Annotated in this window: 49 protein-coding genes, 2 tRNA genes and 1 pseudogene (2 of these 52 running past the window's edge); 31 read left to right on the forward strand and 21 right to left on the reverse strand. The window is 42.3% G+C overall.

Going from position 1 to position 57,671, the window contains the following annotated elements:
* The 5 genes from MIS45_RS03820 to metF form a co-directional block, all read right to left on the reverse strand.
* Nucleotides 1-858, reverse strand: partial view of a LutB/LldF family L-lactate oxidation iron-sulfur protein gene (locus MIS45_RS03820; protein ID WP_249451063.1) — the 5' portion only. 591 nt of this gene lie to the left of the window's left edge; the window shows 858 of its 1,449 coding nt (coding positions 1-858); it begins with the start codon at nt 856-858; its stop codon lies beyond the left edge, outside the window.
* Entirely contained in the window at nt 855-1,553 is a 699-nt protein-coding gene (locus MIS45_RS03825) for a LutC/YkgG family protein (RefSeq protein WP_249451064.1), read from the reverse strand. The genes MIS45_RS03820 and MIS45_RS03825 overlap by 4 nt, the downstream gene beginning before the upstream one ends.
* On the reverse strand, nt 1,550-2,317 hold the full coding sequence (locus MIS45_RS03830; RefSeq protein WP_249451065.1) for a (Fe-S)-binding protein: 768 nt from the start codon (nt 2,315-2,317) through the stop codon (nt 1,550-1,552). Before MIS45_RS03830 ends, MIS45_RS03825 begins: the two co-directional genes overlap by 4 nt.
* A 502-nt stretch (nt 2,318-2,819) precedes the next feature.
* The gene (locus MIS45_RS03835; RefSeq protein ID WP_249451066.1) at nt 2,820-4,979 is read right to left on the reverse strand and encodes a primosomal protein N'; all 2,160 of its coding nucleotides are present in this window, start codon (nt 4,977-4,979) and stop codon (nt 2,820-2,822) included.
* 161 nt (nt 4,980-5,140) lie between these two features.
* The gene (gene metF, locus MIS45_RS03840) at nt 5,141-5,983 is read right to left on the reverse strand and encodes a methylenetetrahydrofolate reductase [NAD(P)H] (protein ID WP_249451067.1); all 843 of its coding nucleotides are present in this window, start codon (nt 5,981-5,983) and stop codon (nt 5,141-5,143) included.
* Nucleotides 5,984-6,303: 320 nt separating this feature from the next.
* On the opposite strand from metF, the gene MIS45_RS03845 reads away from it, so the two are divergent.
* Nucleotides 6,304-6,606 carry an IS630 transposase-related protein gene (locus tag MIS45_RS03845; RefSeq protein WP_249441922.1) on the forward strand — a complete coding sequence of 101 codons (303 nt, stop codon included), beginning with the start codon at nt 6,304-6,306 and terminating at the stop codon, nt 6,604-6,606.
* 85 nt (nt 6,607-6,691) lie between these two features.
* Nucleotides 6,692-7,141, forward strand: a pseudogene (locus MIS45_RS03850) (transposase).
* A 136-nt stretch (nt 7,142-7,277) separates the two neighbouring features.
* On the opposite strand, the gene metE reads toward MIS45_RS03850, so the two are convergent.
* Nucleotides 7,278-9,560: a 5-methyltetrahydropteroyltriglutamate--homocysteine S-methyltransferase gene (metE, locus tag MIS45_RS03855; protein WP_249451068.1), complete on the reverse strand. Its 2,283-nt coding sequence runs from the start codon at nt 9,558-9,560 to the stop codon at nt 7,278-7,280.
* Nucleotides 9,561-9,732: 172 nt separating this feature from the next.
* On the reverse strand, nt 9,733-10,503 hold the full coding sequence (recO, locus tag MIS45_RS03860) for a DNA repair protein RecO (protein ID WP_249451069.1): 771 nt from the start codon (nt 10,501-10,503) through the stop codon (nt 9,733-9,735).
* A gap of 163 nt (nt 10,504-10,666) precedes the next feature.
* On the opposite strand from recO, the gene recG reads away from it, so the two are divergent.
* The gene (gene recG, locus MIS45_RS03865; protein WP_249451070.1) at nt 10,667-12,709 is read left to right on the forward strand and encodes an ATP-dependent DNA helicase RecG; all 2,043 of its coding nucleotides are present in this window, start codon (nt 10,667-10,669) and stop codon (nt 12,707-12,709) included.
* Nucleotides 12,710-12,901: 192 nt separating this feature from the next.
* Nucleotides 12,902-14,161, forward strand: coding sequence for a murein hydrolase activator EnvC family protein (locus tag MIS45_RS03870; RefSeq protein WP_249451071.1), 1,260 nt, complete (start codon nt 12,902-12,904; stop codon nt 14,159-14,161).
* A gap of 92 nt (nt 14,162-14,253) precedes the next feature.
* Here MIS45_RS03870 and MIS45_RS03875 read toward each other — a convergent pair whose 3' ends face one another.
* The 8 genes from MIS45_RS03875 to metK all read right to left on the reverse strand — a co-directional run bounded on the left by MIS45_RS03875 (nt 14,254) and on the right by metK (nt 22,140).
* On the reverse strand, nt 14,254-14,991 hold the full coding sequence (locus tag MIS45_RS03875; RefSeq protein WP_249449301.1) for a lysophospholipid acyltransferase family protein: 738 nt from the start codon (nt 14,989-14,991) through the stop codon (nt 14,254-14,256).
* 191 nt (nt 14,992-15,182) lie between these two features.
* Nucleotides 15,183-15,959, reverse strand: a complete 777-nt coding sequence (gene map / locus MIS45_RS03880; RefSeq protein WP_249451072.1) for a type I methionyl aminopeptidase — start codon at nt 15,957-15,959, stop codon at nt 15,183-15,185.
* Nucleotides 15,960-16,172: 213 nt separating this feature from the next.
* Entirely contained in the window at nt 16,173-16,994 is an 822-nt protein-coding gene (locus tag MIS45_RS03885) for an undecaprenyl-diphosphate phosphatase (RefSeq protein ID WP_249451073.1), read from the reverse strand.
* A 67-nt stretch (nt 16,995-17,061) separates the two neighbouring features.
* Entirely contained in the window at nt 17,062-17,772 is a 711-nt protein-coding gene (locus tag MIS45_RS03890) for a thiol:disulfide interchange protein DsbA/DsbL (RefSeq protein WP_249451074.1), read from the reverse strand.
* A gap of 22 nt (nt 17,773-17,794) precedes the next feature.
* Nucleotides 17,795-18,928, reverse strand: a complete 1,134-nt coding sequence (locus tag MIS45_RS03895; protein WP_249451075.1) for an SPOR domain-containing protein — start codon at nt 18,926-18,928, stop codon at nt 17,795-17,797.
* A gap of 122 nt (nt 18,929-19,050) precedes the next feature.
* The gene (locus MIS45_RS03900; protein ID WP_249451076.1) at nt 19,051-20,550 is read right to left on the reverse strand and encodes a YifB family Mg chelatase-like AAA ATPase; all 1,500 of its coding nucleotides are present in this window, start codon (nt 20,548-20,550) and stop codon (nt 19,051-19,053) included.
* A 10-nt stretch (nt 20,551-20,560) separates the two neighbouring features.
* A complete protein-coding gene (locus MIS45_RS03905; RefSeq protein ID WP_249443334.1) occupies nt 20,561-20,824 on the reverse strand; it encodes an accessory factor UbiK family protein in 264 nt (87 codons plus the stop codon).
* Between the two features lie 146 nt (nt 20,825-20,970).
* Nucleotides 20,971-22,140, reverse strand: coding sequence for a methionine adenosyltransferase (gene metK, locus MIS45_RS03910; RefSeq protein WP_249443336.1), 1,170 nt, complete (start codon nt 22,138-22,140; stop codon nt 20,971-20,973).
* A 656-nt stretch (nt 22,141-22,796) separates the two neighbouring features.
* Here metK and MIS45_RS03915 point away from each other — a divergent pair.
* From MIS45_RS03915 to MIS45_RS03935, 5 genes are all read left to right on the forward strand, one after another.
* Nucleotides 22,797-23,987: an amino acid aminotransferase gene (locus tag MIS45_RS03915; protein WP_249451077.1), complete on the forward strand. Its 1,191-nt coding sequence runs from the start codon at nt 22,797-22,799 to the stop codon at nt 23,985-23,987.
* Nucleotides 23,988-24,109: 122 nt separating this feature from the next.
* Nucleotides 24,110-25,492, forward strand: a complete 1,383-nt coding sequence (nhaC, locus tag MIS45_RS03920; RefSeq protein ID WP_249451078.1) for a Na+/H+ antiporter NhaC — start codon at nt 24,110-24,112, stop codon at nt 25,490-25,492.
* Between the two features lie 518 nt (nt 25,493-26,010).
* Entirely contained in the window at nt 26,011-28,413 is a 2,403-nt protein-coding gene (gene ppsA / locus MIS45_RS03925; RefSeq protein ID WP_249451079.1) for a phosphoenolpyruvate synthase, read from the forward strand.
* A 127-nt stretch (nt 28,414-28,540) separates the two neighbouring features.
* Nucleotides 28,541-28,930 carry a DUF350 domain-containing protein gene (locus tag MIS45_RS03930; RefSeq protein ID WP_249443341.1) on the forward strand — a complete coding sequence of 130 codons (390 nt, stop codon included), beginning with the start codon at nt 28,541-28,543 and terminating at the stop codon, nt 28,928-28,930.
* 136 nt (nt 28,931-29,066) lie between these two features.
* Nucleotides 29,067-30,089 (forward strand): SPFH domain-containing protein, encoded by a 1,023-nt coding sequence (locus MIS45_RS03935; protein WP_249443776.1) that lies wholly within the window; start codon nt 29,067-29,069, stop codon nt 30,087-30,089.
* A 64-nt stretch (nt 30,090-30,153) separates the two neighbouring features.
* Here MIS45_RS03935 and xerD read toward each other — a convergent pair whose 3' ends face one another.
* The 3 genes from xerD to MIS45_RS03950 all read right to left on the reverse strand — a co-directional run bounded on the left by xerD (nt 30,154) and on the right by MIS45_RS03950 (nt 31,916).
* Nucleotides 30,154-31,038: a site-specific tyrosine recombinase XerD gene (xerD, locus tag MIS45_RS03940; RefSeq protein WP_249451080.1), complete on the reverse strand. Its 885-nt coding sequence runs from the start codon at nt 31,036-31,038 to the stop codon at nt 30,154-30,156.
* 104 nt (nt 31,039-31,142) lie between these two features.
* Nucleotides 31,143-31,424: a DUF3817 domain-containing protein gene (locus MIS45_RS03945; protein ID WP_249443343.1), complete on the reverse strand. Its 282-nt coding sequence runs from the start codon at nt 31,422-31,424 to the stop codon at nt 31,143-31,145.
* Nucleotides 31,425-31,562: 138 nt separating this feature from the next.
* Complete coding sequence (locus tag MIS45_RS03950) at nt 31,563-31,916, reverse strand: hypothetical protein (RefSeq protein ID WP_249443344.1); 354 nt, start codon at nt 31,914-31,916, stop codon at nt 31,563-31,565.
* 475 nt (nt 31,917-32,391) lie between these two features.
* Here MIS45_RS03950 and guaA point away from each other — a divergent pair, with 475 nt between their 5' ends.
* Nucleotides 32,392-33,960 carry a glutamine-hydrolyzing GMP synthase gene (guaA, locus tag MIS45_RS03955; RefSeq protein ID WP_249451331.1) on the forward strand — a complete coding sequence of 523 codons (1,569 nt, stop codon included), beginning with the start codon at nt 32,392-32,394 and terminating at the stop codon, nt 33,958-33,960.
* Between the two features lie 188 nt (nt 33,961-34,148).
* On the opposite strand, the gene MIS45_RS03960 is transcribed toward guaA, so the two are convergent.
* Nucleotides 34,149-34,856, reverse strand: a complete 708-nt coding sequence (locus MIS45_RS03960; protein ID WP_249451081.1) for an SIMPL domain-containing protein — start codon at nt 34,854-34,856, stop codon at nt 34,149-34,151.
* Between the two features lie 167 nt (nt 34,857-35,023).
* Between MIS45_RS03960 and dksA the strand changes: the two genes are divergently transcribed.
* From dksA to MIS45_RS03995, 7 genes are all read left to right on the forward strand, one after another.
* Nucleotides 35,024-35,440: an RNA polymerase-binding protein DksA gene (gene dksA, locus MIS45_RS03965; RefSeq protein ID WP_249443346.1), complete on the forward strand. Its 417-nt coding sequence runs from the start codon at nt 35,024-35,026 to the stop codon at nt 35,438-35,440.
* Nucleotides 35,441-35,551: 111 nt separating this feature from the next.
* Nucleotides 35,552-36,370, forward strand: a complete 819-nt coding sequence (hpnC, locus tag MIS45_RS03970; RefSeq protein ID WP_249451082.1) for a squalene synthase HpnC — start codon at nt 35,552-35,554, stop codon at nt 36,368-36,370.
* A gap of 989 nt (nt 36,371-37,359) precedes the next feature.
* Complete coding sequence (locus MIS45_RS03975; protein WP_249451083.1) at nt 37,360-38,184, forward strand: FKBP-type peptidyl-prolyl cis-trans isomerase; 825 nt, start codon at nt 37,360-37,362, stop codon at nt 38,182-38,184.
* Between the two features lie 291 nt (nt 38,185-38,475).
* Nucleotides 38,476-39,732 carry a 16S rRNA (cytosine(967)-C(5))-methyltransferase RsmB gene (gene rsmB / locus MIS45_RS03980; RefSeq protein ID WP_249451084.1) on the forward strand — a complete coding sequence of 419 codons (1,257 nt, stop codon included), beginning with the start codon at nt 38,476-38,478 and terminating at the stop codon, nt 39,730-39,732.
* The gene (locus tag MIS45_RS03985) at nt 39,698-40,402 is read left to right on the forward strand and encodes a DUF4390 domain-containing protein (RefSeq protein ID WP_346766866.1); all 705 of its coding nucleotides are present in this window, start codon (nt 39,698-39,700) and stop codon (nt 40,400-40,402) included. The genes rsmB and MIS45_RS03985 overlap by 35 nt, the downstream gene beginning before the upstream one ends.
* A gap of 99 nt (nt 40,403-40,501) precedes the next feature.
* Complete coding sequence (locus MIS45_RS03990) at nt 40,502-42,610, forward strand: sensor histidine kinase (protein ID WP_249451085.1); 2,109 nt, start codon at nt 40,502-40,504, stop codon at nt 42,608-42,610.
* 22 nt (nt 42,611-42,632) lie between these two features.
* Nucleotides 42,633-43,931: a sigma-54-dependent transcriptional regulator gene (locus tag MIS45_RS03995; protein WP_249451086.1), complete on the forward strand. Its 1,299-nt coding sequence runs from the start codon at nt 42,633-42,635 to the stop codon at nt 43,929-43,931.
* A 229-nt stretch (nt 43,932-44,160) separates the two neighbouring features.
* Here MIS45_RS03995 and pseI read toward each other — a convergent pair whose 3' ends face one another.
* Nucleotides 44,161-45,210, reverse strand: coding sequence for a pseudaminic acid synthase (gene pseI / locus MIS45_RS04000; RefSeq protein WP_249451087.1), 1,050 nt, complete (start codon nt 45,208-45,210; stop codon nt 44,161-44,163).
* 651 nt (nt 45,211-45,861) lie between these two features.
* On the opposite strand from pseI, the gene MIS45_RS04005 reads away from it, so the two are divergent.
* From MIS45_RS04005 to MIS45_RS04065, 13 genes are all read left to right on the forward strand, one after another.
* Nucleotides 45,862-47,112, forward strand: coding sequence for a lipoprotein-releasing ABC transporter permease subunit (locus MIS45_RS04005; RefSeq protein WP_249443353.1), 1,251 nt, complete (start codon nt 45,862-45,864; stop codon nt 47,110-47,112).
* On the forward strand, nt 47,105-47,794 hold the full coding sequence (lolD, locus tag MIS45_RS04010; protein WP_249443354.1) for a lipoprotein-releasing ABC transporter ATP-binding protein LolD: 690 nt from the start codon (nt 47,105-47,107) through the stop codon (nt 47,792-47,794). Before MIS45_RS04005 ends, lolD begins: the two co-directional genes overlap by 8 nt.
* A gap of 167 nt (nt 47,795-47,961) precedes the next feature.
* Nucleotides 47,962-48,037: transfer RNA gene (locus MIS45_RS04015), tRNA-Thr, on the forward strand.
* Nucleotides 48,038-48,087: 50 nt separating this feature from the next.
* Nucleotides 48,088-48,163, forward strand: a tRNA-Thr gene (locus tag MIS45_RS04020).
* Nucleotides 48,164-48,309: 146 nt separating this feature from the next.
* On the forward strand, nt 48,310-49,443 hold the full coding sequence (locus tag MIS45_RS04025; RefSeq protein WP_430472154.1) for a phospholipase A: 1,134 nt from the start codon (nt 48,310-48,312) through the stop codon (nt 49,441-49,443).
* Nucleotides 49,444-49,509: 66 nt separating this feature from the next.
* Nucleotides 49,510-50,169, forward strand: a complete 660-nt coding sequence (locus MIS45_RS04030) for a DUF502 domain-containing protein (protein ID WP_249451089.1) — start codon at nt 49,510-49,512, stop codon at nt 50,167-50,169.
* 32 nt (nt 50,170-50,201) lie between these two features.
* On the forward strand, nt 50,202-50,495 hold the full coding sequence (locus MIS45_RS04035) for a hypothetical protein (RefSeq protein WP_249451090.1): 294 nt from the start codon (nt 50,202-50,204) through the stop codon (nt 50,493-50,495).
* A 139-nt stretch (nt 50,496-50,634) separates the two neighbouring features.
* Nucleotides 50,635-50,883, forward strand: coding sequence for a hypothetical protein (locus MIS45_RS04040; RefSeq protein WP_249451091.1), 249 nt, complete (start codon nt 50,635-50,637; stop codon nt 50,881-50,883).
* Nucleotides 50,880-51,320 carry a VapD gene (locus tag MIS45_RS04045; protein ID WP_249451092.1) on the forward strand — a complete coding sequence of 147 codons (441 nt, stop codon included), beginning with the start codon at nt 50,880-50,882 and terminating at the stop codon, nt 51,318-51,320. The genes MIS45_RS04040 and MIS45_RS04045 overlap by 4 nt, the downstream gene beginning before the upstream one ends.
* A gap of 56 nt (nt 51,321-51,376) precedes the next feature.
* On the forward strand, nt 51,377-51,775 hold the full coding sequence (locus MIS45_RS04050) for a hypothetical protein (protein WP_249451093.1): 399 nt from the start codon (nt 51,377-51,379) through the stop codon (nt 51,773-51,775).
* 54 nt (nt 51,776-51,829) lie between these two features.
* Nucleotides 51,830-53,638, forward strand: coding sequence for an aspartate--tRNA ligase (aspS, locus tag MIS45_RS04055; RefSeq protein WP_249451094.1), 1,809 nt, complete (start codon nt 51,830-51,832; stop codon nt 53,636-53,638).
* Nucleotides 53,639-53,720: 82 nt separating this feature from the next.
* Nucleotides 53,721-54,854: a glycerate kinase gene (locus MIS45_RS04060; protein ID WP_249451095.1), complete on the forward strand. Its 1,134-nt coding sequence runs from the start codon at nt 53,721-53,723 to the stop codon at nt 54,852-54,854.
* Between the two features lie 371 nt (nt 54,855-55,225).
* Entirely contained in the window at nt 55,226-56,482 is a 1,257-nt protein-coding gene (locus MIS45_RS04065) for an NRAMP family divalent metal transporter (RefSeq protein WP_249451096.1), read from the forward strand.
* Nucleotides 56,483-56,593: 111 nt separating this feature from the next.
* Here MIS45_RS04065 and MIS45_RS04070 read toward each other — a convergent pair whose 3' ends face one another.
* The gene (locus MIS45_RS04070; protein ID WP_249443365.1) at nt 56,594-56,821 is read right to left on the reverse strand and encodes a hypothetical protein; all 228 of its coding nucleotides are present in this window, start codon (nt 56,819-56,821) and stop codon (nt 56,594-56,596) included.
* Nucleotides 56,822-57,315: 494 nt separating this feature from the next.
* Between MIS45_RS04070 and hrpA the strand changes: the two genes are divergently transcribed.
* Nucleotides 57,316-57,671 carry the start of an ATP-dependent RNA helicase HrpA gene (hrpA, locus tag MIS45_RS04075; RefSeq protein ID WP_249451097.1) on the forward strand. It continues 1,036 nt past the right edge of the window, so 356 of the gene's 1,392 nt are visible here — the first part of the coding sequence; its start codon is at nt 57,316-57,318; the stop codon falls past the right edge of the window.

A 57,671-nucleotide genomic window follows, 5' to 3' on the forward strand; every position in this document is an offset into this window, starting at 1 on the left:
CTCGCTGCGACGAGGACCTGTAATCATATTGAAATATGTGGTAATTGGCTGACCAATCGCTGTGCGTGGTAATTGACTGTACAATGGTACAACGTCTGTTAGGTTAGCAACGACTTTTTCAATCCCTGTAATGGCGATGTGAACAGGAGGAACGGTAGTAGATAAACGGCCATTTCCTTCATTTTCCACTAAACATAATGTTCCCGTTTCTGCCACGGCAAAGTTAACACCACTCAAACCAATATCTGCAGTACGATAAATATCACGTAAGGCTGCACGAGCAAAGCCAGTTAATTTATCTACATCGTCAGTTAATTCTGTACCAAGATTGTTGTGGAATAATTCGCTTACTTGCTCTTTGGTTTTGTGAATAGCAGGCATAACGATGTGTGTAGGTTTTTCGCCTGCCATTTGTACGATAAATTCACCTAAATCGCTTTCTACCGCACGGATGCCTTTACTTTCCAAATAATGATTCAGTTCAATTTCTTCACTGACCATTGATTTGCCTTTAACCATCAATTTGCCATTATGTGTTTCCATAATGCCATAGATGATTTGTTGGGCTTCTTCAACGGTTTCCGCCCAATGAACTCGAACCCCACGCTTGGTTAGATTTTCTTCCAGCTGCACCAATAAATCAGGTAGTTTAGATAATGCATGCTGACGAACGTGTTCGCACAAGGTACGCAACATTTGTAATTCTTGCTCATCTGACAATACCATTTTACGTTTCGTCATCAACATATCCATCGCAGTACGCAAACTTTTGCGTAGTGGTTTATCTGCTAATGCTGCTTGTGAATTTTGTTTAAATGTTTCTGGACGTGGATGAAAATGGACTACTTGTGTGTTCATGCTGCTACCTCCAAATCGGCAGGATTAATGTGTTCAGGCAGCACAGCTAATACCACTAAATCACGTGGACCGTGTGCACCAAAAGCCAAGGTTAATTGAATATCAGCGGTTTTTGATGGACCAGATATCAAAATAACATTAGTTGGCATATCGGCTGCCAATTTTTCGCCTTGCATAGCGGCATAGAATGTGTCGTACATTTTTCTTGTATCAAACAAACAAAAATGTACAGGCGGAACAAGACTTTGACTGCGTGGTTCTGCAACAGAAGATGTCAGCATAATCGTGCCAGTATGTGCAATGCCACACAATGAACTGGTAAAACCAGCATCTACTTCCGCAAAAAATTCATCTTTCCAATCATCAATTTTTTGCTCAAAGTTACGAACTTCCAAAGAGGCAGCCTGAAGCGCAGTTGTAGCACGTTTACCATGCTCAGTATTTTTAGATACCAACATATTTTTCAGATTTTTTTGTTGTGCAACCTGAATCAATGTTTCTTCCCAATTATTTTCACGCACCCAAAAGATTTCTGTTTTTACCGCGCGCATACATTTTGCCCAATGTTTCAAACGTTCAATTTCGTTGTCCCAACTAGGCGACATTTCTTGGTAATATTCTTCTGTGCGAGGTAAATCCATTGGATAAGCGTTGGCTTTACGCAGTTTAGCTAAAATATTGTTGCGTGCGCTCATGCTTTCACTCCTGTACGTTCAGCCAAGAAAGTGGCAATGTGCTTAGGTTTAGGCATATTGGGTTCATCTTTGGCGATTTTGCCACCAATATTCAACATACAACCCACATCTGCACTGATAATTTCAACTGCTTCAGTATCTTTCAGTGCCTGCACTTTATCTGTAACCATTGCACCTGAAATATCGGGATGTTTGACAGAGAATGTACCACCAAAACCACAGCATTCGCTTTCATGGTCATGCACAACACGCTCTACATTTTTCAGGCTGTCTACCAATTTCCAACCCGTGATGTGTACACCCATTTCGCGACGAGCCGAGCAAGAAGTATGCACCGCAACTTTAATTTTTTCGCCTTTATCTTCAGGTTCATAACCAATGGCTACCAAGAAATTGGTAAATTCCACCACTCGGTTCGCAATATTATTTGCTTTTTCTTCATATGGCGTACCTTTAAATAAAGTAGGCCAATGATGTTTAATCATGCCACCACATGAACCAGATGGCACAACAATGAACCAGTCTTCAGGAAATAAATCCAGTTGAGCCTTAGCAACTTCCAAAGCTTCCTTGGAGTGTCCAGAAGAAAAAGCAGGCTGTCCACAGCAGCTTTGCTCCATAGGAAAATGTACGCGAATATCCAAATGTTCCATTAGTGTTATTGCGTCCATACCAGCTTCTGGCATCATCATATCCAGAATACATGTACCGAAAAAATACACATCGCTGGGTTTGCTTGTGATATTTGGGGTGTTTGTGTTCATTTTGTTTAATAGATTTAAGGTTGAATAAAATTACAAAAACAACGAAAAATATGCTGTTTTACATATTGATTAGAACTTTATGTAATAAGATGTAGCTTGTCAAGTGTAATTGATAAAAAAAATAAAAGAAAAGAAATCTATTTTACCTTATGGGAAAATAGTAGAGAGCCTCACATTAAAATAATACTTATTATCATTAATATACAATTAATTTCAATAAGTTATTTAATTTAGATATTTTTAATGATGATTTAACAATTTTACAATAGCTGATTGAATATGCCGTAAGAGTAAACTCATTTTTTAAGAATTGTGAAGTAAAATAACAAAAATTAACAAGTAATATTATTACTTTATTTCATATAATAACATAAATAAGGCAGCCTGAAACACGAAAAAATCATTTTCAGGCTGCCTAAATTATCATTTATTGGATTTGGAATCTGTATTATTTTAATTTCAAATGACCATAAAATAGCAATTAGACAAGGCAGCCTGAAACCTACATTTCCTGATAATCCACATCAATATGCCAACGGATTTTATTATCCCGATACTGCGCCAACACCTGTTCCCACAAACCCAACGCCCGATGTAACGCTCCCCTATCCGCGCTTTCCACAAAAATCTGCGCCCGTTCACGCTCTGCCAGTCGCGCCATCAACATCGGCACTGCACCCATTTGCCACACATTTTCAGGCAACAAAGGCGCAATCACATCACGAATTTCATTTAAAAAATCAACCGCTTCACTCATTTGCACCGCGTCCGCACGGATGGCAGCCTGAAAACCAAACGGTGGCAAATTAAATAATTGCCGTTGCGCCAATTCGTGTTCCGCAAATAAAACAAAATCTTGCGCCTTAATCGCGTGAAAAATCTCGTGTTCAGGCAGCCGCGTTTGAATCAGCACCCGCCCACGATGTTCCGCCCGTCCCGCTCGCCCCGACACCTGCATTAATTCGGCAAACAAGCGTTCTGGCGCACGAAAATCGCTGCTAAACAATGAACCATCGGCATTTAATACCACCACCAAATTCAAACGCGCAAAATCATGCCCTTTCGCCAACATTTGCGTCCCCACCAACACGTCCAGCTCATTCGCCGCGATTTGCGCGTACAAATCCGCCCAATCCGTTTTGCGGCTAGTGCTGTCCCTGTCCACACGCGCAATTTTGGCGTGGGGCAACACATTTTTCAATGTTTCTTCAACACGTTGCGTGCCTTGCCCGACCGCCGTCAAATCCTGATTGCCGCATTCCGCGCACGAATGCGGTACAGGCTGCCTGAAATCGCAATGATGGCAACGTAATTGCCTAGCCCTTTGATGTAAAACCATTTTTGCCGAACAATTCGGGCAACCAAAAGTATGCCCACAATCCGCACAAAACAAAGCTGGCGCAAAACCACGCCGATTCAAATACACCAAAGACAAACCGCCATTTTTAAAATTTTCTTTTAATAAATTAATCACTTGTGGCGAAAAACCATTGTCCAAAGGCACACGGCGCACGTCCAGCACCGAAATCTCGGGCAATTGCGCCAACTCATTGGCACGATTGGATAAAGTCAATAATTGATACGCGCCCGATTGCGCCTTGTGCCACGTTTCCAAACTCGGCGTTGCGCTGCCCAACACAATCGGACACGCCGCCTGCCGCGCCCGCCACACCGCCAAATCGCGGGCATGATAGCGTAACTCATTGTCTTGTTTAAAAGAATTATCGTGTTCTTCGTCCACCACCACCAAGCCCAAATCCGCCATCGGCGTGAACACCGACAGCCGCGTGCCAATCACCAATTTCGCCTGCCCTAACATGGCGCGTAAATAATCACGTCCACGCGCCCCAGTCGCCGTTTGGCTGTGCAACACGGCGGTGGGCATATCGGGAAAACGCTGCGCCACACGCGTAAGTAATTGTGGTGTCAGGTTAATTTCAGGCAGCAAAAACAAAACCTGTTTGCCACGCGCCAACACGTCTGCCATGATGTCAAAATACACTTCGGTTTTGCCACTACCCGTAATGCCGTGCAGCAAAAATGTTTTATATTCAAATAGATGGGACTTGACGGCGGCGGCGGCGGCAGCTTGTTCCGCGTTCAAAATATGTTGCGATGGCGGAATGGGTGGCGTGGCGAGCGTGGTGCTTTCCAGCCAGCCAAGTTGTTCATATTCCTGAATAAAATCTTTGGCTTTGGGGTGGATTTTTTTCAGCGCGGCAAGATTCAGGCTGCCTGAAAGCAGCGCATGCCAAATGGCTAATTTTTTGGCGTGATTTTTGGGTGGTGGCGTTTGCGTTTTGCCCAGCGCATTGAGCGTGTAAAAAATCGGGGCTTCGGGTAGTTCTATGGCTTTGTTTTCTTTGAGTAAACTGGGCAGCGCGGTAAACACGGTTTGCCCAATAGGATAGTGATAGTAGCGCGATGTGAACTGAATCAGTTGACGCCAATTTTCAGGCAGCCTGAAATCATTAAACACTTGAATAATTGGTAAAATTTTGTGAACATCAATATCGGGCTGAACCTGATTTGCCCACACAATGCCAATTTGCGTCTTACCGCGCAATTTGACCAACACGCGGCTACCAAGCGGAATTTCTGCCGTATGTGAGTAAGTGAGTGGCGGCAAAATAGTGTTTAGGGCGATGTGATGGTAAATCATGGTGCAAGGTGGAAAATAATAGGTAAGCCAAAATTATCTTTCAGGCTGCCTGAAAACGCAATTTTACGTTGTGATTTAAATTGAATCCACTATACATATTTAATATAGATTACAATTTTAGGCAGCCTGAAAGATTTTTCAGGCTGCCTTTATTTGATAAATTAATGTTTTTCTAAACGATTGCATAAAGTGGTGGTTAATTCAGCATTATTCATGGTGTAAAAATGCAAACCCGATGCGCCACCATCAAGTAAACGTTCACACATTTCGCCCACCACGTCCAACGCTAATGCTTTGATAGAGGCAGTATCATCCGCATAGGAATGCAATTTCAAGCGCAACCAACGGGGAATTTCTGCGCCGCACAAATCGGAAAAACGCGCTAATTTATTAAAACTTTCAATCGGCATAATTCCTGGAATAATCGGAATATCTACGCCTTGCGCGCGTACATCATCTACAAAACGGAAATAGGCATCGGTGTTGAAAAAATATTGCGTAATAGCGAAATCTGCGCCAGCTTTCACTTTGCGGACAAAATTTTTCACATCATCGGCAGCGCTTTGTGCTTGAGGATGATATTCGGGATAGGCTGCTACAATAATTTGAAATTTATCGTTGTATTCTTGTCTCACAAATTCAACCAATTCATTAGCATAGCGAAAACCTTGCATGCCATAACCTACGCCTGATGGAATGTCGCCACGCAACGCCACCAAACGGCGTACACCCAAAGCATAATATTCGTCTAATAGAATTTTGATTTCTTCTTCAGTCATGCCGATGCAAGGCAAATGTGGTGCAACAGGGGTTTGTTCTGCCAAAATATCACGCACCATTTGCAAAGTGCCTTCACGTGTTGAGCCACCTGCGCCAGACGTGCAAGAGAAAAAGCTAGGCGATAATTCGCGCAATTGTTGGCGAATATGAATTTGTTTTGCGCGGCCTTCAGGTGTTCGTACAGGGAAAAATTCAAAACTGAGGTTTTTTTGTGATAAAGACATGATTGTTCCTCTTAAACTTCATTAAATAAATATATGTAAATTTAAATGGTTATAATATTTTTCGCAATACTTTTTCTTTTGAAATATTCTCGTTATAAATATTAAAAAATTTCATATTGATATTTGTTTTAGGCCGCCTTAAACCTGTCCAATAATACTGGATTGAAACCTTATATAGTGGATTCAATTTAAATCAGGACAAGGCGACAGCGACCGCCGTGTACACCTAGTACATAAGGGAGCTGGCAACGCTGTACTGGTTTAAATTGAATTCACTATAGGTGTAGAATTAAATAAACGGTACACACAGGAGAACAGTTATGGCTTATTCACAAGATTATCGCCAAATGATTTTAGAAAAATTAAATTCGGGTTACAGCTACCGTGAATTGGCAGCGGAATATGGCATCAGTCGCAGTACCATTCAACTATGGAAAAAATGCATTGAACGTAAACCCTACCCCAAAAGAACCAATAAAATCAATGATGAATTATTGCGAAAAGACGTAGAACAATTTCCTGATGATTTTCAAAGAGAACGCGCTGTTCGCTTTAACTGTTCACAAAGAGCCATTGGTGTGGCACTTAAACGGCTAAAAATCACTCAAAAAAAAGATTCTTAAACACCCCAAAGCTCAACCCGAAACAATTGAACAATTTCTCTCATTAAAACAACAGTATGAGCAAGAGAAACGTCCTATTGTTTATATTGATGAAAGTGGTTTTAAAAACCAAACTTATCGTCCTTATGCCTATGCGCCAAGAGGACAAGTTTGTCATGGCAATCACAACTGGCAAATCAAAAACACAACCAATGCCATTGGCGCACTGTACCAAAATCAATTGATTGCAGTGGGTTTGTATGAATTCAGCATCAATTCAGATGTGTTTTATTCATGGGTTCAAAACGTTTTACTGCCACAATTACCGCCCAACAGTGTTTTGGTAATGGATAATGCGACTTTTCACAAACGTCAGGACATTCAAGAGCTTATTGTTTTATAAGGGCATGTGATTTTATGGTTACCGCCATACTGTCCTGATTTGAATTTAATTGAGCACACTTGGGCTTGGATTAAACATTTACGTCAAGATTGGTTATTGGATTGCATTCACTCTTTGTTTTTTTATTTTACTTGGTTGTGTACCGAATTTTAATTTCTTTATCTATATATATTGCCCCTAATTCAAGGACAATCTATAAAGTTTCAGATTTGTTTTGCACAAATTTCTACAATATTGTCCATAAAAAAGGCAGCCTGAAAATTTTTCAGGCTGCCTTTAAATTATTGTATTAACGTGTTACTTTCAATTCTGTGCGTAATTTTTTGGTTACGTTCATCATTTTTTCAAGTTGTTCTGTTGTTTCTTCCCAACCGCGTGTTTTCAAACCGCAGTCTGGGTTCACCCACAAACGCTCAACAGGCACCACATTCATCGCTTTACGCAACAGGTGTTCAATTTCGCTTTCCGCAGGTACGCGTGGGCTGTGAATGTCGTACACGCCCGGACCGATGTCGTTCGGGTATTTGAATTCGCCAAATGCCGTCAGCAAGTCCATGTCTGAACGTGAGGTTTCAATGGTAATCACGTCCGCGTCCATGCTCGCAATCGCTGGCAAGATGTCGTTGAATTCAGAGTAGCACATGTGGGTGTGGATTTGTGTGCTGTCTTGTGCGCCAGTTGATGACAAGCGGAAGGCTTCGCAAGCCCAATCCAAATACTCGTTCCATTGAGATTTTTTCAATGGCATGGCTTCACGAATCGCAGGTTCGTCAATTTGAATGACTTTGATGCCCGCTTTTTCCAAATCCAACACTTCATCGTTCAATGCCAAAGCGATTTGTTTCGCCACCACGCTCAAAGGCACGTCATCGCGCACGAATGACCATTTGAACATGGTTACAGGACCCGTCAACATGCCTTTCATTGGGCGTTTGGTCAAAGATTGTGCGTAAGAAGACCAGTAAACCGTCATTGGGTTTGGACGAGAAACGTCGCCGAAAATAATGGGCGGTTTCACGCAGCGTGAGCCGTAAGATTGTACCCAGCCAAATTGCGTGAAGCAGTAGCCAGCCAACTGTTCGCCGAAGTATTCCACCATGTCATTGCGCTCGGCTTCGCCGTGTACAGGCACGTCCAGTTGCAATTTTTCTTGGATTTCAACGCAGTAGGCGATTTCTTTTTTCATTGCTGCATCGTAATCAGCCGCAGACAATTCGCCTTTTTTGAACGCTGCACGCGCCGCACGGATTTCAGCCGTTTGTGGGAAAGAGCCGATGGTGGTGGTTGGCAAGACAGGCAAGTTCATCCATGCTTGTTGTGCTTTAATGCGCTCGGCAAATGGCGATTTGCGTTGGTCTGCGCCAGCAGGCAAGTTTTCCAAACGCGCTTTAACGGCGTCATTGTGGATTTTCTTGTTGGTTGCGCGGTCAGCAGCCGCTTCGTCAGATGCTTTCAAGGCAGCCTGAACGCTGTCTTTGCCATGAGCCAAAGCTTGTTTAATCACGCCCAATTCAACCAATTTTTGCGCGGCAAACGCCATCCAGTTTTTGATTTCAGGGTCTAATTTTTCTTCAACCGCCAAATCTTGTGGGCTGTGCAGCAATGAGCAGCTTGGCGCAATCCACAAATTGTTGCCGAAAATTTCTTTTACGGGGTTCAAAGTGTCAATGATTTTGGTCAAATTCGCTTTCCAAACATTGCGACCGTCCACCAAACCGATGGACAACACTTTGCTGCTTGGGTAGTTGTCGGCGAATACTTCCAGTTGTGGGTAATCGCGCACGCAGTCAATGTGTACACCGTGTACAGGCAGGCTGCTCAACAATTTGATGTGCTCGCTCACGCCAGCGAAGTAAGTACCGATGATGATGCGAACGCCTGTGTTTGCCAATTCTTGATAAACTTCTGGGAACGCGTTTGTCCACGCATCGCCCGCATCTACCGCCAAAATCGGCTCGTCAATTTGAATCCAATCCACACCTTCAGCCGCCAATTCGCGCAATAATTGTGCATAAACAGGCAACAATTTGGGCAACAAAGTTTTAATGCGGCAACCAAATTCTTCTTTTTTCTTACCCAACCACAACAAAGTCAAAGGACCAACCAAAGTCGGTTTAATATCATGACCTTGCGCTTTAGCTTCTTTGATTTGGGCAATCAAACGCGCAGAATGCGCTGAAAATTCAGTATCAGCATGCCATTCAGGTACGATGTAGTGGTAGTTGGTGTCAAACCATTTGGTCATTTCCATCGCAAATTGGGTGGCATTGCCGCGCGCCAGTTGGAAGTATTGTTCCAAAGTCAAATTGGCAGGGTCAAAACCGAAACGTTTTGGAATCGCACCAACCGCACAAATCAAATCCAAAACATGGTCATAGAAAGAAAAATCGCCGACTGGCAACAAATCCGCACCTGCGGCTTTTTGGGTTGCCCAGTTCAAGCGGCGGATTTCGGCAGCCACTTCTTGCAATTCAGTTTCGCTTTTCGCGCCTTTCCAAAAGGCTTCTACGGCGAATTTCAATTCGCGTTTTTCACCCACGCGAGGGTAGCCAGATAAGTGAAATGTATTCATGTGTGTTTCTCCAAAAGTAGATGATGAATCATATATTCTCTTATTTTAATCTGTCATGCAACTGCTAAATTTTAGCATTTATTATGAATTTATTTCATAAATATGCTAATAAATCATGACCTATAAAGTTTTTCAGGCTGCCTGAATAAAATAGGCAGCCTGAAAATATAGATTAAGCAATATTTTCTGATGTATTCATATCGTATGATGCTCTAATTTGTTGTTTCCATAAATTTAATTGTTGCAATACTTTGCGGCTTTGTATGTCATCAGGCAGCCTGAAATCCAATAATAAACGGGTTAATTGACGTGCGCTGTTTAAATCGGACTGTGGATTCAGGCTGCCTTGTCCCAATTCTTGCAATAATTTTCCCGATACAATCACGCCATCTTTTGGGGCAAATTCATCGGGCAAAATCACACGCGCAGCATTTTCAGGCTGCACCAAATAATTTTGTTCGGATTGAATCGGTGCGCCATTGGCATCGGTGCGCCAATCGGGTGCCACGCCTAATTCAGTCAGCAATCGCCATTCAAAATGACGCAGACTGTCGGCACAATCGGTTTGTGTACAAATGGTATGCAAAATTTCGTGCAACGCGGCAAATAATTGCGGTTGTGGGTCTTCGCGTGCAGTCAGTTTTAACACCAATTCATTGACATATAACGCGCTGAATAATGAACGATTTTTGGGCTGTTGCCAACCGCCTATCCATTCGGCACGATGCAAGGTTTTTAATTCTTCCTTGCCAAACCACGACGCGGACACGGGTACAAAAGGGACGAGTACGCCACGCAATTCTGAACCACGTGCCCGTGCGCTGCGTGCCAATAAGGATACGCGCCCATAATCGCGGCTGAATGCTTCCACGCGCAAACTGTTTTCGCGCCATGCTTGTGTGGCGAGCAGGAAAATTGGTTGATGATTGATGCGGCTGGACATGACAAATGAGAAATATCAAAAGAGTCCAATCATAACAGTTTTTCAGGCTGCATTCATAGATGATAAATGAAAGCAATAAAGGCAGCCTGAAAATATAGTGAATATTCGTTTTCAGGCTGCCTTTTCGCTATAATTCATTTTATTTCATTGTTTTATTTAAATTATGCAGCCTGAAACGCGACAATTACTCAAAATTACCGATACCACCGCCCAAAAATTGGAGAAATTACAGCTACATAGTGCGTGGGATTTGGCTTTGCATTTACCTTTACGTTATGAAGATGAAACCCAAATTGTCCCCATTGCTGGCGTGAATGTGGGCGATGTTTGCCAAGTAGAAGGCACGGTAATTTATCAAGAGATACAATTTAAACCAAGAAAACAACTGATTGCGCGTATTCAAGATAACAGCGGCGCGATGCTCAATTTGCGTTTCATTCATTTTTACGCCAGCCATCAAAAACAACTGGCGCAAGGTCAAACTGTCCGCGCTTTGGGCGAAATCAAACGCGGTTATTTTGGCGATGAAATGATACACCCAAAAATCAAATCTCCAGAAAATAATAAATTAGCTCAATCGCTTACGCCAATTTATCCAACAACCAATGGTTTAAATCAACCTACTTTGCGCAAAGCCATTCAGGCTGCATTGGAAACAGTTAATTTGCAAGAAATTTTGCCCGAAAAAATATTGCAGAACTTAAAGTTACCCTCATTGGCACACAGTTTACGCACCTTGCATCATCCTCCGCCTGAATTATCCATGAACACATTGGCAAATGGCGCATTTCCTGCATGGCAACGCCTGAAATTTGATGAATTGCTGGCACAACAATTATCCATGCGTTTAGCACGACAACGTCGCCGCAATGGAATAGCTAAACCTTTGATAAGCAATAATTATTTATCCAAACAATTATTGGACATTTTGCCTTTTCGTTTGACCGCAGCGCAAGAACGCGTGTGCGCCGAAATTCAAGCTGATTTGGCAAAAACTGTCCCCATGCATCGTTTATTGCAGGGCGATGTGGGCAGCGGCAAAACGATTGTGGCGGCTTTGTCGGCTTTGGTGGCTTTGGAAAATGATGGGGTGCAGGTGGCGGTGATGGCACCGACTGAAATTTTGGCAGAACAGCATTTTATTAAATTTAAACAATGGTTTGAACCTTTGGGAATCAGCGTGGCGTGGCTTTCAGGCAGCCTGAAAAAGAAAGAAAAAGACCAAGCAAAAGCGGCTTTGGCTGATGGGCGGATTCGTTTGGCGGTCGGCACGCATGCTTTGTTTCAACATGATGTTTTATTTGATAATTTGGCTTTGGTGATTGTGGACGAGCAGCACCGTTTTGGCGTGGCGCAGCGTTTGGCGTTGAAAAATAAGGGGGAAGACGTACATCAATTGATGATGTCCGCCACACCGATTCCGCGCACTTTGGCAATGAGTTTTTTTGCAGACTTGGACGTGTCGTCTATTGACGAATTGCCACCGAATCGTACGCCAATAAAAACAAAATTAGTCAATCATTTACGCCGTGCCGAAGTGGAAGGTTTTGTGTTAAACACTTGTCAAAAAGGGCAACAAGCGTATTGGGTTTGCCCTTTGATTGAAGAAAGTGAAACTTTGCAACTGCAAACCGCCACCGAAACGTGGCAAAATTTGCAGGCTGCCTTGCCTGATTTGAAGATTGGTTTGGTGCATGGGCGCATGAAACCTGCGGAAAAAGCGGCGGTGATGGCGGAATTTGTGTCAGGCAGCCTGAATGTGTTGGTGGCGACCACCGTGATTGAAGTGGGCGTGGACGTGCCAAATGCCAGTTTGATGGTGATTGAACACGCTGAGCGCATGGGTTTGGCGCAATTGCACCAATTACGCGGACGAGTAGGGCGTGGCGCAGCAGCAAGCACTTGCGTGTTGTTGTTCGCCGAACCGCTTGGGCAAATCAGCAAGGCGCGCTTGAAAGTGATTTATGAACACACCGATGGTTTTGAGATTGCGCGGCAAGATTTGGAAATTCGTGGGCCAGGGGAATTTTTGGGCGCAAGACAAAGTGGTGCACCCATGTTGCGCTTTGCTGATTTACAAACTGATGTCCCTTTGTTAGAAAAAGCGCGAGAAATTGCCCCTATTTTGATTGCGGATTATCCGGAGGTGGTGGATCAACATTTGGAGCGATGGTTGGGAAGTAAAGAAGGCTTTCTGGCGGCGTGATTTTCAGGCAGCCTTTTAAAAAAATGGAAATAATCGATGTCATTGCGTATGCTATGCAGTTCAATCTTTAAAAATTAATCCACATTTTAATCTGAAAATGTAATATTCAATTGCAAGACAAAATAAGCAAACATTTGTATGCGCTACAATCCTGTTATAATTCCCTTTTTTATCTTAATTTGAATTTGCGCCATGAAATCCATGAAAACCGTGAAACCCTTGTTGTTAAGTCTCGCTTTGTTGGGTGCGTTGCCCAGTATGGCAGCCAATTCAGCGCAGGGGCAATTAACCGATGTGCGTCAGGCTATTCAAGCAGCGCAAAAAGATTTGTCTGCCAAACAAGCAGCGCACCGCAAAACGCAGCAAACATTGAATCAAACCAAATTTGCTTTGGCACAAGCTCGGCGCGAGTTAGATACGTTGACGCGCCGTCAGCAAGATACATGGCAAAAATTGCAAGCCTTGCAAGAAACTTTGGAAGGTTTACAGTCGGATATTTCCAGTACCAAGGCACAAGTGGCGCGATTGGTAACAAGTAACTACAAAAATCGCCAACCCAATGCGGTGGTTTTGTTTTTGAAAGATGCAGATGCCAATCAAAAAAGTCGCTTTTTGAACTATACGCGTCATATTAATCGTGCCAATGACCAAGTGATTAAAAATTTAGGTGAACAACAAAAAGAGCTGGCGGAACAAGAAAAAGCAATCAATACAGAATTGATTCGCTTGCGTCGTTTGACAGATGCGCAACAGCAAAAATTGCGTCGTTTGGGGCAAGCCAATAGCCAAGCACAAGCGGAAAGTCGCAAATTAAATAATGAAATCAATAATCGACAACAGCGCATTGCACGTTTGAGAGAAGATGAAAAACGTTTGAATCAAGTGATTGCACAAATTGCGGCAAAAGAAGCAGCACAACGTAAAGCGGAAGCTGCTGCACGAACCGATGCGGCACGAAGACGTGCGGAAGCTGCAAAACGTCGTGGGCAAACGAATAAACGTGGTTCGGGTAACTTAACAGCGGAAGATTTGGCATTGCAGCCTGAAAAACGAGTGGGAAGCAGTACAATCAGTCGTCAGCAAGGACGTTTGCCTTTGCCTGTTTCGGGGCAGATTGTGGGTTCATATGGTTCTGCGCGTGCAACAGGTGGTACTTGGCGCGGTTTATTTGTGGCAACAGCACCTGCATCTGTGCGTAGTTTGGCAGCAGGGCGAGTATCGTATGCTGCACCGTTGGCAGGCTATGGAAATACAGTGATTATTGACCATGGTTCAGGCTATGTTTCTGTGTATGCTGGATTAAGCAGCATCGCGGTGGGTAATGGCAGCAAAGTAAACGCACAACAAAATATTGGTACCAGCGGTACTTTGCCAGCAGGGGAGCAGGGATTGTATTTTGAATTGCGTTATCGCGGTCGCACTATGAATCCACGTTCTTGGGTTAATGGATAATGTGAAACTGAATAAGGCAGCCTGAAATCTTTGCAAAACATTCAGGCTGCCTTATTTTGGTCGTTTAAAATAAGGGATAAGAATCTACGGCATCATGATAATTGGGACGGACGATAACATGGACCTTTTCCAGAAATCTCCGCTTGTCGTGCTTCAATCCACGTTTCACACGCCGCCATCAATGCCGCTTCATCGCCCAAGGTATGTGAAATCGGCTCACCAATTACCACTTCAATCGTACCAGGGTATTTCAAAAATGCATTACGCGCCCAATATTCGCCGCTGTTGAGTGCGACTGGTACGATGTCCATTTCAAACAATTTCGCCATACGAGCTCCACCCAATTTGTATTTACCACGTTCCCCAGCAGCTACACGTGTGCCTTCGGGAAAAATCACAATCCAAAAACCTTCTTGTTTGCGTGCCAAACCTTGTTGCAACAATTTCTCGGTTGCCTGTTTGCCTGCTTTTCGGTCAATGCCAATGGTTTTGCCCATTTTTAATGCCCAGCCGAAAAACGGAATTTTGAACAATTCTTTTTTAGCAACATAAATTTGCAAGGGGAAAATTTGTTGTAAAGCAAAGGTTTCCCAACCACTTTGGTGTTTAGCGCAAATAATGGCGGGTGTGGACGGAATATTTTCTGTACCGCGCACCACATATTTCAATCCAACCACTTTATCCAGCACCCACAACAACATCGCTGACCATTCACGTCCTACGCGATTGATACCTTTGGGGAACGGCATGGCGATGATGGCTGCCAAAAACATCAAGGGCATGGAAACAATCAACACCAGCCAATAAATCAAATTTCGGATATAAAGCATGAAAATCATCTTTCAAAAATGGTTTTCAGGCTGCCTTTTATCGTGTTTACATGGTCAAATAACACTATAGTGGATTCAATTTAAATCAGGACAAGGCGACAGCGACCGTCGTGTACACCTAGTACATAAGGGAGCTGGCAACGCTGTACTGGTTTAAATTGAATTCACTATAAAAAAGCAGCCTGAAAACATTATGGGCGACCCGTGCGCGGTGAAACAGTCAAAATTTCGTAACCTGTTTCGGTTACCAATACTTCGTGTTCCCATTGTGCTGACAAACTGCGGTCTTTGGTTACAACTGTCCAGCCGTCTGCCAAAATACGTAAATGGCGTTTGCCTTGATTAATCATCGGTTCAATTGTGAAAATCATACCAGGTTTGAGTACCAAACCTTGACCGCGTTTACCATAATGCAAAATTTGTGGCTCACAATGGAAATCGCGTCCGATGCCGTGTCCGCAAAATTCTTGTACCACAGAATAACCTGCATTTTCAGCGACTTGCTGACAGGCATAACCGACATCACCCAAAGTTGCCCCTGGTTTCACGGCGGCGATGCCTGCCATCATGGATTCGTGTGTTACGTCAATCAAGCGTTGAGCTTGTGGCGATACTTTGCCCACGGTAAACATACGGCTGCTGTCGCCATGCCAACCGTCTTTTTTGATGGTTAAGTCAATATTTAAAATATCTCCTTCTTTCAATGGTTTGTCATCTGGAATGCCATGGCAAATGACGTGATTGACGGAGGTGCAGCAAGATTTAGGGTAGGGCGGATTACCATAGTGCAGGGGAGCGGGATAACCTCCTTGTACATTAACATGATAATCGTAAACCAATTTGTCAATTTCATTGGTGGTAATACCAGGTTTAATAAAATCGCCAATATAATCCAATGCTTCGGCAACTAAACGACCGAGTTCACGCATTTTTTCTTGTTCTTCTGGCGTATGAATGATGACTGCCATTTTTATTTCCTTATCTTAATGTTTTATATAGTGAAGTAAAATAAGAAAGATGCAAGGCGACCACGCCCGCCGTGTACAAATAGTACATAAGGGCATGGGCAACGAAGCAGATTTCTTATTTTAATTTACTATATTTTCAGGCTGCCTATTGATGCAGCCTGAAAACAAGTTAAATTAATTTGTATGTATGATAACAGTTATCATACATTATGCCTAACTCCATTTTACCCAGCCCATTGTTGCCGTTAGCCAAATCAAGCCGCCGAATGCGATGCGATAATAGGCAAATGGCACATAGTTTTTGCTGGATACAAATTTGAGTAAAGCTTTTACGGCAAGTAAACCAGCACCGAATGCGGCAAGAAATCCAATAATAATCAAGCCAATATCGTTTACGGTAAACAGCGACCAGTTTTTGTAAATATCCCAAGTAGTAGCAGCAATCATCATCGGTACGGCAAGGAAAAACGAAAACTCGGTGGCGGCTTTGCGCTCAATGCCCCACAACATACCACCCATAATCGTGCTGCCTGAACGTGATGTGCCGGGGATTAACGCCAAAATTTGGGCACAACCAACGGCGAGCGCGTCTTTTGGGCGCATTTCATCTACGGTTTTGACTTTGGGTTCACGCGTTGCCATGCGTTTTTCAATCCACAAAATGATAAAACCGCCAATAATCAAGGCAGTCGCCACGCTAATTGGATTGAACAAATAGGTTTTAATGGCTTTACGAAAAATCAAGCCGACCACGGCGGCTGGGATAAATGCAATCGCCAAGTTCAACACAAAACGATTGGCAGCGGCATCGCGCCCGATATTTTTGGCAATGTGAACAAAACGTTGGCGATATTCAAATACAACTGCCAACACTGCGCCCAGTTGAATGGCGATTTCAAACACTTTGCCATTGCTGTTGAAGTTGAGCAAGTCGCCAAATACAATCAAATGCCCTGTGCTGGAAATCGGCAAAAATTCGGTTAATCCTTCAATAATGCCTAAAATCAAGGCTTTGAAGATGGTTAGAATATCCATTTTTTAATCACTCAATGTTCAGGCAGCCTGAAAACAGGTTTCAGGCTGCCTGAAAGTTTATACTGCATTACTTATTGGCTGCTTCTACCAAACGTGCGCCCCAACTTTTTACGGGTACAGGTGCTGCTTTGGGTGCAGGTTTGCTCATGCCACGTTCTTGACGGACTTTTTCTATCAATTCGTCAATGGTTTTCATGCCGCCTTCTACACCACCTTTTTCGGTGAAAAGCACATGATATTTACCACCAACAATCACAGTTGGCGTACTTTTGATGTTGTATTGTGTCGTCCAATCGCCCATTTGTTTGGCTGCTGGCAAATTGCTGAACGAGTTATACGCGTCCCAAACTTTTTTACCATCAAAGGTGGTTTGCGCAGGTAGCCATTGAGCTAACTTATCTACATCACTTAAGTTGATTCGCTGCTCTACAACGGCATTGAAAATGGCACTATTGGCTTTGTGTCCTGCGCCTGTTTGTTTCACTGCTGCGGCTAAACGAGCAAAACCCAAATCACGTTCTTCATCCCAGACGATGTGTTCTTGGCGAAAAATGGTATCTGATGCAAAAGTACGCGCATGTTTAGATAAAAATGGTTCTACATAAGCACAAGTTGGGCACCAGTAAGCGAAAAATTCGGTTACTTCAATTTTGTCTTTGTAAATAGGCGTTACTTCTACTGGCAATACTTCGTAATCAACGCCTTCGGTTGCTGCGCTTGCAGGCAGAGCAACACCCAAGGCAATAGCAGCAGTAATAAAGAATTTTTTCAGTTTCATAGAGTTTCCTTGATGAGTTAAGTTATTGTTTATGCGTAAAAGTGCTTACGCCGTTTTCGTTCAGTTTTTGACGAACTTGTTCAGCACGTTTGCCATCCATCACGCGTGTTTGTACACGATAAATGGTATTGCCACGCGGTGTTTTGGCTTCTACGACATCAGTTTGTACGCCCATTAATGCCAATTTGGCACGTTGTGCATCTGCCATATCACGTTTGTTATACGCACCTGCTTGAATGCTGGCACGTTGGTTGGTTCGTGTTTTGGTTTCGTTTTTAGCAATTTCTGCAGTATTTTCAGGTTGCGTTGTGGTTTTACGTGCGTTATTTGTTGTTTCTGTTTTAGTGGCAGCGCGACGCTCATTATTAGCAGGTTTGTTTGCATCGGTTGTGCGTTTATTGGCAGCCTGAACAGGTTCTTGTTTGCTGTTTTCTGTTGCAGTCAACTGCTGCGCTTCACGACGTTTAGCCGCTTCTTCTCGACGTTGCTGGCGACGTTTTTCACGCGCTTCACGTCGAGCAACTTCTTGTGCTTTTTCTAAATTGCCTGCGTTAAGAATTTGCTCTGCGGTTGGTTTGGCTTGATTATCAGCCAAATCTTCTTCGCGTTGGCGACGACGAGTTTCTTGACGAGTTTCACGTTTTGCAGGCTGCGCTTTTTGTGCCGTTTCACGTTTAACTTCATTAACACGAGTAGTCGTAGTTGCAGCAGCAACAGCATTGCCTAAAATAGGGTCATCTGGTACCTCGGTAGTAACAGGTGGCTGAGGTGTTGTATTTTGTGCTACATTTCGGTTACTTGCTTGCACAGGAGTATCTTGTTCATGAACAGAAATGGCATCAATGGGTGTGGCATTGCCATATTCTGCACGCGAATTGGGTGTAATTTTATTTGTAGTGTTTTCTGCCACATTAATGATTTCGCCTTCTCCACCCGATGCTTGGCGTGCGTCAAATGTGGGGGCTGAAATACCTAATGGTGTCAGCGTTTGTGTACCCTCGGGGATTTGTGTGCGGTTGGTTAGTTCGGGTTGTTTGAAATCACGGCTACTGCTCATGTTTAAAGTCAGCAGGATACCAGCAATGGCAACAACGGCTGCCACGCAACCTGCCAAAAAGCTGAATAGTCCTTTGCCTTGTTGTTGATGAGAATACATAATTTGCCTTTTGCTGATAACGTGAAACAGGGTTTCAGGCTGCCTTGCAATGAGGCAGCCTGAAAAAATGGCTTATTTTAACAAACATTAGGGCGATAATGTCGTTTTTATCATTTTATCTATTACAACGCGCGCCGAAATCCAATCGCACGCAAAACATGGGCGCGTGTTACCACTTCATCGCCAGCCAAATCCGCCAATGTTCGCGCTACACGCAAAATACGATGAAAACTTCGTGCTGATAAACTTAATTTTTCCAACATTTCGCCCAGTGCATTTTTGGCTTCGGGGCTGATATTTGCCAATGTATCCAATTCGGTGGGATTGAGTGCGGCATTGGTTTTGCCTTGTCGCGCCAATTGTTTGGTGCGGGCAGCCTGAACACGTTGCAACACGGTTGCGCTGTCTTCGCCCATTTGCGCGTTGATTAAATCGGCGGCAGGTAGCGCAGGCACTTCAATCGTCAAATCAATGCGGTCAAGCAAGGGACCTGAAATGCGGTCGCGGTATCGTTGCACCGCATCGGGCGTGCAGCGACAAGGTTTGGCTGGGTGTCCCAAATAACCGCATGGACAGGGATTCATCGCCGCAACCAATTGAAATTGGGCAGGATAAGTTGCTTGTCGGCTGGCGCGTGAAATATGAATTTCGCCACTTTCCAATGGTTCGCGCAACATTTCCAATACTTTGCGGTCAAATTCAGGCAACTCGTCCAAAAATAATACGCCGTGATGCGCTAGAGAAATTTCCCCAGGTTTGGGGTCTGAACCACCGCCAACCAATGCGGCTGCGCTGGCGGAATGATGTGGACTGCGAAACGGGCGGCGTGCATCGTTCAGGCAGCCTGAAAAATTCGGTAACAAAGAACGCAATGCCCACACGGAAATCAATTCTTCATCGGATAAAGGCGGCAAAATAGACGGCAAACGTTGCGCGAGCATGGATTTTCCCGTCCCCGGTGGACCCATCATCAATAAACTGTGTCCGCCTGCCGCAGCAATTTCCAATGCTAAACGCGCGGTGTGTTGCCCTTTAACATCGCGTAAATCGGGTAATTGTGTGTTTTCAGGCTGCCTGAAAAATTCGGGTGGACGTTGTGGCGACAAAGGTTGTGTGCCATTTAAATGCGCGGCAACTTGGCTCAAACTGCTGGCACCGAATACGCAAATGTCGCCAATTACAGCAGCTGCGGCAGCATTTTCCTGCGGCAACATAAACGCACGATTGGCTTGTTTGCCTTGCCACGCCATTGCCAACGCGCCCCGTACAGGACGCAGCGCACCCGATAATGCCAATTCGCCTGCAAACTCATAATCTGCCAACGCATCGGGCGCGATTTGTGCCGATGCGGCGAGAATGCCCACTGCAATCGGTAAATCAAAACGAGCGGATTCTTTGGGTAAATCGGCTGGCGCAAGATTGACGGTAATTTTTTGTGCGGGAAAATCAAAGCCACTTTGAATGATGGCGGCACGAACACGGTCGCGGCTTTCCTTCACTTCGGTATCAGGTAAACCGACCAAATTGAATTGTGGCAAACCGTTGGCGAGATGGACTTCCACTTCCACCAAGGGCGCGTTCATGCCACTTAATGCGCGGCTATTGACGATGGCAAAGCTCATTCAGGCTGCCTTATGCTTGTTCGTTTGGTGTTTCGGTTTCGCCTAATTTGGCTTCTAATGCAGCGATTTTAGCTTCCAATTCCACTAATTTGATGCGCGTTTTAATCAGGATTTGCTGTTGCACATCAAATTCTTCGCGTGTAATCAAATCCATTTTGTTGAACGCGCCACTCATCATGGCTTTGGCGTTTTTCTCCATGTCTTTCAAAGGGCTATTGGCGAGTGTATCGCTGATTTTGTTGGTGGCTTCTTCAAAGAGTTGTTTGGCAATCATATTATGCTTTCTGGCAGAATCATATTTTTCAGGCTGCATTTATCATGAATAGGATATCAGGCAGCCTGAAAATCTCAATATATCAATTTTATGTATTTTTCAGGCTGCTTTTTTTCACACAATCTTCAAAAGACAGCCTGAAAACATTACAAACCTGCAGCAGCTTTCAAAACAGCTGCTTTGTCGGTTTTTTCCCAAGTAAATTCAGGTTCTTCTCGACCAAAATGTCCGTAAGCGGCTGATTTGGAATAAATTGGGCGCATCAAATCCAGCATTTGAATGATGCCTTTGGGGCGCAAATCAAAATGTTCGCGTACCAATGCAATCAATTCAGCTTCATTTAATTTACCTGTGCCAAACGTGTCAATGGCGATGGAAGTCGGTTCTGCCACGCCAATCGCATACGATACTTGGATTTGGCATTGTGTCGCCAAACCTGCGGCAACGATGTTTTTGGCAACATAACGGCAAGCGTAGGCAGCGGAACGGTCCACTTTGCTGGGGTCTTTGCCTGAAAACGCGCCGCCGCCGTGTGGAGCTGCACCGCCGTAGGTATCCACAATGATTTTGCGTCCTGTTAAACCGCAATCGCCTTGTGGTCCACCAATTACAAAACGACCTGTTGGGTTAATCAAATATTTGGTTTCGGCTGTCAGCATTTCGGCGGGCAATACAGGCTTGATGATATGTTCTTTGACGGCTTCGCACAAATCTTCGTGGCTGATGCTGGGGTCGTGTTGGGTAGACAATACGATGGTATCAATGCGTTTGACTTTGCCTGTTTCGCTGTCGTACACACAAGTTAATTGTGCTTTGGCATCGGGGCGCAACCATGGCAATAAGCCACTTTTACGAACTTCGCTTTGGCGTTGCATCAGGCGATGGCTGTAATAAATGGCAAATGGCATTAATGTGGGTGTTTCATCGCAAGCATAACCAAACATTAAGCCTTGGTCGCCAGCACCTTGGTTTAAGTCAATGCCTTCGCCTTCATTGACGCCTTGCGCGATGTCAGGCGATTGTTGGTCGTAACACATCATCACAGCGCAACCGTTGGCATCAAAGCCCATATCGGAAGAATTGTAGCCAATGCGAGTAATGGTTTCGCGTGCTACTTTGATGTAATCTACTTGTGCGCTGGTGGTTACTTCGCCAGCCAATACGCACAAACCTGTATTGACCAATGTTTCGGCAGCAACACGCGCTTTGGGGTCTTGTGCCAAAATCGCATCTAAAATTGCATCGGAAATTTGGTCAGCAACTTTGTCTGGGTGTCCTTCGGATACGGATTCTGATGTGAATAAATATTCGCTCATAATTGGGAAATGCTTTCGTGTAGTTGAATAAGGAGTTTCAGGCTGCATTAGCATGACTTTGGTTAAAAATAGGCAGCCTGAAAGAAAAAATTTGAAATGGTAAGGATAGCCTTATCTGTTTTATTTGTCTATATTTTAGGAGCTAATGATAATTTGGGTATGATTGAATTTTGCGCTAAATTCGCTTTATTTCTCTTTATTATTTGACGATTTTGCCTGAAAAAACACTATCACTGTACTTTTAGAACTTGTGTTCGTAAGATTGATAGCTTGATTTTATTGTCAATTCATGCGAATACAAGGCGGCTTCCCACGCCAATATTGAACATATTGGCGTGGGAAGCCAACGCAGTAGTCGTATGAAGTGGCGATAAAAGCAAGCTATTAAGATTATGAACACAGGTTCTTAATTCAATCCCTATCTTTTCAGGCTGCCTAATATTCATCCACAACATTTCTTAACAAAAATACTTTATGCTGTAAAATAAACATTTTGCGGTATTTTTATCTGATAAAGTATATAAACAATCAAAAGGCAGCCTGAAAATATCATAGTACAAGATTTTTATACTGATACAAGCATTTTCAAAATTGCCCGAGATTCCTTTATACTACACGATATATCAATCTTCTTCTGCAACTGATTAGGAAAAATCATGTATCAACACGTTGAAGCCTATGCTGGCGACCCGATTTTGAGTTTGGTGGAAACTTTTAAACAAGACCCACGCCCCAATAAAATTAATTTGTCTATTGGGATTTATTTTGACAATGAAGGCAAAATGCCATTGCCCGAAAGCGTTCGCGTTGCAAGTGAAAGATTGGGCATTAAAACGCAAGCGTATTTGCCGATGGAAGGACATGCAGGTTTTCGTGAGCAGCTTGGTCAATTAATGTTGGGTGCGGATAATCCTGCATTACAAGCCAAGCGCGTTGCTGTTGTCCAAACTTTGGGTGGTTCAGGCGCATTGCGTTTGGGTGCAGATTTTATTCATCGCTGGTTTCCCAATGCCAAATTGCATGTCAGCGACCCGACTTGGGATAATCATCGTGGCATTTTCATGGGCGCAGGTTTTACGGTTGAAACGTATCCTTATTATGATGCGGCAACCATTGGTGTGAAATTTGATGAAATGTGTGCTTATTTGCAAGGGCTGCCTGAAAACGATGTTGTTTTGCTGCATCCGTGTTGCCACAATCCAACTGGTGTAGATTTATCAGTAGAACAATGGGATACGGTGTTGAAAATTGTTGCAGAACGCAAATTGATTCCATTTATGGATATTGCATACATGGGCTTTGGCGATACTTTTGATAGTGATGCGTATGCTATTCGCCGTGCGGTTGATTTAAATTTACCTGTATTTGCTAGCTGTTCATTTTCCAAAAATATGTCTTTATATGGACAACGTACAGGCGGTTTATTGGTACTTGCGGCAACGGCTGATGAAGCAGAACTGATTTTGGGACAAATGAAATTAACCGTGCGCCGTATGTATTCTAGTCCACCAGCGCAGGGTGGCTTAACAGCATACAATGTATTATCCGATGCAGATTTGTCGGCGCAATGGCAAAATGAAGTGTATGAAATGCGCGACCGTATTCGTGCTATGCGACAAAAATTATATGATGTATTGAGTGCAAGGCAGCCTGAAAAGGATTACAGTTATTTTATCAGACAACGTGGTATGTTCAGTTACACGGGGTTGAGCGTGGCACAAGTGCATCGTTTGCGTGATGAATTTGCGATTTATGTGCTGGACACAGGTCGCTTGTGTATCGCAGGATTGAACGACAGCAATATTGATACCGTAGCCAATGCGCTGGCAACTGTATTTGCAGAATAAAAATCTGTATTGAGTTGATAAGTGTTTCAAATGATTAAACAATATGGATTTTAAAATAAGGCAGCCTGAAAACAAATTATCTATCTTTTCAGGCTGCCTTTTTTCAAAACAAAGGAAAAATCATGATTTCTAAACAATCACTTTTAAATTTATCCTTGCAAGAAGCGGTAATCACAACTTTGTTGATGATTGTTGCGATGGGTTACACCATCATTGCACTAGGGTGGATGCCGCATTTATCTATTTTGCTCGCGTTAATCGCATTATTATTGTATGGCTTGGTGCGTGGTGCAAAATGGGAAGAAATGTCCAAACGCATGGCAGCGTCGGTAGAGCAGGGCATGGGTGCGGTGTATTTATTCTTCTTTATTGGCTTACTGGTTTCCGCCTTGATGATGAGTGGCGCGATTCCCACGTTGATGTATTACGGTTTTGGTCTGATTTCCCCTGAATATTTTTATTTATCTGCATTTTTATTGTGCGCCATCATCGGTATCTCCATTGGCAGCAGTTTGACCACTTGTGCGACTGTCGGTGTCGCCTTTATGGGCATGGGCGAAGCGTTTCAGGCTGCCCCTGCCATTACCGCAGGTGCTGTGGTTTCTGGCGCATTTTTTGGCGATAAAATGTCGCCATTGTCTGATACTACGGGTATCGCCGCCACCATCGTAGGCATAGATTTATTTGAACACATCAAAAACATGGCATACACCACCATTCCTGCATTATTGCTGACCGCAGGGTTATTGTTATGGGTAGTACCCGATGTGGGTTCAGGCAGCCTGAACAGCGTGGTTGCCTTGCAAAATCAATTACAAGAAAGCGGTTTGGTACACGGTTATGCATTGTTGCCATTTATTTTATTAGTTGTATTAGCTGTGTGCAGAATCAAATCTATTTTGGCAATGCTGGCAACGATAGCTTTATCTATTGGTATTACCTTTATGCACAGCGCCCCCGATTTGGGACAACTGGGCGGTTGGTTTTTTGGTGGTTATAAATCCGAACACTTGGGCGAAGGAGTGGCACGCCTTATCCAGCGCGGCGGTTTAGAAAGTATGTTTTTCACGCAAACCGTAGTGATTTTGGCATTGAGTTTAGGTGGATTATTGTTTGCCTTGGGCATTATTCCGGCATTATTAGACGCAATGCGCCGTTTTCTCATTACCGCAGGTCGCGCCACATTTTCCGTTGCCATGACATCATTGGGTGTGAACTTACTGATTGGCGAACAATATTTATCTATTTTATTGTCTGGCGAAACCTTCAAACCTGTGTATGACAAACTCGGTTTGCATCACCGTAATTTATCACGCACTTTGGAAGATGCAGGCACTGTCATCAATCCACTCGTACCATGGAGCGTGTGTGGCGTATTTATCGCCAAAGTATTGGGTGTTGGTGTGATGGATTACATGCCATACGCATTTTTCTGCTGGTTGTGTTTATTGCTGACACTAGTGTTTGGTTTCACGGGATTGACGATTAGCAAAGTGAAAAATTAATTGTCATTAATTTAAAGGCAGCCTGAAAAGTTTTCAGGCTGCCTTTATACTCATATACAGCAGGCGTTTCCGTTAAACAACTATAAAAAATTATATATAGTCGCAGAATTGCAAAAGTACTACATGTACTACTTTTATTTCAAATGGTTATGAATAAACTACACATCACTACAATTATTTTTCCTATTCATAAATAAGCAATGAAAAGATAAAAATAGCGTAATCATTAAAAAAATCTACTAAAAAATAGAAATTTAAACTTTGATAAAATTTATTTTCAGGCTGCATTTTCCCGTGTTTTATAAAAAATTAACAGATAAAAATAAAAACAAACTTGCCAATTTCATCAAACTACATTATAAATTACACTTATTTCAGGCATAGGCAGCCTGAAACATGATTTAGCGTATGACATTTCATCGTCCACTCGCTAAAATATCAATAAGCAACATTAAATTTGCTTAACATTCTTAATATCAATCTCAACTCTCAACCCAATCTAAATAGGACACCAAAAAATGGCTGAAAACTATGTAATCTGGTTTGAAAATCTGCGCATGACTGACGTTGAACGCGTAGGCGGCAAAAACGCATCTTTGGGCGAAATGATTTCACAACTGACAAACAAAGGTGTGCGCGTACCAGGTGGTTTTGCTACCACTGCCGAAGCATATCGTGCATTTTTGGCGCACAATGGCTTGCATGAGCGAATTTCTGCGGCATTGGCTGATTTGAATGTGGACGATGTAACCGAATTAACGCGTGTGGGTGCACAAATTCGTCAATGGATTTTGGAAACGCCATTCCCTGAACAACTCAATAATGAGATTGAAGCTGCTTGGAATAAATTGGTAGCGGATGCTGGCACGGATAATATTTCGGTGGCGGTACGTTCTTCGGCAACGGCTGAAGATTTGCCCGATGCTTCTTTTGCAGGTCAGCAAGAAACTTTCTTGAATATCAGTGGCTTGGAGAATGTGAAAGAAGCCATGCATCATGTATTTGCTTCTTTGTATAACGACCGTGCGATTTCGTATCGTGTCCACAAAGGTTTTGAGCATGATGTGGTTGCTTTATCGGCTGGTGTGCAGCGCATGGTGCGTTCGGATAGTGGCGCATCGGGTGTGATGTTCTCGATTGATACCGAAAGTGGTTTTGAAGATGTGGTGTTCATCACTTCATCTTATGGTTTGGGCGAAACGGTGGTACAAGGCGCGGTTAATCCCGATGAATTTTATGTACATAAACCTACGCTGAAAAAAGACAAACCTGCCATTTTGCGCAAAACCATGGGTTCTAAACTCATCAAAATGGTGTTTACCGACAGCGTTCAGGCTGGCAAATCGGTACAAACGGTTGATGTGCCTGTTGAAGAGCGCAAACTATTTTCTATCAACAATGAAGAAATCACCGAATTGGCAAAATATGCCATGATTATTGAAGAACATTACGGTCGCCCAATGGATATTGAATGGGGTCGTGATGGAGTTGATGGCAAATTGTACATTTTGCAAGCGCGTCCTGAAACCGTGAAATCGCAAGAAAAAGCGGCTGGTAATGTGTTGCGCCGTTATTCTATTAAAGGCGAGCGCAAAGTATTGACACAAGGTCGTGCGATTGGTCAAAAAGCAGGCAAAGGCGTGGTACGCATTATTCAAGATGCTTCAGAAATGCACTTGGTGCAAGCAGGCGATATTTTGGTTACCGATATGACTGACCCTGATTGGGAACCTGTAATGAAACGTGCGGCGGCGATTGTAACCAATCGTGGTGGTCGCACTTGCCACGCAGCAATTATTGCGCGTGAATTGGGCATTCCTGCGGTTGTGGGTTGCGGCGATGCGACTGATAAACTGCAATCTGGTGCAGAGGTTACTGTATCTTGCGCGGAAGGCGATACAGGTTTCATTTACGAAGGTTTGTTGGATGTGAATGTAACTGAAGTTTCACTTGACCACATGCCAAAATCGCCAGCTAAAATCATGATGAACGTGGGTAATCCAGAAATGGCATTCACGTTTACCAATTTGCCAAGTGAAGGCATTGGTTTGGCACGCATGGAATTTATCATCAACCGTCAAATTGGTATCCACCCATACGCTTTGTTGAAATTTGATGAACAAGAACCTGAATTGAAAGCAGAAATCAAAGAACGCATTGCAGGTTATGCATCGCCAGTTGATTTTTATGTAGATAAAATTGCCGAAGGCGTGGCAACTTTGGCGGCTTCTGCTTATCCGAAAAAAGTTATCGTGCGTATGTCCGATTTCAAATCCAATGAATATGCAGGTTTATTGGGTGGCGATAAATACGAACCACACGAAGAAAACCCAATGTTGGGCTTCCGTGGCGCAGCACGTTATATTTCGGAAGATTTCAAACCAGCATTTGCGTTGGAATGTCGCGCATTGAAATATGTGCGTGATGAAATGGGTTTGACCAATGTGGAAATCATGATTCCATTTGTTCGCACGCTTGCCGAAGCAGAAGAAGTAATTAAAGTATTGAAAGAAAATGGTTTGGAACGTGGCAAAAACGGCTTACGCTTGATTATGATGTGCGAAGTGCCAAGTAATGCCTTGTTAGCCGAGCAATTCTTGAAATATTTTGACGGTTTCTCCATCGGCTCTAACGACATGACTCAACTGACTTTAGGCGTTGACCGTGATAGTGGTGGACCTATCGCCAGCACATTTGATGAGCGCAATGCTGCGGTTAAAGTTATGTTGCATTTGGCAATTTCCACTTGTCGCCGTTTGAACAAATACATCGGTATTTGCGGGCAAGGTCCATCTGACCACAAAGATTTTGCCAAATGGTTGGTGGAAGAAGGCATTGAAACCTTGTCGCTCAATCCAGATACCGTTGTGGAAACTTGGTTGTATTTGGCAGAGGAATTAGGTGAAAAATCAGAAGCCTAATGCAGCCTAAAATCTAAAATAGGCAGCCTGAAAAAGTATATTTTCAGGCTGCCTTTGAATATTTACGCAACTCAAATCAAAATTCCACTATAATCTTATTTTCTATTTCACACCAAATGGTTAAGCTATGTTGCAATATCTTTATTATTTAGTTTATATGTTCACAGGTATGTTGATGACCATTTTGTTTGCCATCGCTTATGTTCGCATCACGCCTGCGAGAGAATTGTATTTAATTCAACAAGGTAATCTTGCTTGCGCTTTATCATTGGGTGGAGCAATCATTGGTTTTTGTATCGCATTGGTTTCTGCGATGACCCATAGTTTTAGCCTACTCAATTTCGTATTATGGGGATTGGGTGCATCGGTGGTACAAATTGGTGTCTATTTCGCTGCTAGTAAAATTATTCATAATGTAGCCAATGAGTTAGAAAACAATAATGTTGCTGTTGGTGCATTTTGCTGTGCTTTATCCATAGCGATTGGTTTGCTTAATGCCGCATGTTTAGTGAGCTGAAATAAAATGCTTTTCAGGCTGCCTTTTATATTGACGGCAGCCTGAAAACAAGAGTTTATCTTTGTGAAATATAATCTTCTTTACTTCTTTACAAAGATGAACTTTGACTGAAAAATTAAAATATAAGGAAAACATGATGTTTGATTTTATCCGCAAGCAATTTATTGATGTCATCCAATGGGAAAATCCCAGCGAAGAAACGTTGGTGTGGCGTTTCCCTGTTGCCGACCAAGAAATTCAAAATGGCGCGAGTCTAACCGTGCGCGAAAGCCAAATGGCGATGTTTGTCAATGAAGGCGTAACCGCAGATGTGTTTGCCGCAGGGCGTTATACCTTGAACACGCAAACCTTGCCGATTTTGACTAACTTGAAAAACTGGGATAAATTTTTTGAATCTCCATTTAAATCAGATGTTTATTTTTTCAATACACGCCAACAAATCGGCAGACGTTGGGGCACGGCACAACCTGTAACTGTGCGTGATACCGATTTTGGCATTGTGCAACTGCGTTCATTCGGTATGTATTCGTATCGCATTGCAGACCCAGCTTTGTTTTTTAAAGAAATTTCGGGTGTGGTAGAAACGTATTCAGGTGAACAGTTAGAATCACAACTGAAAAATATTTCAGTCACCCAACTGGCAACAGCGTTTGGCACATCGGGCATTCCATTTTTGGATATGGCGGCGAACCAAGTTTTATTGTCGCAAAAAATGACCGAATTACTGAAACCTGAATTTGCCAAATTGGGTTTGGCATTGGAAAATTTCACGGTGGAAAGCGTAACGCTGCCTGAAAACGTACAAAAAGCCTTAGATAGTCGCATGAGTATGGGCGTGATTGGCGATTTGAACCAATACACCAAATATCAAACGGCACAAGCGATTCCGATGGCGGCACAAAACGAAGGTGGTTTGGCTGGCATTGGCGCAGGTTTGGGCGTGGGTGCAGGCATTGGACAAGCGATGGCTGGCGCAATGGCAAGCATGATGCAGCCGCAAACTGCGCCACAAGAACCATCTGCAACAACGGTGGCTCCTGCTGCGGAAGACCCACAAGCGAAATTAACTAAATTAAAAAATTTATTAGATAATAGATTGATTTCACAAGAAGATTTTGATGCAGCAAAAGCGGAAGTATTAAAACAATTGATTGGCTAATTATTGTATCCAATCAATAGGCAGCCTGAAAATAGGAAATGACTATTTTCAGGCTGCCTTATATTTATGAACGTGGATGATATTGATTGACCACATTTTTTAAGCGTTCATTTGCCACATGCGTGTAAATTTGCGTGGTAGAAATATCCGCGTGTCCCAATAATAGCTGCACCACGCGCAAGTCCGCGCCGTGATTGACCAAATGTGTGGCAAAAGCATGACGCAAACTGTGTGGCGAAACATGGCTGCCCATGCCTACTTGTTCAGCGTATTTTTTGACCGCTATCCATGCCAACTGGCGGCTAATTTTGACTTTTTTTTGCGAGACAAATACCGCATCGCATTTTTGTCCCTTTAACAAAGAAGGTCGTGCTTGTTGCAGGTATTTTTCCAGCCAAAAAATTGCTTCTTCGCCCAATGGCACAATGCGCTGTTTGTCGCCCTTGCCGATAATATTGACCAAGCCACTGTTTAAATTGATTTCATCTAGTCGTAAATTAACCGCCTCACTCACGCGCAAACCCGTTGCATACATCAATTCCAACAAGGCTTTATCACGCAAACCATGTGGTGTGGTAACATCTGGCGCGGCAAGCAGAGCATCAATATGATGTTCAGTAATAATGGGCGGCAACAATCGTTCGGCTTTGCTTGCTTGCAAATCATGACAGGGATTGTCCGTGCGCTGCTCGGTTTCTTCTAACCAGCCATATAATCGTTTACAGGCGGATAAGGCGCGCGCTTGTGAACGCGGTTTTTCGTCAGCAATATAAATGGCGGCAGCGAGAGCCACGCTATCAGCAGAGAAAAAAGTGTGCTGATGGGTTTGCAAACGTGCGGCAATTTTGAGCAAATCTCGGCGATAAGCGGCAAGGGTATTGTGCGATAGGCGTTCTTGCAACCACAAATGGTCAAGTAAGCGGTCAATGTATTCAAGTTGGGAAGACATGGTTTTCAGGCTGCCTATTAATATTGTAAACAATATATGATTCAAAAAAAGGCAGCCTGAAAAATACATCAAACAGCCTTTTATAGCATCTATGTTTTATCTGATTAATTTTGCTCCAATTGTCTGATTTTCCAATCAAACACAAATGTCCCAAATGGCAAAACCGCAGCAAATAAGCCAACCAAAAACCACATAATTGACCAATTTTTCCGATGACAGGTCATCAGTAAAACGACCACAAACGCTAAAAATAACACGCCATGTGCCATACCCACATAAGGCACCAATGCGCCATTGTTGAACATATATTTCATCGGCATTGCCACACAAGTTAGCAGTAAAAACGACACACCTTCGGCAAATCCAACCATTCTCAATATTTTCATATTTTTTATTTGTCCTTAAAAAACCGTGCATTATAACTAAATATAATGATAACGCAAGATTATTAAGGCAGCCTGAAAACAATAAAAAAGCTCAAACAATATTTTGTTTGAGCTTTTTGTGTTGTTGAGCGTTATAAATTATAAGTTAGCTTCAGTATCAACCAAAGAACGGCGAGCCAAAGCCAAGTTTGATTTAGAACGATCCAATACTGAATATAAGAACAAGCCATCATGTTTAGTCAAAGGACGCAACAAATGGTATTGTTTACCCAAAGTAATCAAAATGTCTTCAATGCTGTCTTTCAAACCCAACATTTGCATAGTTTTCATTTTTGCACGCATCACTTCGGTGTTACCCGCAGCAGCGATTTCCAAGTCGATAGCAGCAGAACCGCCACCAGCTAACAGCATGCCACTAGAAAAGTCCACAACGGCAGCAGCTAATGCGCCATCAACGTTCAACATTTGAGATACGGCGTTATCGTAGTTCATTCTTAAAGGCTCCTAATATATAAAAAATCATATTAAACCACCAGAAGGGCAGTCCATCAATATAAAATAAGGTGTATGCTTCAAAAGAAGTTACCGCATAACCTAAAACGGTTACCAGGTTCCCACTTACCAGCTTATTTCTGCTGATTTGTTTTGCTGCCTAGAAACTGGAAAGAATTATAAGACTAGGCGTTGTTTTAGTAAAGTTTATTACAAGATAACAATTTAATCTTAAACTCTAAATGGGTAATTAACGGAAATATTCTATCTGATTTATAGGCTTTAAATTTTATAAAATTACTAAATAATGAGTGGGTTAGCATTTATCTACATTATTTTTTAAGATTGTTTATACTTGTATAATCCAATACGATAGTAATGTAAATATGATAAAATAAAAACAATTTTCTGTTTTTGGTGTTGGCAATTATGCAACACATACTTTTTTCTTTCCTAAATTTACATTTTCATGATTATGCAACAAGATAAAATTTTGATTTTGGATTTCGGCTCGCAAGTTACCCAACTGATTGCACGCCGTGTCCGCGAAGCCCACGTTTACTGCGAATTGCACCCCTATGATATGCCTATTGATGAAATTAAGGCATTTAATCCAAAAGGAATTATTCTTTCAGGCAGCCCACAATCGGTTTACGATGACGCGAATTACCATGCCGATACCGCCTTGTTTGAATTGGACGTACCCGTTTTGGGGATTTGCTACGGCATGCAATTTATGGCGCACCATTTGGGTGGCTCAGTGGAAGCGGGTAATCAGCGCGAATTTGGTTACGCGCAAGTCAAAACCATTGATTGCGAACTCACGCGCGGCATTTTTGACAATCAACCCAATCATTTAGATGTGTGGATGAGTCATGGCGACAAAGTTGTGAAATTGCCTGACGGTTTTGTGGTTATTGGCGACACGCCATCTTGTCCGATTGCGATGATGGAACATGCCGAAAAACAATTCTATGGTATTCAATTCCACCCCGAAGTTACCCACACCAAACAAGGTAAAGCCTTGATTAACCGCTTTGTTTTGGAAATTTGTGGCGCAACACCAAGCTGGACAATGCCCAATTACATTGACGAAGCCATCGCCAAAATCCGCGCCCAAGTCGGCTCGGACGAAGTGATTTTGGGCTTGTCGGGCGGTGTGGACAGTTCGGTGGCGGCAGCCTTGATTCATCGCGCGATTGGCGACCAACTGACTTGCGTTTTCGTAGACCATGGCTTGTTGCGTTTGAACGAAGCGGAAAATGTGATGAATATGTTTGCGCGCAATTTGGGCGTGAAAGTCATTCATGTGGACGCGAGCGAACAATTTATGGCGAAACTCGCTGGCGTAACCGACCCAGAGCGCAAACGCAAAATCATCGGCGCGGAATTTATTGAAGTATTTGACGCAGAAGAGAAAAAATTGACCAACGCCAAATGGTTGGCACAAGGCACGATTTACCCAGACGTGATTGAATCCGCAGGCGCGAAAACCAACAAAGCCCACGCGATTAAATCGCACCACAATGTAGGCGGGCTGCCTGAAAACATGAAATTGCAACTGCTTGAACCTTTGCGCGATTTGTTCAAAGACGAAGTGCGCGAATTGGGCGTGGCATTGGGTTTGCCACGTGAAATGGTGTACCGCCACCCCTTCCCTGGACCGGGTTTGGGCGTGCGGATTTTGGGCGAAGTGAAACGCGAGTATGCCGATTTATTGCGCCAAGCCGATGACATTTTCATTCAAGAATTACGCAATACGTTTAATGACAAAGGCGAATCTTGGTACGATTTGACCAGTCAAGCGTTTGCCGTTTTCCTGCCTGTGAAATCGGTGGGCGTGATGGGCGATGGGCGCACTTATGATTATGTGGTCGCGCTCCGTGCGGTGGTGACCAGCGATTTCATGACGGCGCATTGGGCGGAATTGCCATACAGTTTGCTGGGCAAGGTTTCCAATCGCATTATCAATGAAATCAAAGGGATTAACCGCGTGGTGTATGACGTGAGCGGTAAACCGCCTGCCACGATTGAGTGGGAATAATCTATAAAAATATTCAGGCTGCCTGAAACCTTTGCATAATCCTAAATTTGAGTGTAGTTTAAAATGATGGTATTACAGAATGCACAGGTATCGCATTTAAGATAGACAAACATTCGAGAAATGCATTACAAAGAAATAGATTCAAAGATAAGAGTTTTGCATAGGTTTCAGGCTGCCTTTCATTCAAATTAATACATTTGCACCGTTGCATTTACTGTTTGACGAATTTCACGCTTGCCCGCACTCGTTTGCATCACATCAGTCGCCTGATATTTTGCAGACATATTACGCATGGAAGCCGTCATAGGTGCAGCCATCATCACACTCTCACTATTTTCAAACGATTGATTTAAATCCACACGCACAATTTTATAAGCCGAAAAACCCAACGAACGACTCATATTTTGCGCACGCAGCCTGAAAGCCTGCAATGCCTGCTCACTGGCTTGATTGACTGCATCTTCATGTTTTTTAGGCGAAACCGAGAAATACACATTATCCAACATCGCATCATTCTGACTATCCGCCGCCAATTTGCTCAACGCATCAAAATCCGTACTTTTCACACGAATTTCTGCTGTATCCGTCCAACTTGTAATCACGCGCTTATCATTATATTCAGGATAAACACTGCGATTACCTGATTCCACTTCAAACGTTTTATTACTACGCGCACGCGCCAATACCGCATTGACACGACGACTCACCCTATTACTCACCTCTACACGAGATTTACCCGTTTCCATAACTCGCAACACAATATTCATCGTGTCATTATCCACACTGAAACTCGCACTCTCACGAAATGATAACACGTTATAATGCAGCTCTTCCGCCGCCACAGGTGTGGTAAAAACACCCATTAATAACATTGCTATGCCTATTTTTTTCATCATCGTAATCCTTTAAAAAACAAAAATAAAATTATTCAGGCAGCCTGAAACATTCAAACTTTATCAAAAATAACATTTCACAGCAAACTCATTTCTTCAAAACGTGGTATGATGCGCGACTTTGCAAAACACAACTTTCCATCAATTTATAAAAGGACGAAAGAAATAATATGGCAAAATTAACCGAACAAGACATCATTGCATGGAACGGTCCCGAATCCGACTACATGAATGAAGACCATATGGCATTTTTCCGTGAATTGCTGGTTAAACAACAAGATGAATTAATCAACCGAGCAGATGAGACCACGTCTCATATGCAAGAACACGAAGCCGCACCTGACCCAACAGACCGCGCTTCACAAGAAGAAGAATATGCCTTGGAATTGCGCACACGCGACCGTGAACGCAAACTACTGGCAAAAATTCAAGCATCGTTGCGCGACATTGACGAAGGCGAATACGGATTCTGCCGCGACACAGGTGAACCCATTGGTTTACGTCGCCTGTTGGCGCGTCCAACCGCAACCTTGTCCGTAGAAGCACAAGAACGCCGTGAACAAATGAAAAAACAATTTGCTGACTAAAAATATTAGGCAGCCTGAAAAAATACCCGATAATTGATTTATCGGGTCTTTTCATATTTTCAGGCTGCCTATAAACAAAAACTCTGTAATTATATTTTTGACAAAATTATCATGACCGCACCCAACCACTACGAAAATTTCCCCGTAGGCTCCATCATCCTACCGCGAAAATTGCGCCGCCCCATACATGCTATTTATGCTTTCGCTCGCACTGCAGACGACATTGCCGATGAAGGTAATGCCACCATCGCCCAACGCCAACAACAATTAAATGAATTAAAAACTGAATTAGACCGCATTGCGCAAGGTAGGCTGCCTGAAACCGAACTCATGCAACAACTTTATGAACGTGCCATCACTCCACACCAAATTCCCCTGCAACCATTCTACGACTTACTATCCGCCTTTCATCAAGATACCGGGAAAACACGTTACCAAAATTTCGGCGAATTAGTAGATTACGCACGCCGTTCTGCCAATCCAGTTGGGCGGCTCATGTTGCATCTATATGGCGAGCATCATCCACAATCCATTGCCCAAAGTGATGGCATTTGTACCGCCTTGCAACTTATCAACTTTTGGCAAGATATCGCGATTGATTGGCAAAAAAATCGCGTTTATCTGCCACAAGATGATATGCAAAAATTCAACGTTAGCGAAACAGACATTGCCGCAAATAAAATCACACCTCAACTACGCAAACTGATTGCGTATGAATGCAATAAAGCACGCAAAATGCTTCACGCAGGCGCACCACTTGGCAAAACGCTTAAAGGAAGATTAGGTTTTGAATTACGGATGATTATTTTAGGTGGCGATTGCATCTTACAAAAAATGGCTGAAAACCACTATGATGTATTTTTACAACGCCCAGCACTAGACAAACGCGATTGGCTGATATTAATTAAACGCGCTTTTTTAAAGAAATAAAATTCTAATCTAATTAAGAATATGAAAATATTGTTTTAAAAATTGACCCTAAATCCTAGTTTTGTTTGTTAAACATGCCTATTTATCATAGATAATATTTGCTTAAAAATGCGCAAAATCTACATGTTTTAATAAATTTAACCAAAAACAAGATGATAGTCCTTTGACAAGTCTATTAAAACAGAACATAATTCATCTTGTCCAGTCGCTACAACGGTTGGATATTTCTCCTCTATTTCTCCTTTGTAGACTTTGCGCATACTTTCGAGTATGCGCCTTTTTTTGCTTTATTACTTTGCGCTAAATCAAATAATAAGCATTTAAAAATATTTATATATTATTTTCTTCATTTAAGTTTGGAATAGTAACTTTTAAATATAATTCAAATCAATTATTTAAATTAGAAATTAGCAATGTATTGCTTACACTGTATTATTTTTGCAAACGGAAACCTGTGCAAAATCTGAAACGGCAGATTGAATTTTTGAATACAATATTTTTTAAAATTAACAATTATTTGTTTTTATTAAAAAATATGGGATATAAATATCTAATCTATGAATTTTCAGGCAGCCTGAAACCTTTGCAAAACTCCTAAAATTTTATATTTAAAAATTTTAATTTTTTGAATTTTAAGAAATTTATTTTTCAAGAAAGTTCAAAAAATAGGGTTTTGCAAAGGTTTTAGCCTAAATGGGTTTTACAAAAGTTTCTGTCTGGAAGTTTTAGAACCTGTGTTTATATCTTGATAGTTGAATTGTATGGCTACACTTTTAAAAGCAGGTTACTTTTACTCGATTCAGAAATTAAAGATGGTTGTAAGAAAATGGTGGATACAAGAATTTGACCTACATATATTATATTAACTCTTATAATGAATAAGCGTTATATTTTATTTTAAAATTAATTGGTTGGAATAGAAATAGGCGACAGCCTGAAAAAACGCTATAATTCCGACCAAATTTTTAAACCCTTTATTAGGAATAAATATGAAAAAACAATTCGTTTTAACTGTATTAGCAACTTCTTTGTTTTTGGCGGCGTGTAATCAACAAATGAGTGGTACGCCAACCTCTGCTTCTGGTGCAGCGGCGGCTTCTGTGCCTGTTGGTTTGGAAACGGAAAGCAAACAATTAGGCTATATGTTGGGCTATGAATTTGCGCAAAGTATGCAATTGGATACGTTGAAAAAAAATGGGATTGAGGTTGATAGTAAAGCATTAATTGAAGCTTTGAATGAACAAATGGATGGTAAACCTTCGCGTGTATCGCCAGAACAAGCTGACATCGTGATGAAGAGCATCAGAGAAAAAGTGATGGCGGTGGCGGCTAAACAAGCAAGTGAAGCGATTGTTGCTGGCGAAAAATTCTTGGCTGAAAATAAAACCAAAGAGGGTGTGAAAACAACCGATTCTGGTTTGCAATATAAAGTAAATAAAGAAGGTAATGGCGCACAAGCTGCATTGGGCGACTTGGTTAGTGTGGAATATGAAGGTCGTTTAACCGATGGTACAGTATTTGATAGTACTCAAGAACATGGGGGTACGCCATTCGCGGTTCCATTGATTGAAGGCACAGTCATTAAAGGTTGGACAGAAGGTTTGCAATTAATGAAAGAGGGTGGCGAATATACGGTGTATGTTCCTGCTGCTTTGGCTTATGGTGCACAATCGCCATCGCCTAAAATTCCAGCTAATTCGGTTTTGGTGTTTGACATGAAAATCGTGAAAGTGGAAAAAGATGGTGCAGTTAAACTGCAACAAGAACAAATGAAAGCAGAAGAAGCGCTGAAAAAATCGCAACCTAAAAAATAAATTTGAATAACTAAAAAAACAGCCATTTATTTTCTGAAATGATGCAGAATAAATGGCTGTTTTGTTTTTCAGGCTGCCCAAAATGAGTTTTGTAAAAGTTTTACAAACTTATTAATTATAGTGGATTCAATTTAAATCAGGACAAGGCGACAGCGACCGCCGTGTACACCTAGTACATAAGGGAGCTGGCAACGCTGTACTGGTTTAAATTGAATTCACTATACGTCTACCCCATGTTTATCTAAAAAACATTTATAATGACGTCATACTTCAATCCATAGAAAGTCCATAATGTCTCTCTCAATCGTGCAAAAGCTTGCCACACAAACACTTGCAGCCGTGGATAGCGGCAAAAATCTATCTGATGAATTGGCGAACATCATCAGCCAACATCCTGATTTAAGCTTGCAAGACAAAGGTATGTTGCAAGATTTGGCGTATGGTTGCCAACGTTATTTAGGCAGCCTGAAATATATGCTTGGCAAATTATTAAACAAACCGATTGATAATCAAGCATTGGAATATCATCTTTTAGTTGCCATGTACCAATTAAACCACACGCGCAATGCGCCGCACGCGGTGGTGAATGAAGCAGTGGAACACATCGGCAAAATTGGACGTGGACAATATCGTTCGTTTGCCAATGCCATTTTGCGCCGCTTTCAACGTGAACGCGAAAGTTTGAATAAAGCGTGTAAATTTGACGATGTTGCCAAATATAATATGCCCGTTTGGTTGAATAAAGTTTTTCAAAATCAATATCCTAAATATTGGCATAATATGGCAACTGCCTTTCAATCGCACCCACCACTCACATTACGGGTTAATCGCCGCCACATGGATGCAGCGCAATATTTACAATTATTACAAGAACAAGATATTGCAGCCAAAGCATTAGACGATTATGCTATTCGCATTAATACCCCCATTCCCGTGAGCCAATTACCCAAATTTACCGAAGGTGTGGTTTCCGTTCAAGATTTTGGCGCACAGCAAGCCGCCTATTTGCTCAATCCCCAAAATGGCGAACGTATTTTAGATGCCTGCGCCGCACCGGGTGGCAAAACAGGGCATATTTTAGAGCTGGCAGATTGCAGCGTAACTGCCTTGGATATTGATGCCAATCGTTTAGCCTATGTTCGTGAAAACTTGGATAGATTGCGTTTTCAGGCTGCCTTAAAATGCGCGCCCGCACAAGATTTAGCAGCATGGTATGATGATTGCTTATTTGATGCAATCTTGGCAGATGTACCATGTACCGCATCTGGCACCATCAAACGCAATCCCGATATTAAATGGTTGCGCCGTCCAAGTGATGCACTCAAAACCGCACGTCAGCAAGAACCTATGTTGGACGCCTTGTGGACAACGCTTAAATCAGGCGGACGAATGTTACTTGCAACCTGTTCACTATTTGAAGAAGAAAACCAACAGCAATGTCAAAAATTCCTGCAACGTCATGCAGATGCCACATTGCGTCAAGAAAAAGTGATTTTGCCCAATGAAAAACAAGATGGCTTTTATTACGCGCTTATTGATAAAAAATAAGAGCTTATCTATTTTCAGGCTGCCTTTTAATCCATTAGGCAGCCTGAAAACAAAATATACACAAAAACAGCCTAAAAAAATGCTTTCAGGCTGCCTTTTGACACGTTTAAGCCTTATTTTGACCAGCGCCATTTTATTATTATCAGCACCACTTGCCACCGCAGAAAGTATTAGCCACAGCCGTTATCAAGGAAAAATTTTAGCCAACGGACAGTTAGGCATCAGCAGCCGTTTCAAAACCGAATTGCCCGAACAACTACAAAGTGCCTTAAAACAAGGTGTGCCACTGGATTTTGCCTTATCATATCGTTTAGAAAGCCCTACGATTGCATCTTACCGTTTCAAAATCAAACAATTAACAGGTTCAGAAAATGTCGTGAACTACCGCTTATCTTATCACCCATTAACTGGGCGATATCGTGTTTCCGTTGGTACTTTTTCTTCCGAATACAATAGTTTAGAAGTTGCGTTAAAAGCTGTTGGCGCGATTGCCAACTGGCAAGTGCTGAAAAAAGGCACATTACAAAATGTACCAAGTGATAAAGTTAAAGCCCAAATTCGCCTGAATTTAACCACTTCAAAATTACCGAAACCTTTCCAAATTAACGTATTAACCTCTAATCACTGGGATTTGGATTCAGGCTGGCGAGATTTAAATATTTCATACTAATTTTCAGGCTGCCTTATTTGTTCCCATAACTTTTTCCTTATTTTCAGGCTACCTTTATTTGCTACAACATCAATAAGGCAGCCTGGAAACCTTATAACTATGAAACGTTTTCTGTTTATTTGCGGTGCACTCGCCTTTATTGCACTCTACGCCATTACGCTGACTACCGACAGCAATAGTCCACTTGCACCTTATTTTTGGCACATCGCTATTGCATCTGGCATCATTGCAATAGCTATGGCTTTGGTAACTTTGTACTATATTATCAATGTGATACGAGATAAGCGTAATCATGTATTTGGCTCACAAATTGCCCACCGCTTATCACTCATGTTTACTCTTGTTGCTGTATTACCCGCATTATTTCTGTTTGGCGTATCCGCACAATTTATTTCACACAGTATTGACTCATGGTTTGGCAATGACACACAACAAGCCCTTGAACGCAGCCTGAAACTCAGCAAATCCGCACTAGAAACCGCTGCTGATGCTACTGTAAAACAAACTGAACCCATTCGTGCCGATATTGCCACCGCTTTGGCACAACAATATGCAGCCGATGATGCCTTGCAAACCAATCATGCCAAAAATTTTAGTCATTTGGCTTTATGGCAATCAGGCAGCCTGAAACCCGTTGCCGAACGCAATCCACAACAATTACGCCAACCTGATTTAGATGCGGATTTGGTCAAAAAAATCATCAAAGAGAAAATTGTCCGCAGCAATGAAAGTCTCAATGATGTACTGTACACAAGCGGTTGGATTTCCTTGCCAAGATACAATGGTAAACACTATGTATTATTTTTCAGGCAGCCTGTACCAGAGGAAATCGCCAACGACGTTGTCTTGATTGAATCCGCACGCGCTAAATACGCTGAATTAATGTACGCGCAAAAAGGTTTGCAAAAATTTTTCCTGATTACTTTGATGATTGCCACCATTTTGGCAATTTTGCTGGCACTATCAGCCGCACTCAGTTTTGCACGTCGATTTGTTGAACCCATTTTGGCTTTGGCAGATGGTGCACGTCATGTTGCCCAAAACGATTTCAGTCATCGTATTCCAGAAAGCAATAAAGATGAACTCGGACGATTATCTGGTTTATTCAACCACATGACCGAACAACTAGCGATTGCCAAAATGGCTGATGAAAAACATCGTTTGGCACAAGATGCTGCCCGTCATTATTTAGAACGCGTACTCGCCAGTTTAAGCGCAGGCGTGATTACATTAGACGCCAAAGGCAGCCTGAAAACCTATAATACCAGCGCAGAAAATATGTTGGATATTCGTTTGGGTAAACACATTGGTTTACATCATCGCAATTGGGCAAAATTATCACCACAACATGCAGCTGCTGCCGAACTGTTAGAACAATTATGTACTACCGAAAATACGGGAGAAACCATAGAAGTAGCCTATATTGCACAAGATGAAAGCCGAATTTTGTTAGGTAAAGCTGTGCGTTTGCCTTCCGAAAATGGTAATGGTTTGGTGCTGGTTTTTGACAATATCACCACTTTGGTTCGCGCACAAAAAGAAGCTGCTTGGGGTGAGGTTGCGAAACGGTTGGCGCACGAAATTCGTAATCCATTGACACCCATTCAGCTTTCAGCGGAAAGATTGGCATGGAAATTGCATGGTAAACTTTCTGTGTCAGATGAACAAATTTTGACCAAATCCACCGACACGATTGTGAAACAAGTTGCCGCACTTAAAGAAATGGTGGAAGCTTTTCGCAATTATGCTCGTGCCCCAAGCTTGAAACTTATTGAGGTGGATTTAAAAACCATTATAGAAGAAGTGCTTATATTATATGAAACAAGCCCGTGTACTTTTCGCGCAGATTTAGGTAATATGCCACTGTTGCTAAAAGCAGACACTACCGCTTTACGTCAAGTTCTCCATAATTTATTTAAAAATGCTGCGGAAGCTGCTATTGGCGATCCGAAGCAGCCTGAAATCCATGTTAGTGTACAAAAAGAAAATGACACTATTTGTTTAATTGTCGCTAATAATGGTAAAAGTTTCAGTCCACAAATGCTGCAAACTGCATTTGAACCTTATATAACGGACAAGCCTTCAGGTACAGGTTTAGGTTTAGCCGTAGTCAAAAAAATTGTTGAAGAACATGGTGGACGAATCACACTTGCCAACCAAGAAAATGGTGGCGCGCGTGTGGTAGTGTACTTTCCATCAATCCAATAAACATAAATTAAACAAACACATTATGCGAAGCACCGATATTTTAATTGTTGATGATGAACTTGGCATCCGCGAAGTATTACAAGAAACATTGGAAGACGAGGGTTATACTGTTGCTCTTGCTTGCAATGCAGCAGAAGCACGTACTATGCGCAATAAAAATCGTCCTGCCATGGTGCTTTTAGACATTTGGATGCCTGATAGTGATGGGATTACTTTGCTCAAAGAATGGGCAAAAAATGGACAATTAACCATGCCTGTTGTCATGATGAGTGGGCATGGTAGTATCGATACAGCTATAGAAGCTACTAAAATTGGTGCGTTGGATTTTTTGGAAAAACCCATTCCATTGCAGAAACTATTAAGTACCGTAGAACGTGCTTTAAAATATGGTGAGACATTGGTAGAGGCATCTTTGGCTATGGATAATTTGGGTAATAGCCCAGTAGTCAAAGAGTTAAATAAACAAATTGAGCACGCCATGCAACAAAACAGTTCTATTTTATTGATGGGCGAAGCGGGTTCTCCTTTTGAAACGGTTGCTCGTGCTTTTCATAAAGAAAATACACCATGGGTGCAACCTTCACGCCCTGATAATATTGCCGATATTCCATTGGAACTGTTAAATAAAGCAACGGGCGGTATTTTATATTTGGGTGATATTTCACAATATAGCAAAAGTATTCGCCAGAATATTAGCTTTTTGTTAACTAAGGCTGAAAAACACAATACACGCATTATTTGTACTAATAGTCGTCCTATCCATGAATTATTGGATACTTCTGACCATGATACACGTTTGATGAATATTCTATCCAGTACAGTAGTAAATATTCCCCCCTTACGTCATCATCCAGAAGATATTCCTTTTTTAATTGGTAAAGTTTTAACTGAATTAACAGAAACTAAACTAGTTGCCCCCGTTAAATTTAGTAATTCAGCTATGGCAAAGTTACGTCAATACGATTGGCCCGGTAATATAGAACAACTGCGCAATGTCGTAACTAGTTTGGCTTTGAATGCAGAAGATAATGAGGTAAATGATGGTGCTGTAGTTCGTTTATTAAGCCAATTTGTCCAAAATAATACGGACAATATTCGTAGCTCATTTAATTTCAACCTACCTTTGCGAGAATTGCGTGAAGAACTGGAACGTCGCTATTTTGAGTTCCATATTCGTCAAGAAAATCATAATATGAGCCGTGTGGCACAAAAAGTGGGTTTGGAACGTACGCATTTATACCGCAAATTAAAACAATTAGGCATTACATTCACACGTCGCTCTATTAATGAGAAAGAGGATAGTGAAAATTCTGCTGGATAATTATAGTTAACAAAACTGGAAAGATTATACCAAGTCGCTTTTATTAAACGACTTGGTATTTATTTTTTAGGCTGAAACCTTTACAAAATCCCTATCTTTAGCACATTTCTGCGCGATGCGTTTCTCAAACGCTTGCCTATCTACATGATATGTCTGTGTGTTTTGCGATACTATCGCTTTGAACTGTGCTCAAATCTGGGGTGTTGCAAAGGTTTCAGGCTGCCTGAAACTATCTTATTAAATCCCAATGTGTTGCCATATTTGCAGTAATATCTTGTTTTACACGCTTTCCTAGTAAATCATCAAAATATTTCGGCGGCAAACCAAATCCAGGGCGTACGCTACGAATGCACGTTTCGTCAATCACATCTCCCGCTTTCAAATCTTTGACAAAATACAGTGAGCGACGGAATTGCACATTGCCCTGTTCGCTGGATTTCAAGTCATAATTCACACGCCCGAGTGCTTGCCAAGCCGTTTTCGTGTCGCGGCAAAGGGCTTGCAAATCAGTAGGTTCTAGCGAAAAACTGTCGTCTGCACCACCGCCATGACGGTCTAGCGTAAAATGTTTTTCAATCAGGCAACCGCCTAAAACCACACTTGCTACGGCAGTTGTGTTGTCCAAAGTATGGTCAGATAAGCCGACCAGTGTACCAAATCGTGTTGCCATATCGGGCAGTGTGCGTAAATTGTAATCAGCGGCAGGTGCGGGATAGCCACTCACGCAATGCAAAACTACCAATTCCTGACAACCATTTGATTTAGCAGTCTCAATCGCTTCACCAATTTCTTCTGCATCCGCCATACCTGTGGAAATAATCATCGGTTTGCCTGTTTGCGCCACATAACGAATCAACGGTAAATCAATTACTTCAAACGAAGCAATTTTGTAAGCGGGCGCGTCTAAACTTTCCAGCAAATCCACCGCCGTGAAATCAAATGGCGAACTAAAAATGGTAATATCTTGTGATTTAGCAAATTCAAACAAAGGTTTATGCCAATCCCACGGCATATGTGCTTTTTGATAAAGTTCATGCAAAGATTGTCCATGCCATAATCCACCTTGAATCATAAATTCAGGGGCATGACTATTAAGCGTAATCGTGTCGGCGGTGTAGGTTTGCAATTTAACAGCATCCGCGCCACATATTTTAGCTTGTTCAATGATTTTAAATGCATTTTCAATGCTGCCATTATGGTTGGCAGACATTTCTGCGATGATGTAAGGTGCATATTCTGTACCGATTTTTCGTCCATTAATGGTAATGTGTGAGCCCATAATTTGCTTTCTGAATGAAACAAAACATATTCTGAAATCTTTGCATAATCCCTATATTTAATTTATGCGTCGTTTAAAGCAATAGCATCACAGTATACATATTGCGAAAAATACTTACAAAGATAGGGGTTTACAAAGGATTTATTCTTGCAAAAATACAATGTATTTGGCAAGGTAAAACACGATTATCGTAAATTGCAGTTTAAAATAATATTGTATTGTTAGCTTCACTATATACTAATTGGTATATGGAGGCTGTTGTTTCTGTGTCTTATTTTTATTTTAAATGACTATATAGTGAATTCAATTTAAACCAGTACAGCGTTGCCAGCTCCCTTATGTACTAGGTGTACACGGCGGTTGCTGTCGCCTTATCCTGATTTAAATTGAATCCACTATACATAGGGGCTAATAATTCGTGTGTAGTTGGATTTTAGCATTATGAGCATATTTCGTTATCTGCTTTGAATTGGACGTGTTATCTATAACATCAGCATTGTACTCGATATCGTTGTGTTGTTATTAACCCTAAGTTTCAGGCTGCCTTAACATTTTCTAACACAAAGAATACAGCCTGAAAACGCAAATTCACGCAATATCAAGCATATTCGCTTATAATGCGCGTTTATTTTGGATACAGACAATAAACATATGGCACTAGAAACTTGGATAGGTTTGCGCTATCTGCGCGCCAAAAAACGCAGCGGCTTTATGTCGTTTATCTCCATCATTTCCATTTTGGGCATCGCTTTGGGTGTGATTGCGCTGATTGTTGTGATGTCGGTTGTCAATGGCTTTCAAAAAGAAATTCGCGGACAGTTGCTCAACATTGCACCGCATGCGATTGTGGGACACATGATGGGCGCAAGCGAAAATGCCAACTGGCATGATTTGCAACAGCGTTTTGATAAACAAAATGGGGTCATCGCTACTGCACCATTTTTATCAGGACAAGGTTTATTGGCAAATTCGGGCGAAGTGCGTGGTGTGCAACTCACAGGTATTCTCCCTGAACAAGAGAAAAAAGTGGTGGATTATGCCAATAAAATGGTATTTGGTAGCTTTGATGCGCTGAAAGAAGAAGAATTTGGCATTGTCCTAGGCAAAGGTTTAGCACATATTTTAGATGTGGAGCCAAACAGTAAAGTTACCGTCATCACACCAGAAGGCAATGTTACTCCCGCAGGCGTAGTACCACGTTTGAAACAATTTACTGTTGTCGGTGTTGTGGAAACTGGTGTGGACGAAGCAGACAACACAACCGCATTGATTCATTTGGCAGATGCACAAAAATTGTATCGTGCTGACGATGCTGCGGTTGCTTTACGTTTGCGACTTGCTGACCCACAAAATGCGCCAGCCGTGATGCAAAAAGTGCTGCCTGAAAACGAACGTTTAACTATATGGACGCAAAATTGGACAGATAATAATCGCAGTTATTTCAATGCTGTAGAAATGGAAAAACGACTGCTAACTTTATTGCTGACTTGCATCATCATTGTTGCTGTGTTCAATTTGGTTTCATCGCTGGTAATGGCTGTGAATGAAAAACAAGCTGACATTGCTATTTTGCGAACATTAGGTTTATCGCCACGCGGCGTGATGAAAATTTTTGTCGTACAAGGCATGGTGGCAGGGATTTTAGGCACGCTGACAGGTTTGATTTTCGGCTTACTCTTGGCGTGGAAAATCGGCGTGATGATTAAATGGGTAGAAGAACAATTTGGTGTTCATTTTGTATCGTCCCAAGTGTATTTTATTGATTATTTGCCAAGCGATATTCAGGCTGCCGATGTGATTGGCGTAGTTGTGATTTCGCTGACTTTATCTTTCTTGGCGACTCTTTATCCAAGTTGGAGTGCAGCGCGTACTCAACCTGCGGAGGCTTTGCGTTATGAATAATCCCATTATCCAATGTACTAATGTCAGCAAATCTTACCGCGATGGCAGCCTGAATGTAGATGTACTCAATAATCTCAATGTGCAAATTGATGCAGGTGAAAGTGTCAGTATTATTGGTGCATCAGGCAGCGGCAAATCCACTTTGCTGCATATTCTGGGCGGATTGGATGTACCCACATCGGGCAATGTCGCGTTGATGGGGCAAGATTTATCCACGCTCAATCAAGCCAAACTCGGCGCATTACGCAATCAATATTTGGGATTTGTCTATCAATTCCATCATTTGCTTGCCGAATTTACCGCGCTAGAAAACGTGATGATGCCGCTTTTGATTGGCAAAATAAACAAAAGCGAAGCTGAACAACGAGCGGCAGCCATGCTGGAAAAAGTGGGTTTAGCACAACGCATGATGCATCGCCCAACCGAATTATCGGGTGGTGAACGCCAACGTGCTGCCATCGCACGCGCATTGGTCAATAATCCAAAATGCTTACTGGCAGATGAACCCACAGGCAATCTTGACCGCAAAAACGCCATGCATGTATTGGACATGATGTTGGCATTGCAAGCAGAATTGGGTACCGCGTTGGTGGTGGTTACCCACGATGATGAATTGGCAACACGTTTTAATCGCGTTTTAACCATGCAAGAAGGCACGCTGCAAACATTTCAGGCTGCCTAATCTTTCATTTTCAGGCTGCCTTTTACAAATGAATATATTTTAAAAGGTAGCCTGAAAGATTATTAGGAATAAATAAAATTCAATTTAAAAACAAATTATTGTATTTTTATTTCAAAACACATCTTGCCAATATCGCATAAAATTTGCATAATACGCGCTTTCCCGATGCCGGTGTAGCTCAGTTGGTAGAGCACCTGACTTGTAATCAGGGGGTCGCGAGTTCGATTCCTGCCGCCGGCACCAAATTTTTATTTACAAGCATTTTGTTTGTAAAACACAACTTCCTTTCTTATGCCGGTGTAGCTCAGTTGGTAGAGCACCTGACTTGTAATCAGGGGGTCGCGAGTTCGATTCCTGCCGCCGGCACCATTTTGAAGAAGACTGTAAAAATGCAGTCTTCTTTTTTTATTTCAGGTTGCCAAAACTTTTATTTTCGGATTGGTATCACATTAAAAATCAGTTAGAATGCTACTTTGCATTTTTTTAGATGTGCTTTCAATTTTCTCGTGATGATAATGAAAAAAAACACACTTTTTGTTTTACCACTACTTCCCTTTTCCACAACCATCGTTCATGCTGAAACCACCGCATTAAACGATGTTGCTCTATCTTGCGCTTTTATTAAAGATAACGCAAAACGTTTGGCGTGTTTTGATAGCGCATATGCACAACAGCTTCCTCCTAAACAAGCTATTCAAACCATTCAACCAGCATCTAAAACTATTGATTTAGAAGAAACATTTGAAGCAAGCAAAGAAAAACAAGCTCCAAAAATTGTGTTTGCCAACACACCGCAGCCTGAAAACTTGGCTGATGCAGCCGATGCGTATACACCATTATCTCAACTGTATGATTTAGATAAAAATAATGAGAGTGGCATTTTCAGTCTGCGCGAACACGAACCAACTTATATATTGCCCGCTTGGTATCGTACCAGCCCTAATTATTATCCACACACGCCTACTCGTGGTACTGCAATAAACGATGTACAAACCGAACAAAAACGTTTAGAAGCCAAATTGCAAATCTCAGTCAAAACCAAAGTGATGGAAGATTTGTTCAAGACGCGTTCTGATTTATGGGTAGCTTATACACAACAATCCAACTGGCAAGTTTATAATCAAGGCGAAAAATCTGCACCATTTCGCAATAATGATTACGCTCCCGAAATTTTCCTGACACAACCCGTCAAAGCCAATTTGCCTTTTGGTGGCAAATTGCGTATGTTGGGCGCAGGTTATGTGCATCAATCCAATGGACAATCGCGTCCATTATCGCGTTCATGGAATCGTGTTTACGCAATGGCAGGTATGGAATGGGGCAAATTAACCGTTATGCCACGCCTATGGGCGCGTATCGACCCTCATGGTGATGACGATGACAATCCCGATATTATGGATTATATGGGTTATGGCGATATTCGCTTGGCATACCAACTGGATAAACAACACACTTTTTCTTCTACTTTGCGCTACAATCCTGCTAAAAATAAAGGTGCTGTGCAATTAAATTATACATTCCCTATTCAAGGTAAACTAAAAGGCTATGTTCAAGGATTCCATGGCTATGGCGAAAGTTTATTGGATTACAATCACAAACAAACAGGCATTGGCGTTGGCATTATGTTTAATGGCTGGGACGCATTTTAAGGCAGCCTGAAAACCACAAAACGCGTATAATGATACGTTTTGCTTTTTGTAACATGGACACAGCTTATGACAGAATCCCACAATAGCATTAGCAAACGCATGAAAAAATATTTGATTACAGGATTATTAGTTTGGCTTCCCATTACTGTAACCATTTGGATTATCAACTATATTATTAGTGCAACTGACCGCTTAATTAACCTTATTCCACCACAATGGCAGCCTGAACAATATTTAGGCTTTCATATTCCAGGATTAGGTTTTGTGATTGCTATTGTTGCCTTGTTTATCACAGGGGTATTTGCAGCCAACGTATTGGGCAGAAAAATTATTGAAGGCTGGGATAGTCTGCTAGGGCGAATTCCAATTGTTAAATCCATTTATTCCAGCGCAAAAAAAGTATCCGAGAGCTTGTTTTCGGACAATTCTCGTTCGTTTAAAACGCCTGTACTCGTGCCATTTCCACAGCCTGATATTTGGACGATTGCCTTTGTTTCAGGCAGCGTACCTCAATCGGTGTCGGACGCGCTGCCTGAAAAATCGGGCTACGTTTCCGTGTATGTGCCAACCACACCGAATCCGACTGGCGGCTACTACATTATGGTGCGCGAAAGCGATATTCGTGAACTGGATATGACGGTAGATGAAGCTTTGAAATATGTGATTTCTTTGGGCATGGTTATGCCTGACGAATTGCCTACAAAATCATCGCCAGAAAATATATAAATGAAATTTTCAGGCAGCCTGAAAGGTATATCATGTTTACATTTTTATTGAAAAAATGGTCGCAAAACCCTGATATACAATGGCAAGATTTATCGCTTGAAAAACAAAAATCCGTTAAACTTGTTTTATGGATTTTCGTTTTCGTGCATATCAGTTTGATAATCGGTATGATGCCATTTTTCTATTTATTGTATCGTGGTGCATCGCTGCATTTTCCAGTATTTTTTGCTGTTACTTTGATGATTATTGGCACGCCCAAAAGCATACAAATTTACCGAAATCGCATTCAAAAAATATTGGTAAGCAAAAATCACCCATTAGAATAAATTTTCAGGCAGCCTGAAAAAGGAAAAACTGTGGGCATATTATTTTTTTATGCATTTATCATCGTGATGACTTGCAAATTGGTGGTAGCATTTTTATCGCCACAAGCACAAACGCTGCCTGCATTACACCGCGTCATGCGTGAAAATCCCAGTCGTGCCACAAATTGCTTATGTACTCATTTGGCTGCAACTGATTACTTTTATTGTGATTGCATTATTGTTTGGGCTGAAATATTTTCAGGCAGCTTTTCAGTACACGACATTTTGTAGGTCTGGCATTCATGCCCGACAATGTGCCGTGATTTCTCATGTTGGGCATGAATGCCCGACCTACGGAAATGATTTTTGTCGTGTACTGAAAGGCAGCCTGAAAGAAAGTAAAACATGAGTAAATATTTGATTGCCTTTGATTTAAACCAAGATTACTCACCCAATAATGCCTATTACAACATTGCTACCGTATTGAAAAAACACGGTTTTGACAATATTCAAGGCAGTGTGTACATCAGCACACGCGATGACATCAGCGAAGCACACGGCACATTGGCATTGCAGGAAGTGGCGGCGGTATATGATTGGTTTGCCAAATGCGTGTCCAATGTGAAATTTTACCGTTTGGAAGCGGATTTGGACGCGCAATTTATCGTGGACGGCGTGGAAAATGCGCGTCAGGCGTTTATCCAACAAATGAACCAGTTGCGCCAAAGTTTATTACAAGCAGGTTTGCCAGAAGACAAATTGAACGAAATTTTGAATCAACAAAATTTTGCGGTGGGGAATATTACTTTGCCGTTGAATAAAATTAAGAGTATTGATTTGAAATGATTTTAAAACGGCCTGCATTTTTTCAGGCTGCCTGAAATATTTTCTAGGAGAACAAAATGGCAATTTATGCTTTTGGTGCGAATTATGATGATTATGATGTTAGCCAAGATTTTATTGATAATGCCATCGTTGGATTTGGTTGGAATGAAACAGAAGCTCCTGATTTGCATAATTTTATCTCAACATTAAAAGTTGGCGATATTGTTTATATTAAATCTTTTTCTCCTAGTTCTAGTGATTTAATTATTAAAGCCATTGGTATTATTACCAATAATAAAGTAAAGGCTATACCTGAATTAGTATCGGCTAGTGTTGATGTGAATTGGATTAACACTAATGAATTTAGAGTTTTAAAACCAGATGGTAAAAATAATGTTCGGCTAAATTCAATGTATGAGGAATTTCACCCAGAAATTCAAAAAATTATTTTAGAAAAATTGTTTCAGGCAGCCTGAAACCAAAAAATTTTGATTTAATTTAAAAATATTTAAACAAGGAAACCCAACAATATGCGTACCAATTATTGCGGCTTAATCAGCGAACAATATTTAGAACAAACCGTAACCGTCAAAGGCTGGGTACACCGCCGCCGCGACCACGGGGGCGTGATTTTCATTGACTTGCGCGACCGTGAAGGCATCGTCCAAGTCGTGATTGACCCCGACACCCCCGAAGCGTTTGCATTGGCAGACAGCTCACGCAGCGAATATGTATTGAGCATCACAGGTCGTGTGCGCGCCCGTCCTGCTGGCACGGAAAACGACAAAATGGTTTCAGGCAAAATTGAAATTCTTGCCAAAGAAATCGAGATTTTGAACGCCGCCGCCACGCCACCGTTCCCGATTGACGAAGACAACATCAGCGAAAACGTGCGTTTGACCCACCGCGTGATGGATTTGCGTCGCCCACAAATGCAGAAAAACCTGCGTTTGCGTTACCAAGTAGCAATGGGCGTGCGCCGTTATTTGGACGCGCAAGGCTTTATTGACATTGAAACGCCCATGCTCACGCGCTCCACACCCGAAGGCGCGCGCGATTACCTTGTGCCAAGCCGTGTTCACGCGGGCGAATTTTTTGCTTTGCCACAATCGCCACAGTTGTTCAAACAGTTGCTGATGGTGGCGGGTTTTGACCGTTATTATCAAATTACCAAATGTTTCCGCGATGAAGATTTGCGCGCCGACAGGCAGCCTGAATTCACGCAAATTGACTTGGAAACCTCATTCTTGTCCGAAAATGAAATTATGGACATCACAGAAGGCATGGCAAAACAAGTGTTTAAAGACGCGCTGGGCGTGGACTTGGGCGACTTCCCACGTATGCCATACAGCGAAGCGATGTTCTACTACGGTTCGGACAAACCCGATATGCGCGTGAATTTGAAATTCACGGAATTGACCGAATTGATGAAAACGGAAGAATTGAAAGTCTTCCGTGCGGCGGCGGACATGAAAGGCGGTCGCGTGGTGGCATTGCGTGTGCCAAATGGCGCAACATTCAGCCGCAAAGAAATTGAAGAGTACACCAAATTTGTCGGCATTTATGGCGCGAAAGGTTTGGCGTACATCAAAGTAAACGATGTGAGCAAAATCAGCAATGGCGAAGACAGCGGTTTGCAATCGCCCATCGTGAAAAACCTGTCTGAAAATGCTTTGAAAGAAATCATCGCGCAAACAGGCGCACAAAATGGCGACATCGTGTTCTTTGGCGCGGACAAAGCGAAAATCGTGAACGAAGCCATGGGTGCATTACGCATCAAAATCGGACACGAACACGGCGCAGCCAACGGCTATTTTGTGGACGAGTGGAAACCGCTTTGGGTGGTGGATTTCCCGATGTTTGAATACGATGAAGAAGCCGACCGCTATGTTGCCGTGCATCACCCGTTTACCGCGCCCAAAGAAGGTCATGAAGAATTGATGACTTCCGCGCCTGAAAATTGCTTGGCACGCGCCTACGATATGGTGTTGAATGGTTGGGAAATTGGTGGCGGTTCAATCCGCATTCATCGTGCTGACATTCAAGAAAAAGTGTTTGCCGCCTTGAAAATCACGCCCGAAGAGCAACAAGAGAAATTCGGTTTCTTGTTGGATAACTTGAAATATGGTGCGCCGCCGCATGGTGGTTTGGCGTTTGGTTTAGACCGTTTGGTTACTTTGATGACGGGTGCGGAATCCATTCGCGACGTGATTGCCTTCCCGAAAACGCAACGCGCCCAATGCTTGCTGACCAATGCGCCGAATTCTGTTGATGATAAACAGTTGCGCGAAGTTGGTTTGCGTTTGCGTGTCAAAGCTGCAGAAAATAAAGAAGCATAATACAATAGGGCAGCCTGAAAATATTTTTCAGGCTGCATTTATATGTTTTTTATTTCTTCTCTCTATTTTTAAAGGATACACCATGAAAATTGTCATTGCCCCTGATTCATTTAAAGAAAGTTTAACTGCCCAAGAAGTTGCACAAGCCATTGAAATCGGCTGGAAAAGAATCGTTCCTGAAGCAGAATTTGTCCAAGTTCCTATGGCAGATGGTGGCGAGGGAACCATGCAATCTCTGATTGATGCCACAGGTGGCAAATTGGTGGACGTGGAGGTGACGGCACCGCTTGGTAATCGTATTACTGCGCAATTTGGTTTATCGGGCGATGGAGAACTGGCGATTATTGAAATGGCGGCAGCATCAGGTTTGCATTTGGTGCAGCCTGAAAAACGTAATCCTTTAATTACAACCACATACGGTACAGGCGAATTGATTCAGGCTGCCTTATCACATGGTGCCAAACGCTTTATTTTGGGTATTGGTGGCAGTGCGACCAATGATGGTGGCGTGGGTATGTTGCAAGCCTTAGGCGCAAAATTTTTGGATGCAAATGGCAACGACATCGGCTTTGGTGGCGCGGAATTAGCCAAAATCGCAAAAGTGGATTACAGCGGATTGGATGCGCGTTTGCAACAGGTATCATTTGAAATCGCTTGTGATGTGAACAATCCTTTGTGTGGTGAACATGGTGCATCGGCAACTTTTGGTCCGCAAAAAGGGGCAACGCCTGAAATGGTGGCGCAATTAGACCAAGCCTTGCAAAATTTTGCCGATTGCGTGAAAAAAGATTTGGGCAAAGAAATCGCGCAACACGCGGGTGCGGGTGCAGCGGGTGGCATGGGCGCAGGTTTACTGACTTTGCCACAAGCCAAATTAAATGCTGGCGTGCAAATTGTGATTGATAGCGTGGATTTGGCAACGCATATTCGTGATGCGGATTTGGTAATTACGGGCGAAGGGCGTATGGACGGACAAAGTATTCGCGGTAAAACGCCTGTTGGTGTGGCGCGTGTTGCCAAACAATTTGGTAAACCTGTGATTGCGATTGTGGGTTGTTTGCGTGAAGATTATGAAGTGGTATATGAACACGGTATTGATGCGGTTTTCCCAAGTATTTGTCATTTGGGTACATTGGCAGAAACGCTGGCAGCTGCACACAATAATTTGGTTTCAACTGCGCAAAATGTAGCGCGTTTATATCATCGTAAATTTTAAACTTGTTTTCTAATTATTAAGGCAGCCTGAAAAATCGTTTTCAGGCTGCCTTTTGATTATGATTTCAGGGAAAAATAAAAAATATAGTTGTTTCAAATTATAGTGGATTCAATTTAAACCAGTACAGCGGTGCCAGCTCCCTTATGTACTAGGTGTACACGGCGGTCGCTGTCGCCTTGTCCTGATTTAAATTGAATCCACTATAATTTCAAACGACTATATATTCTGAAATCATTGTGTACAAAAATTGCATAAACGAACGTTATCATCAAGCAATATAAGCAATTTTTTATTCAGGCAGCCTGAAAACATTTTATAATCTTTTCTGAAACTTTCTCCCTCTCTATTTATCCATATCAAGGAAAACCAACATGAATACACAAACACACACACCATCAACTTGGGCGAGTAAATTCCGCGCCATAGGACCAGGTCTGATGATGGCAACGGCGGCGGTGGGCGGTTCGCACATCATCATGTCTACGCAAGCGGGCGCGTTGTACGGTTGGCAGCTTGCACTGATTATTATTTTGGCGAATTTGCTCAAATATCCTTTTTTTCGCTTTGGTCCACAATACACGCTAGAAACGGGCAAGAGCTTAATTCAAGGCTATGCCGAAAAAAGCCCTGTTTATTTGTGTGTCTTTTTGTTACTGAATTTGTTTGCAACCGTGATTAACACGGCGGCGGTGGCAATGGTTTGCGCGGCAATTTTGAATTTCGTGCTGCCTGTGAAGTTTGACATCAATGTTTTGGCGGGAATGGTCTTGGGTTCATCGGTGCTGATGTTGCTGGTGGGCCCATACCGTTTATTAGATAGAATGTCTAAAATCATCATGATTAGTTTGACATTTGCCACGGTGGTGGCGGTGGCGATTGCCGCCTCACGCGGTTCGGTTGCGCCGAGTGATTACATTTCGCCATCGGCTTGGGATTTGGCGGCATTGGGGTTTATCGTGTCGCTGATGGGTTGGATGCCTGCGCCGATTGAAATTTCTGCGATTAACTCCTTGTGGGTGGCTGCGAAAAAACAACTCAACCCAGTCAGCTATGAAGACGGCATTTTTGACTTCAATGTGGGTTATGTGGTTACCGCAATTTTAGCATTGGTGTTTTTGTCATTGGGTGCGTTGGTACAACACGGCTCGGGCGTGGAAGTGAAAATGGCGGGCGCAGCATACATCGGGCAACTGATTGATATGTATGCTAAAACAATCGGCGAATGGTCGCGTTGGTTGGTGGCATTTATTGCGTTTGCGTGCATGTATGGCACAACTTTGACGGTGGTGGACGGTTATTCGCGCAGTAATATGGAGGCTATGCGTTTGCTGACCAAGCAAAAGAAAAGTAATAACCGCATTTTGGCTGTGTGGATTGTGCTTGCGGCGATTAGTGGCATGGGCGTGATTATTTTCTTCAAAGGTGCGGTATTAAAAATGATGGCGTTTGCGACTGTTGCGTCATTTGTGAGTGCTCCGATTTTTGCTTGGTTAAATTTGTCGCTGATTCGCAAAGGCAGTACTCGACCTTTATCGGCTGGTTTGCTGTATTTGTCGTTTGTGGGTTTAATCTTTTTGACGGGCTTTACGCTGCTGTTTTTGGCGGATAAATTTGGTCTATTGAAATAAACCAAATAAGTTTTCAGGCAGCCTGAATAGGTTTCACAAAAATTTCAGCCTGTAAACCAAAAACAACATCAGGGTATGGTTTTTAAAACCATACCCTGAAAATTTCAAAAATTAATCAAACCATTCCGCATAAAAATCATTTTCGCTCAAAGGGTAAATAAATCCCAACTGTCTAGCGCGATGTGCTTTAACGCCACGCGTGTAGAGTAGTTTCCAATTTTTTTCAGGTTTCCAACAATAAACCTGTTTTTGAACGTGTTGGCGATGGCTATTTTTACGACTTTGCCAACGCCGCCAAGCACGATTGCGTGTTTGATTGGGAAAAATTAAAGTATCCATTTGTGTTCTTTCAGAAAAATCAATTATCGTGGGTTCAGCAGCCGCGATATTGGGTATTTTCAGATTTATCATTCACGTTTGGATAAATTGTTTTGCATTTGAATTTGTAAGCTTATGAATGTCAATGGAAATAATCTTCAGGCAGCCTGAAAAGCTATAGTGAATTCAATTTAAACCAGTACAGCGTTGCCAGCTCTCTTATGTACTATGTGTACACGGCGGTCGCTGTCGCCTTGTCCTGATTTAAATTGAATCCACTATATAAAATCGTTTGCCGTGTTCCAAGTGATTTTGTTTCATTGTTTTTGTGGATTGAAACAAATTTTTGTAGGTTTATTTAAGAATTTAATATGCTTTAAATTTTCGGAAACATTTGTTTAAAAATAAAAAATGTCGGATTTGAGAATCTGATCTACTACTGAATAATATGACCGCAATCTTTCAGGCTACCTTTGCTATAATTGTACTCACTTAATTTTATTGAAAATAAAACCATGAAACCCGACCTAAACCAAATTCTCTGTAAAGACCGCCATTTTCTGAGAACCGCTTTCAGGCAGCCTGAAAAATTCGGTGGCATAGAAAAAGTACAACAAAAATACGCCAAATCCCACGAAATCTACCAAAAACGCCGCCAAAATCTGCCAACGCCCACTTTTGATGACAGCCTCCCTGTCCACGCCAAACGCGATGAAATTCGCGCTGCCATCGCCGCCAACCAAGTTGTGATTATTTGTGGCGAAACAGGTTCGGGCAAAACCACGCAAATTCCCAAAATCTGCTTGGAATTGGGGCGCGGCGCGGCGGGTTTGATTGGACATACCCAACCACGCCGTTTGGCGGCGCGTTC

This window comes from Wielerella bovis (assembly GCF_022354465.1).
In the GTDB taxonomy this organism is placed as follows: domain Bacteria; phylum Pseudomonadota; class Gammaproteobacteria; order Burkholderiales; family Neisseriaceae; genus Wielerella; species Wielerella bovis.

Bases quoted from the DNA above. Each gene is read 5' to 3' on its own strand.
- MIS45_RS03825 (WP_249451064.1), bottom strand. From the start codon at position 1,553: ATGAGCGCACGCAACAATATTTTAGCTAAACTGCGTAAAGCCAACGCT.
- MIS45_RS03830 (WP_249451065.1), bottom strand. From the start codon at position 2,317: ATGAACACAAACACCCCAAATATCACAAGCAAACCCAGCGATGTGTAT.
- MIS45_RS03835 (WP_249451066.1), bottom strand. From the start codon at position 4,979: ATGATTTACCATCACATCGCCCTAAACACTATTTTGCCGCCACTCACT.
- metF (WP_249451067.1), bottom strand. From the start codon at position 5,983: ATGTCTTTATCACAAAAAAACCTCAGTTTTGAATTTTTCCCTGTACGA.
- MIS45_RS03845 (WP_249441922.1), top strand. From the start codon at position 6,304: ATGGCTTATTCACAAGATTATCGCCAAATGATTTTAGAAAAATTAAAT.
- metE (WP_249451068.1), bottom strand. From the start codon at position 9,560: ATGAATACATTTCACTTATCTGGCTACCCTCGCGTGGGTGAAAAACGC.
- recO (WP_249451069.1), bottom strand. From the start codon at position 10,503: ATGTCCAGCCGCATCAATCATCAACCAATTTTCCTGCTCGCCACACAA.
- recG (WP_249451070.1), top strand. From the start codon at position 10,667: ATGCAGCCTGAAACGCGACAATTACTCAAAATTACCGATACCACCGCC.
- MIS45_RS03870 (WP_249451071.1), top strand. From the start codon at position 12,902: ATGAAATCCATGAAAACCGTGAAACCCTTGTTGTTAAGTCTCGCTTTG.
- MIS45_RS03875 (WP_249449301.1), bottom strand. From the start codon at position 14,991: ATGCTTTATATCCGAAATTTGATTTATTGGCTGGTGTTGATTGTTTCC.
- map (WP_249451072.1), bottom strand. From the start codon at position 15,959: ATGGCAGTCATCATTCATACGCCAGAAGAACAAGAAAAAATGCGTGAA.
- MIS45_RS03885 (WP_249451073.1), bottom strand. From the start codon at position 16,994: ATGGATATTCTAACCATCTTCAAAGCCTTGATTTTAGGCATTATTGAA.
- MIS45_RS03890 (WP_249451074.1), bottom strand. From the start codon at position 17,772: ATGAAACTGAAAAAATTCTTTATTACTGCTGCTATTGCCTTGGGTGTT.
- MIS45_RS03895 (WP_249451075.1), bottom strand. From the start codon at position 18,928: ATGTATTCTCATCAACAACAAGGCAAAGGACTATTCAGCTTTTTGGCA.
- MIS45_RS03900 (WP_249451076.1), bottom strand. From the start codon at position 20,550: ATGAGCTTTGCCATCGTCAATAGCCGCGCATTAAGTGGCATGAACGCG.
- MIS45_RS03905 (WP_249443334.1), bottom strand. From the start codon at position 20,824: ATGATTGCCAAACAACTCTTTGAAGAAGCCACCAACAAAATCAGCGAT.
- metK (WP_249443336.1), bottom strand. From the start codon at position 22,140: ATGAGCGAATATTTATTCACATCAGAATCCGTATCCGAAGGACACCCA.
- MIS45_RS03915 (WP_249451077.1), top strand. From the start codon at position 22,797: ATGTATCAACACGTTGAAGCCTATGCTGGCGACCCGATTTTGAGTTTG.
- nhaC (WP_249451078.1), top strand. From the start codon at position 24,110: ATGATTTCTAAACAATCACTTTTAAATTTATCCTTGCAAGAAGCGGTA.
- ppsA (WP_249451079.1), top strand. From the start codon at position 26,011: ATGGCTGAAAACTATGTAATCTGGTTTGAAAATCTGCGCATGACTGAC.
- MIS45_RS03930 (WP_249443341.1), top strand. From the start codon at position 28,541: ATGTTGCAATATCTTTATTATTTAGTTTATATGTTCACAGGTATGTTG.
- MIS45_RS03935 (WP_249443776.1), top strand. From the start codon at position 29,067: ATGTTTGATTTTATCCGCAAGCAATTTATTGATGTCATCCAATGGGAA.
- xerD (WP_249451080.1), bottom strand. From the start codon at position 31,038: ATGTCTTCCCAACTTGAATACATTGACCGCTTACTTGACCATTTGTGG.
- MIS45_RS03945 (WP_249443343.1), bottom strand. From the start codon at position 31,424: ATGAAAATATTGAGAATGGTTGGATTTGCCGAAGGTGTGTCGTTTTTA.
- MIS45_RS03950 (WP_249443344.1), bottom strand. From the start codon at position 31,916: ATGAACTACGATAACGCCGTATCTCAAATGTTGAACGTTGATGGCGCA.
- guaA (WP_249451331.1), top strand. From the start codon at position 32,392: ATGCAACAAGATAAAATTTTGATTTTGGATTTCGGCTCGCAAGTTACC.
- MIS45_RS03960 (WP_249451081.1), bottom strand. From the start codon at position 34,856: ATGATGAAAAAAATAGGCATAGCAATGTTATTAATGGGTGTTTTTACC.
- dksA (WP_249443346.1), top strand. From the start codon at position 35,024: ATGGCAAAATTAACCGAACAAGACATCATTGCATGGAACGGTCCCGAA.
- hpnC (WP_249451082.1), top strand. From the start codon at position 35,552: ATGACCGCACCCAACCACTACGAAAATTTCCCCGTAGGCTCCATCATC.
- MIS45_RS03975 (WP_249451083.1), top strand. From the start codon at position 37,360: ATGAAAAAACAATTCGTTTTAACTGTATTAGCAACTTCTTTGTTTTTG.
- rsmB (WP_249451084.1), top strand. From the start codon at position 38,476: ATGTCTCTCTCAATCGTGCAAAAGCTTGCCACACAAACACTTGCAGCC.
- MIS45_RS03985 (WP_346766866.1), top strand. From the start codon at position 39,698: ATGGCTTTTATTACGCGCTTATTGATAAAAAATAAGAGCTTATCTATT.
- MIS45_RS03990 (WP_249451085.1), top strand. From the start codon at position 40,502: ATGAAACGTTTTCTGTTTATTTGCGGTGCACTCGCCTTTATTGCACTC.
- MIS45_RS03995 (WP_249451086.1), top strand. From the start codon at position 42,633: ATGCGAAGCACCGATATTTTAATTGTTGATGATGAACTTGGCATCCGC.
- pseI (WP_249451087.1), bottom strand. From the start codon at position 45,210: ATGGGCTCACACATTACCATTAATGGACGAAAAATCGGTACAGAATAT.
- MIS45_RS04005 (WP_249443353.1), top strand. From the start codon at position 45,862: ATGGCACTAGAAACTTGGATAGGTTTGCGCTATCTGCGCGCCAAAAAA.
- lolD (WP_249443354.1), top strand. From the start codon at position 47,105: ATGAATAATCCCATTATCCAATGTACTAATGTCAGCAAATCTTACCGC.
- MIS45_RS04025 (WP_430472154.1), top strand. From the start codon at position 48,310: ATGAAAAAAAACACACTTTTTGTTTTACCACTACTTCCCTTTTCCACA.
- MIS45_RS04030 (WP_249451089.1), top strand. From the start codon at position 49,510: ATGACAGAATCCCACAATAGCATTAGCAAACGCATGAAAAAATATTTG.
- MIS45_RS04035 (WP_249451090.1), top strand. From the start codon at position 50,202: ATGTTTACATTTTTATTGAAAAAATGGTCGCAAAACCCTGATATACAA.
- MIS45_RS04045 (WP_249451092.1), top strand. From the start codon at position 50,880: ATGAGTAAATATTTGATTGCCTTTGATTTAAACCAAGATTACTCACCC.
- MIS45_RS04050 (WP_249451093.1), top strand. From the start codon at position 51,377: ATGGCAATTTATGCTTTTGGTGCGAATTATGATGATTATGATGTTAGC.
- aspS (WP_249451094.1), top strand. From the start codon at position 51,830: ATGCGTACCAATTATTGCGGCTTAATCAGCGAACAATATTTAGAACAA.
- MIS45_RS04060 (WP_249451095.1), top strand. From the start codon at position 53,721: ATGAAAATTGTCATTGCCCCTGATTCATTTAAAGAAAGTTTAACTGCC.
- MIS45_RS04065 (WP_249451096.1), top strand. From the start codon at position 55,226: ATGAATACACAAACACACACACCATCAACTTGGGCGAGTAAATTCCGC.
- MIS45_RS04070 (WP_249443365.1), bottom strand. From the start codon at position 56,821: ATGGATACTTTAATTTTTCCCAATCAAACACGCAATCGTGCTTGGCGG.